At 70.2% G+C, this 43,031-nt stretch carries 41 protein-coding genes (1 of these 41 running past the window's edge); 17 read left to right on the top strand and 24 right to left on the bottom strand.

All coding sequences use genetic code 11. The features are described 5' to 3' along the window. Window positions 1–270: 270 nt before the first annotated feature. Both AB0J90_RS02530 and AB0J90_RS02525 read right to left on the bottom strand, forming a co-directional pair. Window positions 271–450, bottom strand: coding sequence for a hypothetical protein (locus AB0J90_RS02530; RefSeq protein ID WP_363591363.1), 180 nt, complete (start codon window positions 448–450; stop codon window positions 271–273). Continuing rightward, window positions 447–2,303 (bottom strand): amidase, encoded by a 1,857-nt coding sequence (locus AB0J90_RS02525; RefSeq protein WP_363591362.1) that lies wholly within the window; start codon window positions 2,301–2,303, stop codon window positions 447–449. Before AB0J90_RS02525 ends, AB0J90_RS02530 begins: the two co-directional genes overlap by 4 nt. Before the next feature lie 206 nt (window positions 2,304–2,509). On the opposite strand from AB0J90_RS02525, the gene AB0J90_RS02520 reads away from it, so the two are divergent. Continuing rightward, entirely contained in the window at window positions 2,510–3,025 is a 516-nt protein-coding gene (locus tag AB0J90_RS02520) for a GNAT family N-acetyltransferase (RefSeq protein ID WP_363591360.1), read from the top strand. A 23-nt stretch (window positions 3,026–3,048) separates the two neighbouring features. On the opposite strand, the gene AB0J90_RS02515 is transcribed toward AB0J90_RS02520, so the two are convergent. Both AB0J90_RS02515 and AB0J90_RS02510 read right to left on the bottom strand, forming a co-directional pair. After that, on the bottom strand, window positions 3,049–3,855 hold the full coding sequence (locus AB0J90_RS02515) for a phosphatase (RefSeq protein ID WP_363591358.1): 807 nt from the start codon (window positions 3,853–3,855) through the stop codon (window positions 3,049–3,051). Between the two features lie 105 nt (window positions 3,856–3,960). After that, window positions 3,961–4,443, bottom strand: coding sequence for an Rrf2 family transcriptional regulator (locus tag AB0J90_RS02510; protein WP_363591401.1), 483 nt, complete (start codon window positions 4,441–4,443; stop codon window positions 3,961–3,963). Window positions 4,444–4,510: 67 nt separating this feature from the next. Between AB0J90_RS02510 and AB0J90_RS02505 the strand changes: the two genes are divergently transcribed. From AB0J90_RS02505 to AB0J90_RS02495, 3 genes are all read left to right on the top strand, one after another. Next, the gene (locus AB0J90_RS02505) at window positions 4,511–5,302 is read left to right on the top strand and encodes an SDR family oxidoreductase (RefSeq protein WP_363591356.1); all 792 of its coding nucleotides are present in this window, start codon (window positions 4,511–4,513) and stop codon (window positions 5,300–5,302) included. A 111-nt stretch (window positions 5,303–5,413) separates the two neighbouring features. Continuing rightward, a complete protein-coding gene (gene pnuC, locus AB0J90_RS02500; RefSeq protein ID WP_363591354.1) occupies window positions 5,414–6,061 on the top strand; it encodes a nicotinamide riboside transporter PnuC in 648 nt (215 codons plus the stop codon). Beyond that, window positions 6,058–7,185: an AAA family ATPase gene (locus AB0J90_RS02495; RefSeq protein WP_363591352.1), complete on the top strand. Its 1,128-nt coding sequence runs from the start codon at window positions 6,058–6,060 to the stop codon at window positions 7,183–7,185. Before pnuC ends, AB0J90_RS02495 begins: the two co-directional genes overlap by 4 nt. Before the next feature lie 38 nt (window positions 7,186–7,223). Here the strand turns inward: AB0J90_RS02495 and AB0J90_RS02490 are convergent, their stop codons facing one another. The 5 genes from AB0J90_RS02490 to AB0J90_RS02470 all read right to left on the bottom strand — a co-directional run bounded on the left by AB0J90_RS02490 (window position 7,224) and on the right by AB0J90_RS02470 (window position 11,063). Then, window positions 7,224–7,940, bottom strand: a complete 717-nt coding sequence (locus tag AB0J90_RS02490; protein ID WP_363591350.1) for a M15 family metallopeptidase — start codon at window positions 7,938–7,940, stop codon at window positions 7,224–7,226. Between the two features lie 70 nt (window positions 7,941–8,010). Further along, on the bottom strand, window positions 8,011–8,436 hold the full coding sequence (locus AB0J90_RS02485) for a DUF1992 domain-containing protein (RefSeq protein WP_363591348.1): 426 nt from the start codon (window positions 8,434–8,436) through the stop codon (window positions 8,011–8,013). Between the two features lie 81 nt (window positions 8,437–8,517). Further along, a complete protein-coding gene (locus AB0J90_RS02480; RefSeq protein WP_363591346.1) occupies window positions 8,518–9,282 on the bottom strand; it encodes an ABC transporter permease in 765 nt (254 codons plus the stop codon). Between the two features lie 10 nt (window positions 9,283–9,292). Further along, complete coding sequence (locus AB0J90_RS02475) at window positions 9,293–10,108, bottom strand: ABC transporter permease (protein WP_363591344.1); 816 nt, start codon at window positions 10,106–10,108, stop codon at window positions 9,293–9,295. Window position 10,109: 1 nt separating this feature from the next. Further along, window positions 10,110–11,063 (bottom strand): ABC transporter ATP-binding protein, encoded by a 954-nt coding sequence (locus AB0J90_RS02470; RefSeq protein WP_363591342.1) that lies wholly within the window; start codon window positions 11,061–11,063, stop codon window positions 10,110–10,112. Between the two features lie 162 nt (window positions 11,064–11,225). On the opposite strand from AB0J90_RS02470, the gene AB0J90_RS02465 reads away from it, so the two are divergent. Beyond that, window positions 11,226–11,738 carry a DinB family protein gene (locus tag AB0J90_RS02465; RefSeq protein ID WP_363591340.1) on the top strand — a complete coding sequence of 171 codons (513 nt, stop codon included), beginning with the start codon at window positions 11,226–11,228 and terminating at the stop codon, window positions 11,736–11,738. Here the strand turns inward: AB0J90_RS02465 and AB0J90_RS02460 are convergent. After that, on the bottom strand, window positions 11,622–12,998 hold the full coding sequence (locus tag AB0J90_RS02460) for a DUF6596 domain-containing protein (protein ID WP_363591338.1): 1,377 nt from the start codon (window positions 12,996–12,998) through the stop codon (window positions 11,622–11,624). The two genes, AB0J90_RS02465 and AB0J90_RS02460, sit on opposite strands and share 117 nt — an antisense overlap. 104 nt (window positions 12,999–13,102) lie before the next feature. Then, on the bottom strand, window positions 13,103–13,957 hold the full coding sequence (locus AB0J90_RS02455; RefSeq protein ID WP_363591336.1) for a helix-turn-helix domain-containing protein: 855 nt from the start codon (window positions 13,955–13,957) through the stop codon (window positions 13,103–13,105). 144 nt (window positions 13,958–14,101) lie between these two features. On the opposite strand from AB0J90_RS02455, the gene AB0J90_RS02450 reads away from it, so the two are divergent. Both AB0J90_RS02450 and AB0J90_RS02445 read left to right on the top strand, forming a co-directional pair. Beyond that, entirely contained in the window at window positions 14,102–15,190 is a 1,089-nt protein-coding gene (locus AB0J90_RS02450) for an FAD-dependent oxidoreductase (RefSeq protein WP_363591334.1), read from the top strand. Window positions 15,191–15,217: 27 nt separating this feature from the next. After that, window positions 15,218–15,688 carry an SRPBCC family protein gene (locus AB0J90_RS02445; protein ID WP_363591332.1) on the top strand — a complete coding sequence of 157 codons (471 nt, stop codon included), beginning with the start codon at window positions 15,218–15,220 and terminating at the stop codon, window positions 15,686–15,688. 32 nt (window positions 15,689–15,720) lie between these two features. On the opposite strand, the gene AB0J90_RS02440 is transcribed toward AB0J90_RS02445, so the two are convergent. Then, on the bottom strand, window positions 15,721–16,878 hold the full coding sequence (locus tag AB0J90_RS02440) for an epoxide hydrolase family protein (protein WP_363591330.1): 1,158 nt from the start codon (window positions 16,876–16,878) through the stop codon (window positions 15,721–15,723). Between the two features lie 168 nt (window positions 16,879–17,046). Here AB0J90_RS02440 and AB0J90_RS02435 point away from each other — a divergent pair, with 168 nt between their 5' ends. After that, complete coding sequence (locus AB0J90_RS02435) at window positions 17,047–18,315, top strand: DUF6596 domain-containing protein (RefSeq protein WP_363591328.1); 1,269 nt, start codon at window positions 17,047–17,049, stop codon at window positions 18,313–18,315. Between the two features lie 16 nt (window positions 18,316–18,331). On the opposite strand, the gene AB0J90_RS02430 is transcribed toward AB0J90_RS02435, so the two are convergent. Continuing rightward, on the bottom strand, window positions 18,332–18,676 hold the full coding sequence (locus AB0J90_RS02430; protein WP_363591399.1) for a YciI family protein: 345 nt from the start codon (window positions 18,674–18,676) through the stop codon (window positions 18,332–18,334). Window positions 18,677–19,136: 460 nt separating this feature from the next. Between AB0J90_RS02430 and AB0J90_RS02425 the strand changes: the two genes are divergently transcribed. The 5 genes from AB0J90_RS02425 (at window position 19,137) to AB0J90_RS02405 (ending at window position 25,807) form a co-directional block, all read left to right on the top strand. After that, window positions 19,137–20,324: an acyl-CoA dehydrogenase family protein gene (locus AB0J90_RS02425; RefSeq protein WP_363591326.1), complete on the top strand. Its 1,188-nt coding sequence runs from the start codon at window positions 19,137–19,139 to the stop codon at window positions 20,322–20,324. 152 nt (window positions 20,325–20,476) lie between these two features. Next, a complete protein-coding gene (locus AB0J90_RS02420) occupies window positions 20,477–21,211 on the top strand; it encodes a DUF899 domain-containing protein (RefSeq protein ID WP_363591324.1) in 735 nt (244 codons plus the stop codon). Further along, window positions 21,208–22,122, top strand: coding sequence for a glycosyltransferase (locus tag AB0J90_RS02415; protein ID WP_363591322.1), 915 nt, complete (start codon window positions 21,208–21,210; stop codon window positions 22,120–22,122). Before AB0J90_RS02420 ends, AB0J90_RS02415 begins: the two co-directional genes overlap by 4 nt. Continuing rightward, window positions 22,119–24,026 carry an ABC transporter ATP-binding protein gene (locus AB0J90_RS02410; protein ID WP_363591320.1) on the top strand — a complete coding sequence of 636 codons (1,908 nt, stop codon included), beginning with the start codon at window positions 22,119–22,121 and terminating at the stop codon, window positions 24,024–24,026. The genes AB0J90_RS02415 and AB0J90_RS02410 overlap by 4 nt, the downstream gene beginning before the upstream one ends. After that, window positions 24,023–25,807: an ABC transporter ATP-binding protein gene (locus AB0J90_RS02405; protein WP_363591318.1), complete on the top strand. Its 1,785-nt coding sequence runs from the start codon at window positions 24,023–24,025 to the stop codon at window positions 25,805–25,807. Before AB0J90_RS02410 ends, AB0J90_RS02405 begins: the two co-directional genes overlap by 4 nt. A 55-nt stretch (window positions 25,808–25,862) precedes the next feature. On the opposite strand, the gene AB0J90_RS02400 is transcribed toward AB0J90_RS02405, so the two are convergent. The 4 genes from AB0J90_RS02400 to AB0J90_RS02385 form a co-directional block, all read right to left on the bottom strand. After that, complete coding sequence (locus AB0J90_RS02400; protein ID WP_363591316.1) at window positions 25,863–27,095, bottom strand: glycosyltransferase; 1,233 nt, start codon at window positions 27,093–27,095, stop codon at window positions 25,863–25,865. A 30-nt stretch (window positions 27,096–27,125) separates the two neighbouring features. Beyond that, the gene (locus tag AB0J90_RS02395; protein WP_363591314.1) at window positions 27,126–28,097 is read right to left on the bottom strand and encodes an NADP-dependent oxidoreductase; all 972 of its coding nucleotides are present in this window, start codon (window positions 28,095–28,097) and stop codon (window positions 27,126–27,128) included. 108 nt (window positions 28,098–28,205) lie between these two features. Beyond that, entirely contained in the window at window positions 28,206–29,807 is a 1,602-nt protein-coding gene (locus tag AB0J90_RS02390; protein WP_363591312.1) for a GMC family oxidoreductase N-terminal domain-containing protein, read from the bottom strand. Then, the gene (locus tag AB0J90_RS02385; RefSeq protein WP_363591310.1) at window positions 29,804–31,180 is read right to left on the bottom strand and encodes an aspartate aminotransferase family protein; all 1,377 of its coding nucleotides are present in this window, start codon (window positions 31,178–31,180) and stop codon (window positions 29,804–29,806) included. Before AB0J90_RS02385 ends, AB0J90_RS02390 begins: the two co-directional genes overlap by 4 nt. Before the next feature lie 249 nt (window positions 31,181–31,429). Between AB0J90_RS02385 and AB0J90_RS02380 the strand changes: the two genes are divergently transcribed. Beyond that, complete coding sequence (locus AB0J90_RS02380; protein ID WP_363591308.1) at window positions 31,430–32,911, top strand: FAD-dependent oxidoreductase; 1,482 nt, start codon at window positions 31,430–31,432, stop codon at window positions 32,909–32,911. A 9-nt stretch (window positions 32,912–32,920) separates the two neighbouring features. On the opposite strand, the gene AB0J90_RS02375 is transcribed toward AB0J90_RS02380, so the two are convergent. Both AB0J90_RS02375 and AB0J90_RS02370 read right to left on the bottom strand, forming a co-directional pair. Further along, window positions 32,921–33,430 (bottom strand): SRPBCC family protein, encoded by a 510-nt coding sequence (locus tag AB0J90_RS02375; protein WP_363591306.1) that lies wholly within the window; start codon window positions 33,428–33,430, stop codon window positions 32,921–32,923. 68 nt (window positions 33,431–33,498) lie between these two features. Then, on the bottom strand, window positions 33,499–34,374 hold the full coding sequence (locus AB0J90_RS02370; RefSeq protein ID WP_363591304.1) for a winged helix-turn-helix transcriptional regulator: 876 nt from the start codon (window positions 34,372–34,374) through the stop codon (window positions 33,499–33,501). A 52-nt stretch (window positions 34,375–34,426) separates the two neighbouring features. On the opposite strand from AB0J90_RS02370, the gene AB0J90_RS02365 reads away from it, so the two are divergent. Then, window positions 34,427–35,707, top strand: coding sequence for an MFS transporter (locus tag AB0J90_RS02365; protein ID WP_363591302.1), 1,281 nt, complete (start codon window positions 34,427–34,429; stop codon window positions 35,705–35,707). A gap of 128 nt (window positions 35,708–35,835) precedes the next feature. Then, window positions 35,836–36,363, top strand: a complete 528-nt coding sequence (locus AB0J90_RS02360; protein ID WP_363591300.1) for a GNAT family protein — start codon at window positions 35,836–35,838, stop codon at window positions 36,361–36,363. A 51-nt stretch (window positions 36,364–36,414) separates the two neighbouring features. Here AB0J90_RS02360 and AB0J90_RS02355 read toward each other — a convergent pair whose 3' ends face one another. The 5 genes from AB0J90_RS02355 to AB0J90_RS02335 are packed head-to-tail and all read right to left on the bottom strand — an operon-like array spanning window position 36,415 to window position 42,196. Then, window positions 36,415–37,257, bottom strand: coding sequence for a carbohydrate ABC transporter permease (locus tag AB0J90_RS02355; protein WP_363591298.1), 843 nt, complete (start codon window positions 37,255–37,257; stop codon window positions 36,415–36,417). After that, window positions 37,247–38,209 carry a sugar ABC transporter permease gene (locus tag AB0J90_RS02350; protein WP_363591296.1) on the bottom strand — a complete coding sequence of 321 codons (963 nt, stop codon included), beginning with the start codon at window positions 38,207–38,209 and terminating at the stop codon, window positions 37,247–37,249. The genes AB0J90_RS02355 and AB0J90_RS02350 overlap by 11 nt, the downstream gene beginning before the upstream one ends. Window positions 38,210–38,219: 10 nt before the next feature. Then, on the bottom strand, window positions 38,220–39,494 hold the full coding sequence (locus AB0J90_RS02345) for a sugar ABC transporter substrate-binding protein (RefSeq protein ID WP_363591294.1): 1,275 nt from the start codon (window positions 39,492–39,494) through the stop codon (window positions 38,220–38,222). A 12-nt stretch (window positions 39,495–39,506) separates the two neighbouring features. Next, a complete protein-coding gene (locus AB0J90_RS02340; RefSeq protein WP_363591397.1) occupies window positions 39,507–41,132 on the bottom strand; it encodes an FAD-dependent oxidoreductase in 1,626 nt (541 codons plus the stop codon). A gap of 20 nt (window positions 41,133–41,152) precedes the next feature. Continuing rightward, window positions 41,153–42,196 (bottom strand): LacI family DNA-binding transcriptional regulator, encoded by a 1,044-nt coding sequence (locus AB0J90_RS02335; protein WP_363591292.1) that lies wholly within the window; start codon window positions 42,194–42,196, stop codon window positions 41,153–41,155. Window positions 42,197–42,469: 273 nt separating this feature from the next. Here AB0J90_RS02335 and AB0J90_RS02330 point away from each other — a divergent pair, with 273 nt between their 5' ends. After that, window positions 42,470–43,031, top strand: partial view of a hypothetical protein gene (locus AB0J90_RS02330; RefSeq protein ID WP_363591290.1) — the 5' portion only. It continues 473 nt past the right edge of the window; only the first 562 of its 1,035 coding nucleotides appear in the window; it begins with the start codon at window positions 42,470–42,472; its stop codon lies beyond the right edge, outside the window.

Here is a 43,031-nt window from a genome sequence, read left to right as displayed (position 1 = left end):
AAAAGTTCGTTGTAGGTCGTTCGGTGTTGCTGTGACCTGATCGGTTGTTCGCTTAGGGCCGATCAGTGCAGCCACCATAACCTGTTTAGTCAGCGCGAAGCTAGCCGAAAGTACGATGTATATAAGTGATGAATCGGCGATAAATGGACCATTTGCCAATCATGACGACCGGAGGGGAGCCGTCGTGGCCGGTTGCGGTGCCATCGTGAGCGTGGTCGACGTGCGGGCGGCCCGGTCCACTGGGTTGGTGGACCGGGCCGCCCGCACGGATCAGTGGTGCGGCGACTCCTGGTGCAGGGTGTCGTCGTACGCGTAGTAGCTCGTGCCGAGCTTGGGCCCCCACTCCACGGTGAGTACGGGTGCCGGCTCGTCGTCCGGCTCGCGCAGTGGCAGACCGGCGTTGAGTAGCGGCTGCCACTCGACGGTCAGGAACGGGCCGGCGGCCGTCATGACCAGGCCTGCTCGGCCACCAGCGGATCGTTCGACAGTTCCGGCGGCACGACCTCTTCCGAGGGCGACAGCCCCCGGCTGCGCTGCGCCTCGAAGGTCGGATCCGGCGGCGCCGCTCGGTGGTACGAGGGGTATCGGTCCTGGTAGTCGATCGCGGCCTGGACCAGGGTCGGTTCGGAGAACCGTGGACCCCAGAAGGCGGCGTTGATCGGAAGTCCGTCGGTGCTGTCGTACCCGATCGGGAACGAGACCATCGGCCAGGTCAGCGCATTCGGGAGTTGGTAGAAGGTGCGGTAGTTCGACAACTGGGTCCCGCCGGAGCGTGGCCCGATCTTCGCTCCGATCGGCAGCACCAGCATGAAGTCGACCCCGGCATCGTCCAGCGCACGCTGGTAGTTGGCCTGAAGGACGCGGCGGCGGCGCTCGCCCTCGTCGCGTACGGATGCGGGGATCGCGCCGGCCGTGGCAGCCGCTGCGGCGAAGTCGCCGAACTGGCGCCGCAGCGCCTCCGCGTTCGCCGGATGCGAGTCGGCGAATGCCTGCACCGCCTGCCAGTAGCGGATCTCGTAGCGGTTCGGGCTGAGCACCGCGGTCGCCGGTGACACCGGGTTGCCCACCGGCACCGGCAACCGGTCCGACGTACGGAAATAGGGGTCGTTCTCCGGCACTGTGACGTCCAGGCCGGGGAACTCCTTGACCCGGGCCCCGAGCCTGACCAGGTCCTTCTTGAACCGCTCGAACGCCGTGCGGTAGTCGGCGTCGTAGGTTTCGGCCGGGGCGGTGCCGGTTCCACCGCGGGTCATCCAGTCGGTCTGCGGGATGCCGATGGTCACGCCGGCCAGCGGAGTCCTGCCCTTGCGCGCGGCGACCGGTAGCGCCGGAAACGGGTTCGGGGCGGACAGCGTGAGCGGGTCCGGTGCCGGGTCGGGGCCGAGGATCGCGGCCAGGACCAGGGAGGCGTCCCGGACGGAGCGGGCGATCGGTCCGAGCACGTCGTAGCCGGGGGACAGGGGCATCACCCCGGCGGTCGAGACGAGGCCGAGCGACGGTTTGATGGCGCTGGCGCCGTTCGCCGAGGCCGGCATCATGATCGAACCACCGGTTTCCTCGCCGATGGTTGCCGCCGCCAACCGGGCGGCGGTGGCGACGCCGGAGCCCTGGCTCGACCCGCCCGGGATGAAGCGCGGATTCCAGGCGTTGCCGGCGAAGGTGCCGGAGATCGAGCCCGAGAACGCCGAGGCGATCGTGTGGCCGATGATCACCGCGCCTTGCGCTCGCAACCTGGCCACGACCGTGGAGTCCCGGTACGCCACGTTGCCGTCGTACGCGTGCGTGCCGTTCTTGGCCTCCAGCCCGCGTACGCCGACCGAGTCCTTGATGCCGAACGGGATGCCGCACAGCGGCGGCGCCGAGTGCGAACCCTTGCGTAGCAACTTGTCCGCGGCGGCGGCCTGGGCGAGTGCGCCGACCCGGTCGATCCGTACGAACGCGTTGTAGCCGCCGTTGTCGCCGTAGACCTCGAACGGGCCGTTGAGCCGGTCGATGCGCTCCAGGTACGCCCTGGTCAGCTCGACCGAGGTGAGCCGGTTGGCGCGGAGCAGGACGATCAGTTCGGCGATCTCGTAGTCGACGATCCGGGCGCGGCGTGGGATGTCGCGTACCGACGGCAGCGAGTCGAGTAGTTCGTCGTGTTCGTTCCCGGTGGCTGCCGCGGGCTCCGCGACGGCGAGCGTGGTCACCGTCGCACCGGCCACCGCCGCGCCACTTCCGAGGAACATCCGGCGGCTGAACCCGGTTCGGTGCTCGTTGTTCGGTTCGGCGGCCTTTGTGGAGGCGTCCAACTTGTCGAGCATGTGCTGATGGGCTCCTGTCTTGTGCCAGGAATGGGCACCGCGCTGAGGTGCCCGCTGGGCGCCGGCTGGCGGCCCGCCAAGATCATCGCAACGCCGTGGCTGCCGCGAGTTTTCGATCTCTTTTCGGCTCCGTAAACCGAGCCGCGCCGAGCGGCCCCGTTTCCCCGTGTACGTGCGCCCGTCCGGCGGCGTGGAAGGCGACCGGGATGAGCACGGATCTGATCGATTACGGGTTGACGGACAGGGCGGACCGGCGGGTCACGCTGCGACCGGTCGACGACGAGAACTGGCGTGCCGTCGCCGACGTCGTGCCGCTCGACGAGCAGCGTGACTTCGTCGCGCCGTCGGCAGCCCGCTACCTGCTGCTCAGCATGCGCGAGGGGGTGTGGCGATCGCTCGCCGTCTACGCGGACGACGAGGTGGTCGGGCACGTGATGTGGGGGTACGACAGCGACGACCTGACCTACTGGGTCGGCGGCATGCTCGTCGACGCGGGGCAACAGGCCCGAGGGCTGGGACGAGCCAGTGTGCTGAGCCTGGTGCGTTGGCTGATGGAGCGGCCCGACTGTTCCGCCGTTCGGCTCTCCGTCGACGACTCGAACGTCACGGCCCGCCGGCTCTACGCGTCGGTCGGATTCGTCGAGCTGGAGCCGGACGGGGACGGGGATATCGTCGCCGAGATCACCCGGGACCGGGCCGGCCTCCCGAGTGATCCCGTCTAGCGACGGGCGAAACTCGACCGGGGTCAGCCGGCCAGCCCCGCGTGGTGCAGCAGGTACGCGGTCAGCGGCGCGTAGAGGCCGGGATCGAGGTTGTCGTCCAGCGGTACGCACACCCGTACCCGGCCTTCCGCCTCGCCGACGAACAGGGCCGGGTCGTTGCAGTCGGCGAAGCCGACCGTGGCTATCCCGGCCTGTGCGGCGGCACCCGCCCACCCGTGGTCGCCGATTACCAGCTCGGGCAGCGGCTCACCAGCGCTCTCCAGCGCGTTCAGGATGGCCACCATCGGCAGCGGGGAATGGGTGTGCTTCGGTCGACCGGAGGAGTCGGTGAGCACGGCGACGTCGTCGAGGAACCGGATCGACCGGTGCGGGCTGCGGTAGGACGGCTCGTCGGGATGCTGCCAGCCCGCAGCCGCCGAGAGCAGCGGACATCCCGCCGTACGCAGCGCCTGCGCCAGCGCGCGGTGGATGGACATCACCCCGTGTGGATGTCCGGTCGCGAGCAACACCCGTTGCTGCTGCCGGGCGGCGTCGCGTACGAGCGCCGCCATCGCCTCCAGGCGCTCGACCGTGCGCTCGGGGTCGATCGTGTCGTCGCCGCGTACGTGTCGGACGTCGGGGGAGACTCCGCAGCGGTCCACCATGAGCGCCAGTACCTCGGCCGGGGTCCAGGGGCCTGTCGGTCGGAGCCCGAACAGGTAGAGCGGCTGGCGTTTGCTCATCCGCCGGAAATGGTCCAGGTTGTTCTCGCGCGGGGTGGCGACCCGACCGGCGATCCGGCTTGTGACCAGGTAGTCGAGCAGAGCGTTCCGACTCGGTGTGTCGGTCATGGCGCCTCCCTCTGCATCCGTTGCCGCTGGGGATGGCCGGGTGCCGGCCGTGGCTGACTGAGTGCTGGCTGGGCCGTTGCCGCTTTCGCCGGGCCGGGTGGTGGGTCAGTCGTCGCCGCTCGGCGCCGCGAGCCAGCCGCGTATCCCGGCGAAGGTGTCCGGTCCGTAGTCGGCGGTGACGTCGCGGGCCAGGTCGGCGATTGTCACGGCGCGTAGGGCCGCCCGCCAGGCGCTGTCGGCCACGGTCATGGCCCGCGAGATCGCGCACGGCGTGGTGCAGGCCTCCGGTAGGGTCGCCAGTGGGCCTCGTTGCCGGATCTCGGTGCAGACAAAGGCTGGTCGGGCGCCGTCCACGGCCTCGACGACATCGAGCACGGTGATCAGTTCCGGTGCCCGGGTGAGCGCGTAGCCGCCGGAGTGTCCCTGCACGGATCGCACCAGTCCGGCCCGGGACAGACTCTGTAGCTGCTTGGCCAGGTAGCTGCCCGAGACGTCATGCAGCTCGGCCAGCCTGGCGGCGGGTACGGGCGACTCGGCGGCCGTCAGCACGACGCAGCAGTGCAGCGCCCACTCCACCCCGCCAGACATCTTCACCGGCTCATCCTACTCGACTTGACTCGGACAGGATCTGTCCGAGTAGTATCCCGGATATAAGATGTCCGAGTTGAAAGAGAGGTCGATCATGAAGATCGTGGTCATCGGCGGTACCGGGCTTATCGGTGCAAACCTCGTGAACAGGCTTCGGGCCGGCGGACACGACGTGGTTGCCGCGTCGCCCTCGTCGGGCGTCAACACCATCACCGGCGAGGGACTGGCCGACGCGGTGGCCGGCGCCGAAGCGGTCGTCGACGTCGCGAACTCGCCCTCCTTCGAGGATGCGGCGGTGCTGGAGTTCTTCACCACGTCGGGTCGCAACCTCCTCGCCGCGGAGGTGGACGCCGGGGTCGGTCACCACATCGCGCTGTCGGTCGTCGGTGCCGACCGCCTGGCCGACGCCGGCTACATGCGCGCGAAGATCGCCCAGGAGGACCTGATCAAGGAATCGGGACTGCCCTACACGATCCTCCGCGCGACGCAGTTCTTCGAGTTCGCCGGCGGCATCGCCCAGACGTCGACCGACGGGGACACGGTCCGGCTGCCACCCGCGCTCGTGCAGCCCGTCGCGTCCGACGACGTCGCCGCCACGCTCGCCGACATCGTGCCCGACCCGCCGCGCAACGGCACCATCGAGCTGGCCGGACCGGAGAAGATCGGCCTCGACGAGTTCGTGCGCCGGTTCCTGGCCGTGGACGGGGCACACCACGACGTACGAGAGGTGACCACCGACGTCCACGCGCGTTACTTCGGCTACGAGCTGGACGACTCGACGATCACGCCGGGCGACTCCCCGCGCATCGGCAAGGTCCGGTTCGCTGACTGGTTGGGGCAGCTCGCCAACCGGGGGTGACGGTCCGGCCCATCCCGTCGCGTGGCCAGCGTGGTACGGGGAGGGCTTGTCGCGGCACGGCGTACGGCTTCGGTTAGCGTAGGGCCACTGCCGAGCGGACGGACGAGGTCGATGCTGGACTGGCTCAACTCACCGGCGGTCACGGTGTTCGGGGCATCGACCTCGTGGGCGGAACTGCTCGGGTTCGCCACCGGGATGCTGTGCGTGCTGCTCGTCGTACGGCAGCACGTCGCGAACTGGCCGGTCGGCATCCTGAACGTACTGCTGTTGATGGTGGTCTTCTGGTCCGTCGGGCTCTACGCGGACGCCGGGTTGCAGATCGTCTACGTGGTGCTCGGCGGGTACGGCTGGTGGCAGTGGACCCGAGGCACCGGACGGGACGGCACCACCGGGGTACGGACCACCACCGGGGTGGAGTGGATCGGCCTCGCGATCGCGGGTGTGCTGCTCACCGGCCTGCTCTGGTTCTTCCTCGACCGTTTCACCGGTTCGACGGTGCCGCTGCCGGACGCGTTCACCACTGCACTGTCCCTGCTCGCCACGTACGGCCAGGCGCGCAAGCTGGTGGAGAGCTGGTGGTTGTGGGCGAGCGTCGACCTGGTCTACATCCCGCTGTACGGATACAAGGGTCTGTGGTTGACCGCGATCCTGTACGTCGCGTTCCTCGGGCTGTGCGGGCTCGGCTGGCGGGCGTGGTCGGCTGACCTGCGCGAACGGTCGGCCCGACCCGACCAGGTGGGCACGACGGTGACCGCTTGAGCGCGCCGTCGCAGCGGGCCGACGGTGTGCGCAGGTTCGGGCACGGTCTGGTGGTGGGCAAGTTCTACCCGCCGCACGCCGGCCACCACCACCTTATCGCCAGTGCGGCGGCGGCCTGTGAGCGGCTGACCGTGGTGGTGGCACCATCCAGTGTGGAATCGGTTCCGTTGGAGCTGCGGCTGACGTGGCTGCGCGAGGTGCACGCCATCACGCCGTGGGTACGGTTCGTCGGCGTCGTGGACGATCATCCGGTCGACTACGCCGACCCGCTGGCCTGGGACGCGCACTGCGCGGTCTTCCGGTCCGCGCTCGACGCCCCGGTCGACGCCGTGTTCAGTTCGGAGCCGTACGGGGACGAACTGGCCCGGCGGTTCTCCGCCACCCACGTCTGCGTGGACCAGGCCCGCAGCACGGTCGCGGTTTCCGGGACCGAGGTACGGGCGGACCCGGTGTCGCACTGGTGGCAACTGGCGCCGCCGGTGCGGGCCTGGTTCACCCGCAGGGTGGTGGTCGTCGGCGCGGAGTCGACGGGCACCACCACGCTGGCTCGCGCATTGGCGGAGGCGTTGCGCGGCGACGGCGGCGTGTGGGCGCGGACCCGCTGGGTGCCGGAGTTCGGCCGCGAGCTGACCGAGCGGAAGCTCACCGCGCTGCGGCGTACCGATCCGGGGGCCAGCGTGTTCGACGTGACCTGGTCACGGGAGGACTTCGTCGAGGTCGCCGAGACCCAGAACCGGGCCGAGGACGACGCGGCCCGTTCCGGTGGGCCGATCCTGGTGTGTGACACCGACGCCCGCGCCACCGCGGTCTGGGAGGAGCGCTACCTGGGCTCCCCGTCCCCGGCGACGCTCGCCGCCGCCCGGCGCCCCGATCTCTACCTGCTCACCGACCACGAGGGGGTGCCGTTCGAGGACGACGGCCTGCGTGACGGCGAGCACCTGCGTGCGTGGATGACCGGACGGTTCCGGCAGGTGCTGCACGACGGTGGGGTGCCCGTACGCGAACTGACCGGGCCGCCCGAGGTGCGTCTCGCCGCCGCCCGGGCAGCCTGCGCCGAACTGCTGGCGGCTGGCTGGGGACTGGCGGCTCCGCTGGCCGAATCGAATGCCGACCGCAGCCGCTGAGCGGCTGCCCGCCTTGCCCTGGAGGGTGAAGACCTGGCTCAGTCCCCGGTCTTGCTGAAGTGCTGGTAGTCCGGCGCGGACGACCATTCGCCGCCCCACTGCCAACCGGCCGAGGCGAACGCCTCCACCAGTGTTCCGTCGGGCACCGCCAGGCCGGGCCCGTCGACCGTCGTACGGTCGGCGTACGGCGCTCCGGCGGGCGGCAGCACCTTGCCGTCGACGAGGTACGGGTTCTCCACCGGGTTGACGTCGATCGCCTGCCCGTACGCGTGCGCGGACCACTTCGCGGGCCCGCCGGCCACCGCCTCCCGGCAGTTGAAGCCGGAGCTGTTGTCGTCGGCCATCGACCGGTCGTCGCTGCCGCCGTAGCCGCTCACCGGACTGAGTCGGCGGATCGGGAACCGTTCGCGGTACAGGGTGGCGAACACGCCGACGACCTCGTCCGCCACCGTACGGTGCACGACGATCGTGCCGAGGTGGGACTGGTCGTCGAAGCCCCAGTAGCTCAGCTTCAGCGCCCTGAGATCGGCCGGGCCGACCGGGCAACCGGCTCGCCAGCTCGCGCCGAGTTCGGCGGCGGTCACCGGGGTGATCTCGGAGCTGAAGGCGGGTGGTGCGAGGCTGCTCGCCGGTGCGGACGGTGACGTCGAGCCCGCGCCGGCACCTGAGTCGGGCCGGGGTGCCGACGCGCCGCAGCCGCCGACCGCGAGGGCCAGCAGCAGCATCGGGATCAGCCCGTGGGGACGGCGTCGCACCGCCGAAAGGGTACGCGGCCAACCGCGGGAGGGCCGGTCCGGAACAGGGGATTCGGCCGCTTCTGCGCCCTCAGCCGCCAACTGCACCATTTTTGCTGGTGGGGTCGCCGGGACGGGCCCGCTGCTCCCGCCAGATTTCGACCACCTCGTCGGGGTCGAACGTGTCGAGCAGCACGGGTGGCCCGTCGACCAGTCCCTGCCGGGCCCGCCGGATCCGCTCGTTGAGTTCCGCGACGCTCTCCCGGACCGCCTGCTCCGACGGCTTCCCGGTCAGCGTGCGTACCAGGTCTTCGGCTTCCTTGCGGATCCGCAGCGAGGTCGGCGCCAGCCCGGTCAGGTTCTCCCGCCGGATCCAGGCCTTGATCCACCAGTCCTCGTCGTAGGCGGTGCCGCGATCGGGGAGGGGTTTGCCGGCACCGGGGAGGTTGTCGAACTCGCCCCGTTCCTGCGCCTCGCGGATCTGGCGGTCGATCCGGGACTCGTACCAGCTGGACATCGGACTCACCTGCCTGCGTAGAACCGTCCCCGCCGAGTTTAGCCCGACCTTTTTCCTGGTCACGGCTACCAGACGGCGGCATCAGGTCAGCAGCATGCCGCTCAGTCGGCGGTTGGCCAGCCACACCCCGCCGACCCCCATCACCAGCAGGTACGCGGTCGCGCCGACCATGCCGAGCCCGAGCTGACCCGTGGTGAGTCCCCGCAGCAGCTCGATGCTCTGGTAGAGCGGCAGCGCCGCGACGACCGGCTGCACCCCGGTCGGGTAGACCGACAGCGGGTAGAACGTCGTCGCGAACAGGAACATCGGCAGCATGCACAGTTGCAGGTACTGGTGGTGGTGCGGGTCGCGGATGTACGTCGCGGCGGCGAGCCCGGCGGCCGAGAACGCGAAGGCGATCAGCACCGCCGCCGGTACGGCCAGCACCGCCCACCACGAGTGCACCATGCCGAGCGCGACGATGACGAGGAAGAAGCAGGTGGCCGAGAGCGTGCTGCGCAGCACCGAGGCGGCGATCTCGCCGACCGCGATGTCGGCGATCCGCATCGGGGTGGTCACGATCGCGTCGTAGAGCTTGTCGAAACGTACCCGCCACCACGCGTTGTTGGTGGTCTCGTTCACGGCACTGTTCATCGCCGAGGTGGCGAGCAGGGCCGGGGCGACGAAGGCCGCGTACCGGCTGGCCGCCCCGCCGGTCGCGCCGTCGTCGACGAGTTGGCCGATGCCGATGCCGACCGAGAGCAGGTAGAGGAACGGTTCGAAGATGCCGTTGACGACGAGGTTCCACGGCCGCCCGTGGCGCAGCACCCACAGGTGGCGCAGGACGATCAGGTGTGCGGACGACACGGTCGGCTCCCTAGGCGTGCAGGTGACGTCGGTAGTTGCGGCGGGCGACGAGGTAACCGACGCAGGTCAGGGCGGCCAGGTAGGCGATGTGCACCAGGCTGGTCGGCCAGGTGGCTGTACCGAGGCTCAACGTGCGGCAGAGGTCGACGCCGTGCCACAGCGGGGTGACGTAGACGACCGGTCGCAGCACCTCCGGTAGCTGCTCGACCGCGAAGAAGGTGCCGGAGAAGAGGTAGAGCGGCATGACGACCCACTTGAAGATGCTGCCGACCGGACCGACGTCGGTCAGCGTCACCGCCCAGGCGGCCGACGGGAGGGCGAACGCCATCCCGGTCAGCGTTGCCGCCGGCAGGGCCAGCGCGACCAGTGGCGACATCGCGGCCCCGAACGCGACCATCACCAGCAGGAACGCCGCGGCGCTCGTCAGCACCCGCAGGGTCATGAACAGCAGGTGGCCGTGGAGGATGTCCTCCGGCTCCAGCGGTGTTCCGGCCGCGACCGGGTAGGCGCCGCCCGGCCGGCGGCTCCAGGCGACCGGGAAGGCGGCCTCGATGATCCCGTTCTGCATCGACGCCGCGGCGAGCATGCCGGGCGCGAAGAAGGCGAGGTAACCGACGCCGCCGAGGACGGCCGTGTCGGGGCCGATCAACCGGCCCAGTCCCAGCCCCATCGCGACCAGGAACAGCAGTGGATTGGCGACGCTGATGACGATGGTGCCGCGCCAGGTCCGCCGGTAACGCAACGTCCAGTACCGGTAGGCGCGCAACGCCATGCCGGTGTTCGTGGTCGGGTCGCCGAGCGGCGGGGCGAGGGTTTCGGTGGCCATCTCAGTCCACCAGCGTCCGGCCGGTCAGGGCGAGGAAGACGTCCTCCAGGCTCGCCCGTCGCACCATGGCCGTGACCGGTCGCAAACCCAACCGGTGTACGGAGGCCAGCGCGGCATCGCCCTCGTCGGTGTACCAGAGCAGCCGGTCGGGCAGTGCCTCCAACCGGTCGCGGACGCCCTCGTCGCGCAGCTTCTCCAGCGCGGTGCCCTGCTCGCCGGTGCCGAACCGCAGTTCGAGGACCTCCCGGGTCGAGTGGGCGGCGATCAGCTCGGCGGGTGATCCCTCGGCCACGATCCGGCCCTTGTCCATCACCACGAGCCGGTCGCAGAGCTGCTCGGCTTCGTCCATGTAGTGGGTGGTGAGGATCAGGCTCACTCCCTGTTGTTTGAGCCGGAACAGGCGGTCCCAGAGGATGTGCCGGGCCTGCGGGTCCAGCCCGGTGGTGGGCTCGTCGAGCAGCAGGATCTCGGGTTCGTTGACGAGGGACCGGGCGATGGTGAGCCGTCGGCGCATGCCGCCGGAGAGCGCCTCCACCCGTTCCGCCCCGCGCTGGTCGAGTTGGGCGAACTCCAGCAGCCGCTCGGTGCGTTCGGCGATGACCTGTTTCGGCAGTCCGAAGTAGCGGCCGTAGATGAGCAGGTTCTCCCGTACGGTCAGCTCCCGGTCCAGGGCGTCGTCCTGGGGTACGACGCCCAGCCGGGCCCGGATCCGGCGCCCGTCCGTACGCGGGTCCATCCCGAGTACGCGCAACGTGCCGGCCGTCGGCGGGGAGACGCACGCGATCATCCGCATGGTGGACGACTTGCCGGCGCCGTTCGGACCGAGGAAGCCGAACGCCTGGCCCCGGTGCAGGGTGAAGTCGATGCCGTCCACCGCGGTGAAGCTCGCGGATCGACGGTCGCGGGGCGGGTAGCGCTTGACGAGGCCGGCAGCCTCCACGAGGACAGCAGTCACGCCGCCGAGCGTAGAAAATCTCACAACGGTACGCAAATAATTAGCAGAACCATGCAAAAAGTCGAGTGCTGTTCCTTGGTTGTTGTCGGGCGTAGGAGCGGTCACGCACCGCGCCGGAAACTCCCGCGCGGTACGCGTACGGCTCGGGTAGCGTGCCGGTCCATGTCCCCAGCCCGGATCCGTCCCCCGTTCGTGGCCGACGAGCGGACCCAGCTTGTCGGCTGGTACGACATGCAGCGCGCGATCATCCACTACAAGTGCGAGGGACTGTCCGAGGTGGACGCCCACCGGTCCGTCCTGCCGACCTCGCCCCTGATGACGGTGGCGGGTGTGGTCTCCCACCTGCGCTGGGTCGAGCAGACCTGGTTCGAGGTCCTCTTCCTGGGGCGGCCGGCCGAAGGCCCCCAGTTCCAGGAGGAACCCGAGGACGCCGACATGATGGTCGACGGCATCCCGCTGAGCCAGCTCCTGGCCGACTACGAGCGGCAGTGCGCCATCTCCAACGAGATCATCGCGGCCCACTCGCTGGACGAGGTGGGCCGCCACCCGGATTTCCGGTCAGCCGAGGCGTCCCTGCGGTGGATGGTGATCCACATGGTGGAGGAAACCGCTCGCCACGCGGGTCACCTCGACACCATCCGTGAGTTGCTCGACGGGGAGACGGGCTACTACTGAGCCCAGGCCGGGTCGACGTCGAGCTTCCGGTTCGCCGGCCGTCTCGGCGAGCCGGCCGGCGAGGAAGGCGCGCTCGGCGGAGTTGTCGACCAGCGCGATGGCGCGTTCGTACTCGGCGGCGGCCTCGGTGTTCCGGCCCAGCCGACGCAGCAGGTCGGCCCTGATCGCCGGCAGGTAGTGGTAGCGGGCCAGCGCCTCGCTGTCTTCGAGGGCTTCGACCTCGGCCAGCGCGACCGCCGGTCCACGGACCATCGCCACCGGCACGGCCCGGTTGAGCGCCACCACCGGCGACGGCCACACCCGCAGCAACTCGTCGTAGAGCACCAGGATCTGACCCCAGTCCGTGCTGTCGTACGTCGCCGCGGCGGCGTGCAGGGCGGCGATGGCTGCCTGCAGGACGAACCGGCCCGGGTTCCCGCCGTCGAGTGCTTCCAGCACCAGTTCGTGTGCTTCGGCGATACTCTGCCGGTCCCAGGCCGACCGGTCCTGTTCCTCCAGCAGCAGCAGGCGCCCGTCCGCCCCGGTACGGGTGGCCCGCCGGGCATGGTTGGCCAGCAGCAACGCGAGCAGCCCCTTGACCTCGCGCTCCTGCGGCATCAGGTCGCGTAGCAGCCGGGCCAGGTCGAGCGCGCGCTCGGCGATGTCGTCCCTGGTCAGCGTGGGCCCGCTCGGTGCCGTGTGGCCGGTGGTGAAGAGCAGGTGGATCGTGGTGAGGACGCCGTCCAGGCGCTGTGACAGCTCGTCCGGTGCGGGCATCCGGAAGGGGATCCGGGCCGTGGTGATCTTCTTCTTCGCCCGGGTGATCCGGGCTGCCATGGTCGTCTCGGAGACCAGGAAGGCTCGCGCGATGTCCGGGGTCACCACGCCGCAGACCAGCCGCAGGGTGAGCGCGACCTGGGCCTCGGTCGCCAGCGCGGGGTGACAGCAGAGGAAGAGCAGGCGCAGCGGGTCCTCGTGGGCCACCGGGTCGGCGAGTTCCGGCTCGGCCTCCACCGGCTCCACCAGCAGGTGCAACTTCGACCGGAGCGTGCTGGCCCGGCGCAGCGCGTCGAGCGCCTTGTGCTTTGCCGTGGTCGTCAGCCAGGCTCCCGGACTGTTCGGTACGCCCGTGCGTGTCCATGTGTCGAGCGCGGCGACGTACGCGTCCTGCACGCACTCCTCGGCCAGGTCGAGATCACGGGTGAGGCGAACCGTCGCGGCGAGCACGTTGGCCCAGTCGCGGCGGTGCGCTTCGTCGACCGCCCGTTGGACCGAGGTCACCGCGCGAGCACTGGACGCACCTCGGCGGTGCCGTCCATGGTCGGTGTTGCGTACTGCGGCATGGTTCGTCCTGTCCTACGGGGTTTACAGCATTCCGCTGCTGGTCAGCTGGCCACGGCGCGCAGCGTGCGTACGCCTGCGCGGTCGAGTCGGTCGAGTGCGGCGGTCGTCGCCGCGTCGGCGGGAAGGTACACGATCAGCCGCTGGTTGTCGTCCACGGGAAGTTCGAGCGTCTCGTAGGCCAGCCGCAGCTCACCGGCTTCGGGGTGGACCAGCCGCACGATCCCGCTGGACCTCGGTAGCCCGGGTACGGTGCCCGCGCGGCGGGTGAACGACTCGCCCGCGGTGATGGTCAACTCGTCCGCGAGTTCCGCCACGGCCTGGTCCAACCGGAACGGCCCCTGCTTGAGCGCGGCGACGTGTTCGTCGGCGACGTGGTCCCAGTCGGGGTACGCGGCGCGGGCCCGGTCGTCGGTGAAGACGAACCGGGCGAGGTTCGGTGGTGTTCCGTCCAGCAGGCCGATTGGTCCCGCCAACCGCCGATACCCGGCCGTGCAGGCGAGCACCTCGCTCACGTGGTTGAGCAGTACGGCGGGCGCGGGCTCGAGGTGGTCGATCAGGCCCTGCACGGTGGGCCGTACGGTGCGCACCGGCGCCGCGTCGCCCCGGCAGGTGAAACCGCCCTCGACCCCCTTGGCGAGGCGGTGCAGGTGGACTCGTTCCCGTCCGGTCAGCGCAAGCGCGTCGGCCAGGGCCGACAGCACCTGCGCGGAGGGCCGCCGGTCGTGCCCCTGCTCGAGCCGGGTCACGTACTCCACGCTGACGCCGGCCAGCACCGCGACCTCCGAGCGGCGGAGCCCCGGCGTACGGCGACGGCTTCCGGCGGGCAGTCCCACCTGGGCCGGCGTGACGGTCTCACGGCGGATACGCAGGAACATACCCAGCTCGTTGTCGCTCACCTTCCGAACCTAACAGCCGCCGGGCGTCGGACCGTATCCCTGCCGCTACCACCCTCGGCTCGGTCTGGCTGGTCGTCGCGGGCGTCGCCAGGGTGAGGGCGTGGCCTTCCCGGGCCACCTAGTGACTCGTCCCGGAGGTGTGCTGTGGTTCCAACAGTGGTCGTGGTGGGCGGCGGGTACGGCGGCATCACGGTGGCGAAGGCGCTGGACGACGTCGCCGACGTGGTCCTGGTCGAGCCCCGCGACACGTTCGTACACACCGTCGCCGCGTTGCGCGCGGCAGTGGACCCGGACTGGGCGGACCGGATCTTCCTCCCGTACGACCGGCTGCTGACCCGTGGACGGGTGCGCCACGATCGAGCGGTACGGGTGTCCGCGAACGCGGTCGAACTCGGCTCCGGAGAGGTGGTCGGGGCTGACTACGTCGTGCTCGCGACGGGGACGGCCTATCCGTACCCCGCCAAGATCGATGTCGAGGACAGTGCCGGGGCCAGGTCGAAGCTCGGGGCCACCCACCACGCGTTGGGCCAGGCCCGACGGGTGCTGCTGCTCGGCGCCGGACCGGTGGGACTGGAGTTCGCGGGCGAGATCAAATCGATGTGGCCGGAGAAGACCGTCACGGTCGTGGACCCCGGCACGGATCTCGTCTCCGGACGGTTCCCGGACGAGTTCCGGTCGATCCTGCGCACCCAGCTCGACCAACTCGGCGTCGAGGTCCTGCTCGGTACGTCGTTGCGCGAACTGCCCCGATCGGAGCCGGGTCGGGCGGCCACCGTCACCGTGACGACCGAATCCGGGGTGGAGATCACCGCGGACATCTGGTTCCCCTGCCACGGGGTGCGCGTCGACAGCGGCTACCTCGCCGACGAACTGCGCGTGGCCCAGCGGCCCGACAACCTGCTTGCCGTCACCTCGGAGTTGCGGCTGCACGGCCAGGACACCGTGTTCGCGGTCGGGGACATCACCGCGGTGCCCGAGCTGAAGATGGCCCGTGCCGCCCAGCGGCACGCCGAGGTGGTGGCCGCCAACATCCGTACCCTGATCGGAGGCGGCATCGACATGATCACCTACCGACCCGCGGCGGATGCCATCGTCCTCCCGCTCGGCCCCAAGGGCGGCGTCTCGTACGCACCCGAAGTCGGCGTTCTCGACGCCGGACCCACCTCGGACATCAAGGGCGACCTGTTCATCGACAACTACCTCGAACTTCTCGGCCTGGCCGCGACCCCGTGATCGAGCCGCCGACACTATGTTCGACCCATGCACTCGACGTACGTATCGCAGCATGTCAGGGCTCCGCGACCGGCCGTCTACCGGGCGTTGTTGGATGCGGACGCGATCGCGAGGTGGCGGGTTCCGGCCGGGATGAGCAGCCACGTGCACGAGTTCGAGGCCAGGGAGGGCGGCCGGTTTCGCGTCTCGCTCACCTACGACACGTCCGACGGCGTGGGCAAGTCGGCGGCGCACACCGACACGTACCACGGGCATTTCCTCCGGCTCGTGCCGGACGAGCAGGTGGTCGAGGTGTTCGAGTTCGAGACCGCCGACCCGGCGATGGGCGGCAGCATGACGATGACCACCACGCTGGTCGACGCCGACGGTGGCACCGAGGTGCGGATCACGCACGAGGGCATTCCGCAGGGCGTCTCGCCCGCCGACAACGAGACCGGTACGCGGATGGCCCTGGCGAACCTCGCCCGGCTCGTCGAGGCCGAAGAGCCGAACCCCTGAGGATCCCTGTCCTCGGGACCGTCGCCGAACGGCTACCGGGTCAGTGTCCTGCGGAACTTCCGCAGGTCGGCGACGAACAGTTCGGGCTGCTCCAGGGCGGCGAAGTGGCCGCCCCGGTCGTACTCGCTCCAGTGCACGATGTTCGGGAACGCCTGGTCGGCGAAGTGCCGTACGGGCTGGGCCAGGTCGCGCGGGAAGACCGCCACCCCGAGGCGTACCGGCAGTGGTGGTGGCGTCGGCGGTGGCGGCACGGCGGTCGGTAGCCGGTCGGCCATCTCGTAGTAGAACCCGGCGGAGGAGCCGGCGGTCGCCGTCAACCAGTAGATCATCACGTTGGTGAGCAGCCTGTCCCGGTCGACCGCGTCCTCGGGGGACTTGGCCGAGTCGGTCCACTCCCAGTACTTCTCGATGATCCAGGCGAGCTGCCCGACCGGTGAGTCGGTCAGGCCGTACGCCAGCGTCTGCGGCCGGGTGGCCTGGATCTGCATGTACCCGGAGAGGTCACCGAGGAAGACGGGGAGCAGGTCGAGCCGGGCGAGTTCCACCTCGGTCAGCCCCGCCAGCTCGGCCGGGTCCGCGGGCGGTGGCGTGATCAGGAAGTTCAGGTGCGTACCGAGGATGTGGTCGGGGTCCGACCCGGACAGGGCCAGCGTGATCCAGTTGCCGATGTCGCCGCCCTGCGGGATGTAGCGGTCGTAGCCGAGGCGGCGCATCAGCTCCGCCCACGCGGCGGCGATGCGGTCGATGCCCCAGCCGGGTCCGGCGGTCGGGCCGGAGAAACCGAAGCCCGGAATGGAGGGGATGACCACGTGGAAGGCTTCCGCCGGGTCGCCGCCGTGGGCCCGCGGGTCGGTCAGCGGGCCGACGACGTCGAGGAACTCCACCATGGATCCCGGCCACGCGTGGCTGATGATCAGCGGTACGGCGTCCGCCTCGGGCGAGCGGACGTGGACGAAGTGCACGTTGGTGCCGTCGATCTCGGTGACGAACTGCGGCAGCTCGTTCAGCCGCGCCTCGGCCGCCCGCCAGTCGTAGCTCGTCCGCCAGTACTCCGCCAGCTCCCTCAGGTAGTCCAGCGGCACCCCGCGCTCCCAGCTACCGGGCACCTGGTCCGGCCACCGGGTGGCCGCCAGCCGACGCCGCAGGTCGTCGAGGGCGTCCTGGGGAATCTCGATGCGGAACGGCTCCATCAGGCACTCCTCTGCTCCCAGGTACGCCGAAGAGTTCGCACGTCAGCGGCGCGAAACCACGCCTTTCGCACAGGCGCGTCTTGATCGCTCGTTCGCTTCACGGTAGCCAGCGCGTTTTGTGACCAGCACCTCCGAGGGTGCGCCGTGCCGGCGTTGCATGATGGGACGATGAAGACCGATGACGAGGTCGACGATCTGCTCCGTCGGCTGGCGCCGCAGGTTCTCGGCACGTTGGTCCGGCGTCACGGCGGCATCGACACGTGCGAGGACGCGGTCCAGGACGCGCTGCTCGCGGCGGCTCTTCAGTGGTCCGCGGACGGCGTGCCCGACAACCCCGCGGGCTGGTTGATCACGGTCGCCTCGCGTCGGCTCACCGACCAGTACCGCAGCGAGGTGGCCCGCCGTCGCCGTGAGGTGACGGACGCGGCATTGCAGCCGTCGGACCGGCAGTGGGTACCGGGACCGGACGCGGACCAACCGCCGAACTCCGACGACACTCTGATCCTGCTCTTCATGTGCTGCCACCCGTCGCTGTCACCCGCCTCCCAGGCCGCCCTGACGCTGCGCGCGGTCGGTGGCCTGTCCACCGAGCAGATCGCCCGCGCGTTCCTGACCGCCGAGCCCACCATGAAACAGCGCATCAGCCGGGCCAAACAGCGGATCAGGGCCAGCGGTGTCCCGTTCGAGCTGCCTCCCGAGCAGGAGCGGCCGGCCCGGCTGCGGGTTGTCCTGCACGTGCTTTACCTGATCTTCAACGAGGGGTACACCACCACCTCGGGCCCGCAGTTGCAGCGCGACGACCTGACCGGCGAGGCGATCCGGCTCACCCGCGAACTGCACCGGCTACAGCCGGACGACGGCGAGGTGGCCGGCCTGCTCGCGCTGATGCTGCTCACCGATGCCCGCCGCCCGGCGCGTACCCGGCCGGACGGCAGCCTGATCCCACTGGACGAACAGGACCGCAGCCGGTGGGACCAAGCGGCCGTACGGGAGGGAGTGGCGCTGGTGACCCGTACGCTGCCACGCGGGTCGGCCGGGCCGTTCCAGTTGCAGGCGGCGATCGCCGCCGTGCACGCCGAGGCGACGCGGGCGCAGGACACCGACTGGCCGCAGATCCTCGGCCTGTACGACCTGCTGCAACGGATGGCGCCCGGCCCGATGGTGGCACTCAACCGCGCGGTGGCGGTGGGGATGGTGCACGGGCCACGTGCGGCGCTCGGCCTGCTGCAGAGCCTGACCGCGGACGACCGGTTGGCCGGACACCATCGCCTGGAGGCGACCCGCGCGCACCTGCTGGAGATGGCGGGCGAGCAGGAGGCGGCGCGATCCGCCTATGCCCTGGCCGCCCGCCTCACGACAAACGTGCTGGAGCGGCGCTATCTGGAGGAACGCGCCACCAGGGTGGTCGTCGACACCGTCGGGGCGGCCGGCGGCTGAGCTGGTCGGCTCGCGGTCACTCCTCCGGCCAGAACGGCCGCAGCTCGATGGTGCCCTGCTTGGCTCCCGGGTGCTTCGACGCCACCTCGATCGCCTCCTTCAGGTCGGCGCACTCGATCACATCGAAGCCCGCCATCTGCTCCTTCGTCTCGGCGAACGGACCGTCGGAGATCAACAGGTCGCCGCCTCGCAATTGGATCGAGGTGGCATCACTGACCGGGCGCAGACGATCGCCCAGTACGCGTACACCACGGGCGTCCATTTCCCGGACCCAGGCGCCGACGGCCTCCATTTCGGCGGCGTCTTCCTCGGGGGTCAGCTCGATCGACTCGTCAACGCAGACCATCAGCAGGTACTTCAATGTCCGTCCCACCTCTTCGAGCACCGGTAACCGACAGGAATGTACCAGCCACCCACGCGGTCGGCGGGCGTCTGCGTCCGTAAGGGACTCACTGGGCGGACCGCGCAAGGTGGGACGAACACCCGGAGATCGCACGCTTGAAGGTGCCAGGTCACCGCTGGCATTGCAAGGCTCGGAGCAGGGAAAAACAGCCCGAGCAGGCCGCCTGAGCGACCAAGGAGCAGATTGCGTGGTCGGGTCGGGCGGTGGTGAGGTCGACACTCCATTGGCGGGATGATCCATTAGGTGGCGATCGACCCGGGACAGTGTCGTATCCCGAAAAATCGGCGGGTTGCCGGCCTCGCGGTCCCCCTCTCGGGCACCGATGCGTCCACAATCGTCAACTGGGCGCTCCGGCCGACCGGGACCCCGACAGAACGTACGTCGACCCGCGGCGTCGCCACGACCTTCGGAGGACACAATGACGCTGACCACCCAACCCCGATCCGACACGGACCTGCTGACCCGTGTCGCGGAGGCCGTACCCGTCCTCCGTACGCACGCACGTTGGACGGACGAGAACAGGCGCCTGCACGACGAGGTGCTGGAAGCGCTCGGCGCCGCCGGTGTCTACCGGATGCGGGTGCCGACCCGCTACGGCGGCTACGAGTCGAACGCGGCCACCATGTACCAGGTGGTCGCCCAGGTGGGACTCGGCGACGGATCCGCGTCCTGGAACAGCGCGGTCTGGTCGATGTGTGCCTGGCTGACCGGGCTGTTCCCGGACCAGGTGCAGGACGAGGTCTTCTCCACCCCGGACGCCCGGGTCTGCGGGGTGCTCAGCCCGACCGCGCTGGCGGTGCCGCGCGACGGCGGCTTCGTGGTCGACGGCCAGTGGCGCTTCATCAGCGGCGCTCGGCACAGCCAGTGGCAGCTCGTGATCGCCATGGCTCCCACCCCGGACGGGGCGGGCCAGTGGCCGGTGATGGCCGTCGTGCCGCTGTCGGACCTGGAGATCGTCGACGACTGGTTCACCGCGGGGCTGCGGGGGACCGGGAGCGTCACCACCGTCGCCCGGGACGTGTTCGTCCCCGCCGAGCGGGTCCTGCCCATGGCTTCGATCCTGCAGGGGCAGTACGCCTCGGCCGCCAACGCCGAGCTGCCGTTGTACCGGTCGCCGATGATCGCGACCGGGTGTGCCTCGTTCGCCGGCACCGCGGTCGGCCTCGCCCGTGCGGCCAGGGACAACTTCATGGAGCGGCTGCCCGGCAAGAAGATCACCTACACCGAGTACGCCAGCCAGCGGGAGGCACCGCTGACCCACTTCCAACTCGCCGAGGCGACGATGCTGATCGACGAGGCGGACTTCCACGCGACCCGGCTGGTGACCAGCCTCGACGCCAAGACGGTCAGCGCGCAGCCGTGGAGCCTGATCGAGCGAGCCAGCGCCCGCGCCGCGCTGGGCCGGGTGTTCAGCCTCGCCAAGCAGGCGGTCGACATCCTCAACACGGCCAGCGGCGGTTCGTCGGTTTACGCCGACGTGCCGATCCAACGCATCGAGCGGGACATCCAGACGCTCAACCTGCACGCGCTCATGCACCCGAACACCAACATGGAGGTGTACGGGCGGGTGTTGTGCGGGCTGGACCCCAACACGTCGTACATCTGATTTCGTCGGCCCGGGGCGCGACCGCGCGCGGCGCGCCCCGGGCCGCAGATCCACGGCAAAAAATTCAACCGCAGGCACGTCGCCAACCGGTCCTTCGCTCCGACCTATCTACGGAGCCTCCACCGGGAGGCACGTCGAGAAGGGGAACCGGTATGGGTGACATCCAAGTGGTATCGAGGGACGCCTGGTTGGCGGCCCGCAAACGGCTGCTCGCCAACGAGGAGCAGGCCGCGCGGGCGCTGGCCGAGGTCAGCGCGGAGCGGCAGGCGCTGCCGGTGGTCGAGGTCGACAAGGAGTACGTGTTCGAGGGGCCGGACGGCAAGGTGACCCTGCCGGCGCTCTTCGAGGGACGCGGCCAGTTGGTCGTGTACCACTTCATGTTCGACCCCGCCTGGGACGCCGGCTGCAAGTTCTGCTCGTACCTGGTGGACAGCATCGGCAACCTGACCCACCTGCACCGCAGGGACACCACGTTCGCGCTCGTCTCCCGTGCGCCGTACGCCAAGATCGAGCAGTTCAGGTCCCGGATGGGCTGGACGATGCCGTGGTACTCGTCGTTCGGCAGCGACTTCAACTACGACTTCCACGTCACCCAGGACGAGGACGTCGCCCCGGTCGAGTACAACTACCAGGACAAGGAGACCCTCGTCCGCAACGGCGAGGAGTGGGTGACCCAGGGTGAGCAGAGCGGCCTGAGTGTCTTCGTCCAGCAGAACGGCACGGTCTACCACACGTACTCCGGTTACAGCGACGGCCCGACCGTGCTGCACGGCACCGACACCCTGCTCGACTTCACCCCGCAGGGCAAGCCGCGGCTCGAGGAGATGAACGGGTGGCTGCGCCACCACGACAAGTACGCCCCCCACCTGATCGAGGAACAGCCGTGACCGATGCCCTGGAATGCAGCGTCATCGTCTCCACCTACAACCGGGAGGAGATGCTGCGCCACACCCTGGAGTCGCTCACCCGGCAGAACCTGCCGCTCGACCGGTTCGAGGTCCTGGTCATCGACGACGGGTCCAGTGACGGGACCAGGAGCCTGGTCGAGACCTTCTCCGACCGGCTCAACCTGCGCTACTTCTTCCAGCCCGACGAGGGCTGGCGGGTGGCGAAGGCGCGCAACGTCGGCATCCGCAACGCGCGCTCTGAGCGGTGCGTTTTCGTCGACGCCGGGGTGCTGCTGCACTCCGGCTGCGTGGCCGCGCACGTGGCGGCCCTGGACAGCGTCACCGGCCCGGTCGCGGTCACCGGTTACGTCTACTGCTTCGACGTGACCGACGAGGACGCCGAGCAGATGCGCAAGGACATCGACGTACGCGACCCGGACGCGACGATCGCCCGGTTCGCGGCGGAGCAGCGCTGGCTCGACCTGCGGGAGATCTTCTACGAGCAGCACACCGACGAGTTCAACGACCTGCCGGCGCCGTGGGTCATCTGGTGGACGTGCAACGTCTCCGCGCGTACGGCGGAACTGCGTGAGGTCGGCCTGTTCGACGAGGTGTTCCAGAGCTGGGGTGGCGAGGACATCGACCTCGCGTACCGCCTGCACCGGGCCGGTGCCCGGTTCGTCCTCGCCCGCGACGCCAGCGCCATCCACTACCCGCACCACAAGGACTTCGACAAGAACGAGGAGGCCGCGGCGGGCAACTACCAGTACATCGCCCGCAAGTACGGCACCCCGATCGCCGCGTTGATGCAGGGCAGCCCGGACATCCACCCATTCAACATCAACGACATCATCGTCGAACGCGGGCTGCCGAGCTGCGCGGACTACCTGGCGCAGGGCGTATCCAGGTGAGCGAAGCGCTGCCTCCGGAGACGTTGCGCGAGCTGGTCGCGGCCAGGATCGCCATCCTGCGGCTGTCCCGGCGGGCCGGTGCCGGGCTGGTCGGCGGCCTGGTGCTGGTCAACGTCGTGCTCGGCGCGCTGCCCGTCGCCTTCGTCATCGCGACGAGTGTCGTGCTCGGCCGGGTGCCGGCGGCCGTCGAGGGTGGGCTGTCCTCGTCGGCGTGGCGGTCGCTGGTCACGGTCTTCGTGCTCGGCGCCGCCGCGTTCGTCGGCCAGCAGATCCTCGCCCCGCTGGTGACCTCGCTGTCCGAGCTGGTCGCCCGCCGGATCGACGGGCAGATGTTCCGCGAGCTGATGTCGGCATCGCTGAGCAGCCCGGGGATCGCGCCGCTGGAGGACCAGCGGGTGCTGGGCGAGCTGCGGTTGGCCGCCACCGAGCTGCAGTTCGGGGTGCAGAGTCCGGGGCAGGCGTGCGCCGGCGCACTGGCACTGATCCCGAAGTATCTGCAACTCCTCGGCTACGCCGTGGTGATCGGGGTGGCCTTCTCCTGGCTCGCCGCCGCCGGGCTGACCGTCACCGTGCTGATGTTCCGCTACGGCCAACGCGGCGGCCTGCGCAGGTACGCGCGCAAGCGGATCACGCTCGACGCGTACGAGCGTGAGATCGAGTACCTGCGGCAGCTCGCCATCCAGCCGGCAGCCGGCAAGGAGATCCGCATCTTCGGCCTGGCCAACTGGCTGGGACAGCGGCTACGCCAGGTCACCATCGAGTTCCTGAAACCGATGTGGTCGGCACGCCGCCATGTCTACATGTGGCCGTTCGTCTGGTTCGCCACCTGGGGGCTGCTGGTCACCGTCGCCGTGTTCGCGGCGATCGGGTCCGCCTCGACGGAGACGTTCTCGCTGGTCACGTTCGCGCTGGTGGTGCAGTCGGCACTGGCGGCGTTGCGGTTGGGGGAGTACTACCCCGAGTCCGACCTGCAGACCACCATCGGCATGCTCGCCTACGACGCCGTGCAGCGCTTCGCCGGCAGCGTGCGCGGCTACCCCGCTGTCACACCCGGGCCGCAGGCCGGATCCGACGTCGGCCCGACCGGGCGTACGGTGCCGGAGCCACAGGGCACGATCCACTTCGACAACGTGACGTTCCGCTACCCCGGCCAGGACCGGCCGGTCTTCGAGGGGCTGGACTTGAGGATCCCGGTCGGGGCCTGCACCGCGATCGTCGGGCTCAACGGTGCCGGCAAGACCACGCTGGTCAAGTTGCTCGCCCGGCTGTACGAGCCGACGAGCGGCACCGTACGCGTTGACGGGGTGGACATCCGGTCGTACCCGATCGAGCAGTGGCGTACCCGGCTCGGCGTCATCTTCCAGCAGTTCGCCCGGTACGAGGCGAGCGCCGCCGACAACATCGCGTACGGCGCCGTCGGGCACCTCGACGACTCGCCCGGAATCCGGGCCGCCGCGGCCGACGTCGGCATCGTCGACGCCCTGGACCGGCTGCCCCGTGGACTGGACACCCCGCTGGCCCGCCACCTGTCCGGCGGGGCCGAACTCTCCGGCGGCCAGTGGCAGCGGGTCGCGCTGGCCCGCGCGCTGTTCGCGCTGCGGCACGGTGCGCGCGTACTGGTGCTCGACGAACCGACCGCGAGCCTCGACATCCGGGCCGAGGCGCACTTCTTCGACGAGTTCGCCCGGCTCACCGAGAGCGCGACCACGCTGCTGATCTCGCACCGGTTCTCCACCGTGCGCCACGCCGACCTGATCGTGGTGCTCGAACAGGGTCGAGTCCTGGAACAGGGCAGCCACGAGACGCTGCTGGCCGAGGACGGGCGCTACGCCGAACTGTTCCGACTGCAGGGCGACCGGTTCACCGACGCCCGCGCCGACAAGATCGAGGCGGTGGTGGAGTGAGAGACGTGCTCGCCGGGTCGTGGAACATGCTGACCACCGCCTGGCGGATGGACCGGCGCAAGACGATCATCTCGGTGCTGCTGATGGTCAGCGGTGCCGCGGCGGCACCGCTGCTCGCCGCGGCGCTCGGCCGGATGGCGGACGACATCTTCGCCGGTCGGGCCGCCGAGGCCGCGGTGGCCGGAAGCATCGTCGCGGTGCTCGCCATCATGAGCCTGACCTTCGCCCACTTCGCCCACATCGCCTACTTCGAGCTGTCCGAACTCGCCGAGCTCGACTTCGACGAGCAGCTCATCGCGGTTTCCAACGGCTCGCCCGGCATCGAACACCACGAGCGGCACGAACAGGCCGACGCGCTGACCGTACTGGCCCAGGAGAGCAGGCAGTACCAGGCCGGGCTGGAGGCACTGCTCAACAGCCTCGGCCTCGCGCTGGCGGTGGTGCTCACCGCGATCCTGCTCGCCACGGCGAACCCGTGGCTGCTCCTGCTGCCGCTCGCCGCCATACCACCGCTGGTCACGGGACGGATCGCCGAACGGATCCTGGACCGGACCAAGACGCGCACGGCCGAGCAGACCCGGGGCGCGCTGCACCTGTTCCAGCTCTCCACCTCCGCCCAGTTCGCCGGTGAGCTGCGGGTCTTCGGGCTGCGCGACGAGCTGCTGCGCCGCCACACCGAGCTGTGGCAGGGCGCCACCGACGGCCTGTGGCGCGGGCACGCGATGGCCACCTGGATCCGGGCGGCGGGTCAGGTCGTGTTCGCGCTGGCGTACGTCGGTGCGGTGCTGCTCGTCGTACGGGACACCATCGTCGGGCGGCGCGGGGTGGGCGACGTGGTGCTCGTACTGACCCTCGCGGTCCAGGTGAACCAGCAGGTGAGCGCGGCGGTGAGCCTGTTGCGCGACCTGCAGCGGATGTCCAGCGCGTACCGCCGGCTCGCCGGCCTGCGGGCCTCGGTCACCCCCGACGAGCCGCTGCCCGCGGACCAGGCTCCGCCCGCGCGACTGTCCACCGGGCTGACGTTGCAGGGGGTGAGCTTCGCCTACCCGGGGACGGACACCTACGCGCTGCGCGACGTCGACCTCACCCTGCCGGCCGGCGCCACGGTCGCCATCGTCGGCGAGAACGGGGCCGGGAAGACCAGCCTGGTCAAGCTGCTCTGCGGCTTCTACCAGCCGACGTCCGGCCAGGTCCTGCTGGACGGTACGGACCTGCGCCGGGTGCCGGTCGAGCAGTGGCGGGAGCGGATCGCCGCCGGTTTCCAGGACTTCGTCCGGTACGAGTTGACGGTGCAGCACGCGGTGGGCGTCGGCGACCTGCCCCGGGTGTCGTCGGAGGAGGCGGTACGCGACGCGCTGGACCGGGCGCACGCCACCGGCGTACTGGAGCAGCTCACCGACGGTGTGCGTACCCAACTCGGCAAGTCGTACGCCGACGGCGCGGAACTCTCCGGTGGGCAGTGGCAGAAGGTGGCGCTGGGCCGGGCACTCATGCGGCCGACCCCGCTGCTGCTCGTGCTCGACGAGCCGACCTCCGCACTCGACCCGGAGGCCGAGCACGCGCTGTTCGAGCGGTACGCCGAGCAGGCCCGGCTCGCCGCGGCGACGACGGGGACGATCACCCTCTTCGTCTCGCACCGGTTCTCCACCGTACGGATGGCCGACCTCATCGTGGTGGTCCGGGACGGTCGGGTGGTCGAGTCCGGTCCGCACGACGCGCTGATGGCCAACGGCGGGCTCTACGCCGAACTGTTCGGCATCCAGGCGGCCGCGTACCGGTGACGACGCGAACCCGTACCCGGTCGGAACCCCGGCTGGGTACGGGCCGCGCCCGGCCTCACCAGTCGCCGGCGTCGATCACGCGGCGGCCGATCCGGTGGGCCTCCGCGAGCAGGTCGGTGTTCCATTCGGTGCGCAGGCCGGACAGGCGTGAGGTGATCACGACGGTGTCCACCGACTGGTCCGGCAGCGGCGTCAGTAGCCCGACCGCGTGGTAGCCGGTGTGCCGCCCGTCGGCCAACGCCGCGTCGAGCAGTTCGCGGTCGAAGTCCAGCAGCACGGCCGGTGCGACCGTGGCGGGAACCGCTGCCCCGCAGCCGAACACCGCCACCCGCTCGCCGGGCTCGCTGTTCCGCAGGGCGTACGCGATCTCGCCGGAGACGTCCAGGCCGTGTGCCTTGCGGGTCCACTCCAGCAACTCGCCCTGACAGTCCGACCAGTCCAGTACGCGGAACTTGGCGACCAGCCGTACGCCGATCTCGATCTCCGGCTCGCGGTGTTTGTCGAGGAACCGTTCCATGTTGCGCAGGAACGACGCCTCCAGGATGTCCCAGTTGCGCTCGTGCGGCGTCTCGATCACCCAGGCGTCGCGGTCGAAGTGGAACGTCACACCGTTGCGGTGCAGCCGGTACGCGAGTTCGAGGTCCTCGGCGCCCCAACCGACGAACGTGTCGTCGAAGCCGTCGACCGCCCAGAAGTCGTCTGCCCTGATCGAGCAGTTGATGGTCCAGGTCAGGCTCCACGGCTGGGCCCTGCGGCCCAGGTCGAAGTCGCAGCGCAGCATCGAGTCGTGCCGCAGGTCCCGGAACGCCGGCAGGTCGCCGAGTTCCGCGACCGTCTGCTCCGGCGTCAGCCGGTCGAGCACCTCCCCGATGCCCTCCATCGGCTCGTCCGGGTTGTAGCCGTAGCAGTAGCCGATGGCCATCCGGTGCCGCTGCGGGAACTCGTGCAACCGCAGGTGGTGCTCCAGGAACCGGGGGCTGGCCAGTGCACCGGTGTCCAGGAACACCAGCACCGGCGCGGTCGCCAACCGGGCACCGGCGTTGCGGGCGGTGCCGGCGCGGAAGCCCAGGTCCTCCTGGTAGGAGTAGGCCAGCCGGAGCCGGTCACGGAACTGGTCGACCACCGCCCTGGTGTCGTCGGTGGAACCGTCGTCGGCGACGACAACCTCGAACTCGTCCGGTGGGAGGCTCTGCCGGGTGAGCTGGAGCAGCGTGTTGTGCAGCAGCTCGCGCCGGTTGTACGTCGGGATGACAACCGAAACCTTCGGGTCCCTTCCGTACGCTGTCATGGTCTTTCCTTCCGGCCGCGGATCGGGTTGTCAGAATCGCAGCAGCACCTTGCCGAGGTAAGCCCCTTCGAGCTGGGCCTGCACCGCGGGAATGAGCTGGTCGAGGCCGCCCTCGACGATCGTCTCGGCGAGGACCACGTCACCGTTCGCGACCAGCGCGGAGAACTCGCGATCGAACCGGGGGAACAGGTCCAGGTGGTCGTCGGTGGTGAAGCCCTGCAGGGTCAGCCGTTTCTCGATGGCGAGCTGCATGTTCCTGATGCCGTACGCCTGCCCGGTGTGCTGCTGCTCGGTCCCACCGCAGAGCACGATCCGCCCGTGTGGGTTCATCGCACCGATGGCCGCCTCCAACTGCCAGCTACCCACGGTGTCGTAGTAGACGTCGATGCCGCCGAGGTCGGGCCACCCGTCGTGGTAGTCGAAGGCCTCGTCGAAGCCGAGGGTCTTGGTGACGAACTCGACCTTCTCCGGGGATCCGACACTGCCGATGACCCGGCCGGCGCCCCAGACCCGGGCGAACTGGCCGGCCATGCTGCCGACCGCCCCGGCCGCGCTGGACACCAGCACGGTGTCGCCGGGCCGCAGCTCGATCTGGTGCAGCCCGACGTACGCCACCACGGCCGAGCTGAGGTGGTTCGACACCGACGGGTACAGGTCGCGGTCGAGCACCTGGAACTGCTCGGCGTCGGCGACCGCGTACTCCCGCCAGGCGAGGCGGTGCAGCACGAGGTCGCCGGGGCGCAGGCCGGGTGCGGCCGATTCGACCACCTCACCGATGGCGTGCCCCCACGGTGGTCCACCGAGGTCGAACTCGGGTTCCTCACCCTCGATCGATCGCATCCGCAGCAGCAGGCCGGGGTCGATGGCCATGAACAGGTTGCGGACCACGGCCTCACCGGGGCCGGGCGCCCGTACCGGCACCTCGACCATGGCCAGCTCGCCGGGGACCGGCAGGGTGCCCGGCGGGCGGGTGATCAGGTGGAGTTCTCGGCTGGTGGTCATGCGCGTGTCCTACCCCCGTCTGGAATGGCTGTCCGGTTTCCCCGGCCGCCGTCAACGATCCCGGCCGGCGTCAACGATCCCGGCCGGCGTCAACGGTCCCGGCCGGTGTCAACGATCCCGGCCGGCGGCGGCCGAGAGCGCCTGTGCCGGCGCCGGGGCGGTGATGCCCCGGATCAGGTCCGCCGCCCGTTCGGCGATCGCGATGACCGGTGCGTTCGTGTTGCCGCGTACCACCGTTGGCATCACCGACGCGTCCACCACCCGCAGCCCCTGCACCCCGCGTACGCGCAGGTCGGCGTCGACCACGGTGCCCATCGCGCAGGTGCCGGACGGGTGGAACAGCGTCTGGGTGTTGCGCCGGACGAACTCGCGTACGTCGTCGTCGGATTCCGACTCCGGTGCCCGTACGGGCTGCTCGGTGTAGAGGCCCAGCGCACCCTGACGGGCGATCTCCAACCCGGCCCGTACCCCCGCGACCATCACCGCGAGGTCGCTGTCTTCGCTGTAGTAGTCGTGCCGGATGCGGGGCTTCGCGGTCGGGGCCGGCGAGGCGAGGGTGACGCTCCCGCGACTGCGCGGGGTGAGCAGGCACGGCCCGAACGAGATCCCGTGCGCGGTCGGCGGTGCCATGCCGGCGTCCGTGATCATCAGCGGGCAGGCATGGAACTGCACGTCGGGCGCGGCCAGCGTGGCATCCGTACGGATGAAGCCGCCGGCCTCCGGCACGTTGGAGCTCAACGGCCCGGTGCGGTGCTCGTTGTACTCCCGCAGGTGTTCCGGCTCCCCGGCGGTCAGCAGGCTCACCGGCTGCGAGTGGGTGTAGACGAGGTTGACCTGCGGATGGTCCTGCAGGTTCCGGCCGACCTCCGGTTGGTCGAGCACCACCGGGATGCCGAGCGCGACGAGTTCGGCCGCGTCGCCGATCCCGGAGAGCATCAGCAGTTGCGGCGAGTTGTACCCGCCCGCGCAGAGGATCACCTCGCGTTCCGCGGCGACCTCCACGGACTCGTCCAGCAGCGTACCCACCACACCGGTGGCCCGGTCACCGGTGAAGGTGATCCGCTGCACCTGCACGTTGGTCAGCACCGTCAGGTTGGGCCGCGCCAGTACGGGACGCAGGTACGCGGCCGCGCTGCTGCACCGTTCGCCGTTGCGCTGGGTGAGCTGGTATCGGCCGAAACCGTCCTGGCTTTCCCCGTTGAAGTCGGAGTTGGCCGGGAACCCAGCCTCCCCGGCGGCCTCGACGAACGCGCTCGTGATCGGGTTGTTGGAGCGGCCGTCGGCAACCGCGAGCGGGCCACCGACCCCGTGGTACGCCGAGGCGCCTCGCTCGTTGTCCTCGGACCGCAGGAAGTACGGCAGCAGGTCCGCGAACGACCAGCCCGGCTGCTGCCAACCGTCGTAGTCCAGCGGGTTGCCCCGCATGTAGACCATCCCGTTCATCGCGCTGCTGCCGCCGAGCACCCGACCCCGGGGCAGGTACAGCCGGCGGCCGTGCAGGGCCGGTTCGTCGTGCGTGTCGTAGTCCCAGTCGAGGTGCGTACGCAGTAGCTGGCCACCGTAGAGCGGGATCCGGATGGTGTCGGCGGTGTCCATCGGGCCGGCCTCGACCAGGCAGACGCGTACCCGCGGGTTTTCGCTCAGCCGCGCGGCCAGCACACATCCGGCCGAGCCGCCGCCGACGATGACGTAGTCGCTGCGCTGCCTCATGCCGTGATCCGACCGTCGGGCAGCAGCCGGGAGATCACCTCGGTGAGGGCGGCACCGGCGCGGCGGAGCTGGTCGCGCTCGATCACCAGCGGTGGGGAGAGCACGATCGTCGGCCCGTACGCGCGGCAGATGACGCCGTGCTTGTGCTGCAACTCGGTGGTCACCGGGTCGCCCATCAGCGGCTCGCGGGTGGCGTGGTCGGTGACCAGTTCGATGCCGGCCGTCGCACCCACCACCCGTACGTCGCCGACCTGCGGCAGGCCGGTCAGGGGTGCGAGATCCTCGCGGAGCCAGTCCTCGATCACCCGGGCCCGCTCGACCAGGCCGTCCTTCTCGATCACGTCGAGGTTGGCCAGCGCGATGGCGCACGCGGTCGGGTGGGCCGAGTACGTGTGGCCGTGGCCGAACACGACGTCGTCACCGGCGACCGTACCGCCGACCTCCGCGCTCATCAGCACCGCGCCGAGCGGGGCGTAACCGCTGGTCAGGCCCTTGGCGGTGACGATGATGTCGGGCGCCATGCCACGGTCGGGCGAGTCGAACCACGATCCGGTCCGGCCGAACGCGGTCACCACCTCGTCGGCGATGAGCAGGATGCCGTACCGGCTGAGCAGTTCGCGTACCCGGGGCCAGTAGTCGGCCGGCGGCTCCAGGATGCCGCCGCCGCCGATCACCGGCTCGCCGATCATCGCCGCCACCCGGTCCGGGCCGATCTCCCGGATGGTGTCGTCGAGTTCGCGCAGCAGGAAGTCGGTGGGATCCTCGGTGGTGCCGTACATCTCGGCGGCGCGGTACAGGTACGGCGGCGAGACCTTGGCGACGTGCGGCAGGTTCGGTCCGACGCCCTCCTGCATGCCGGGGAAGCCGGTCAGCGTGCCGCTGCCGTAGGTGGCGCCGTGGTATCCCAGGTTGCGTGAGATGAACCAGGTCCGTTCCGGCTGGCCGCGATGGTGGTGGAACAGCCGGGACACCTTCATCGCGGTCTCGACGCCCTCGGAGCCGCCGGAGGTGAAGAAGACCCGTTCCATGTTGTCCGGAGCCAGTTCGATCAGCCGGGTCGCGAGCCGGACCGCCTTGTCGTTGGAGAAACCGAAGAAGCCCGAGAAGTACGCCAGCCGGCCGAGTTGCTCGGCGCCGGCCGTCACGAGTTCTTCCCGTCCGTGGCCGACCTGGCAGGCCCAGTTGCCGGAGCCGCAGATGTCCAGGTACTCCCGCCCGTGCACGTCCCAGACGCTGGAGCCGTCGCCCCGGACGATGACCAGCCGGTCGGGGTTGGCGCCGGACTGCTGCGGGTGCACGAGGTGGCGCCGGTCGAGATCCTCGAGTGCGTGGGCCGACGCCTGTTGCGCCGCGCTCAGTTCCGTTGTGGTCACGTCGAGCCCCATCCCCTTGTCGTCGGCTGTCGGGTGCCGCCGGGCCGTGTGTGACCACCGTAGGACTGGCCGTGAGGCTCGGGCGTCTTCTGCCGTGCGGTCCGAAATGCCCACCCCGCACCGTCGGAGATGCAGCGCCGTACGGCCGGTCGGGATGCTGGGGGAGATCGATTCGGCGTGCGTCGTCCACTGGTGTCGGACGGCCGGAGCGCGCGGACCAATGCCCGGACAAAGCCTGGAGGTAGCACCATGACCGAAGAACGACCGGCCGACGTGGTCGTCGTCGGCAACGGTGTTGTCGGCCTTTCCATCGCGTACGAACTGGCCCGCCGGGCCGGGCACCTGCGCATCGTGGTCTGCGGGCCGCGGCACCGCTCGGGCGCGGCGTCGGCGGCCGCCGGAGCCATGCTCAACACGTTCGGCGAGATCACCAAGTACACGCTGCTGTCGGCGGCGGGCGAGGCGAAGTTCCAACTCTGCCGCGACGCCCTGGACCGGTGGCCGGCCTGGATCGACGAGCTGAAGCTGGCCTCCGGCGACGTGGACATGGACCGCTCGCTCAGCCACGGCACCACGGTCGTCTACAACGCCGTCTCCGGCACCCTCGACGACCAGAACTTCGCCGCGCTCCAGGCGGCGCTGACCAAGTACGACGAGCCGTACGAGGAGATCGATCCGCGGGACGTGCCGTCGATGCGCCCGGTGCCACGGGCACGGCCGCTGCGGGCCCTACACATCCCCAGGGAGGGGGCGATCGACGCGCGCAGCGTGCTCTCCGCGCTGGAGTCGGCGACCGCGGCGCTCGGCGTACGCGCCGAGGACCGGGAGGTCACGAAGGTCCTGACCGAGGGTGGTCGGACCACCGGCGTACGGCTGGCCGACGGCGGAACCATCGCGGCCGGTACGGTCCTGGTGGCGGCCGGTTCGTTCAGCGGCAAGCTGCTCGACGTACTGCCGCTCGGTGCGGTTCCGCTGATGCTGGCCGGCAAGGGCATCGCGGCCCTGACCCGGCGTACCACCGACGGCGGCTTCACCGGCGTGGTCCGTACGCCGACCCGCTCCGGCGCCTGCGGCCTGCACGTGCTTCCGCTCGGCGACGGACTGGAGTACGTCGGCGCGACGAACGCCCTCTACGACGAGCCGCAGACCCAGGCCGACCTCGGCCAGAGCTCGTTCCTGCTGCAGTGCGTGTACGAGCAACTGGACCTGCGCATCTACAAGTCGGACATCGAGCGGTGGCTGGTCGGCAACCGACCCGCCACGGTCGACGGTTACCCGCTCATCGGCCGTACGTCGATCGAGGGGCTGCTGTTCGCGACCGGCACCTACCGCGACGGGTTCCACTGCTCACCGATGATCGCCCGGCTGGTCGCCGACGACCTGCTGGGGGAGGGGAGCCTCGCGGAGAGCCTGCCGCTGTTCAAGCCGGAGCGGGCGCCGATCCAGACGCTCTCGCCGGACGACGCGGCGGAGGAGTTCGCCTTGCAGGCGGTCTCGGGCGGTTTCGAGGACAACATGAGCCTGCCGCCCGGGTACGGCGACACGTCCATCCTCGACAACCACTACCGGCAGTTCGCCCGCCGGTACTACGAGCACCTCGACACCCCGGTCGGTCTCGGCATGGACGTACTGCTGACGGTCGTCTTCGACCCCGACCCGGCGCAGAACCGGATCACCCGTTACCTCAACGCGGCGCGGCGCTACCACGGGACGGCCGTGCCGGTCGGCTGACCCGCCGGCTCAGCTCCGGGCGGCGTGGGCGGTGAGTCCGTCGAAGTAGGGCTTCATCGCCGGGTAGTAGTCGTCGAAGACCGGGGTGGGCGATCCGTCGCGCGCGGCTGCGAGCATGTCCAGGTAGTACTCCCAGCCGGGGCCGACCTCGCCCACCCCTTCCACGCTCGTCAGGTGGTGTACGAGCTGGAGTTCGGTGCTGCCGTCGGCCTCGTCCAGCAGCAACTCCAGGCGCCACGAGCCGGCCTCGTCCACGGTCGACAGGGCCAGCCGGCGCGGCGGTTCGCACGCCTCGATCATCATCTCGGACCAGGGAGTGTCCTCCTCGTACGCCAGCTGCACCCGGATCGTGCGGCCCGGCGCCGGGTCGCCCTGCCACGGGCCGAACCACCCGGCCGTGCGCTCGGACTCGGTGAGACTGGCCCAGACGTCCTCGATCGGCGCGTGGAACGTCCGGCTGAGCACGAGATCGATGCCGGTGGCGGTGGGCGACAGGTGACCGTTGGGTGGGCGGGTCATGCCGGGGATTCCTCTCGTCGGTCCGCCGCGACGCGTGCGCGGCGGGTGCGGTGGACCCTCGTACCCTGTCACCGACCGCGGACGAGGGCGAGCATTTCGTCGACGGAGCCGGCCGGGTCGGTGATCGGGAACTGCGTCGCGCGGATGATCGAGTCGGGGTCGGCCAGCAGGGTGATGCGTTTGAAGCGGTCGACGCCGGCCGCCCGGAACGTCGGCAGCAGCAGCCCGGCCGCGAGCTTGCTGTCCTGGTCCGACAGGAGCGGGTACGGCAGCCGGGCATGCGCGACGAAGGCGGCCAACTCGTCCGGTCGCTGGGTGCTGATGCCCCGGACGGTGGCGCCGGCCGCCTCGAAGTCGCCGAAACGGGACGCGTAGGTGAGGGATTCCAGGGTGCAGCCGGCCGCACCGGGGATGTCGGCCCAACCGGGCGGGTAGCCCTGGGTGCCGGGAGCGAAGGCGCCGGGAAAGAAGTAGAGCACGCTCCAGTCGCCGCCCGGTTCCTGGAGGACGACCGGCTCCCCGTCGTGCCGCGCCAGCACGACGTCCGGCAGCTTCCGACCAACCAATTCGTGTACGCGGTGACTTTCGGCGGAACCGTCCGCGCTGGTCGCGGTCACCGTCCCGTCACCCATCACGTGTCTGGTGCCCCAGTCCTGCAAAGCGATCAGCGCCGGCAGCAGGCCCTCGCCCTTGGTGGTGAGCAGGTAGTCGTAGCGGGGCGGGTGGGCGGAGTAGGCCCGCTTCTCCAGCACCCCGTGCGCGACGAGGCTGGCCAGGCGCTCGGCCAGGGCGCGGCGGCTGACTCCCAACTCCCGCTGGAGGGCGTCGAAGCGGGTCGTGCCACCGGCGATGTCGCGTACGACGAGGAACGTCCACCAGTCGCCGATCACGCCGAGCGCCTGCGCGATGCCGCAGTCGGCGTCGGCCAGATCCGCGCGCTTCATGCCCTCGACTATAGTGCGTTTCATTCTGGAACTCACTCGGGGAGGGTGCGGGATGACGGTCGAGAGTGCCGGTGGCGGGGGTGTCTTCTGGCGGTGGTGGACGGCCGGGACCACCAGCGGGCTCGGTTCGGCGGTCGGCGCGGTGGCGTTGCCGCTGACGGCGTTGACGGTGCTCGACGCCTCCGCGTTCGAGATGGGTCTGATCGTCGCCGCGAGTTACGTCGCCTGGATCGTGATCGGGCTTCCCGCCGGGGTGATGGTGCAGCGACTGCCGATGCGCGGGACCCAGATCGCCGCCGACCTCGCCCGTGCGGTGGCGGTCGTCTCGATCCCGGTGGCCTGGTGGACGGACCGGCTGACGGTCACCCAACTGGTGGTGGTGGCCCTGGTGACCAGCTTCGCGAACGTCGTCTTCGACGTCGCCAACTCCACCTTCCTGCCGTCGATCGTGAGCCGGGAGCAGTTGCAGTCCCGCAACAGCCTGACCTCCGGCACCCACGCCAGCACGCAGCTCGGCGGACCGTCGGTCGGTGGTCTGATCGTCCAGGTGCTCGGCGCGGTGCCGACCCTCCTCGTCGATGCCGTGAGTTACCTGGTCTCGGCCCTGCTGCTGCGTACCCTGCCGGAACGACGGGTCGAGGCACCCGACCGTTGGCCGCCGGTGCGCGCGATGATCCGGGAGGGCTGGCGGTTCGTGGTGCACCACCCGGTGATGGGCCCGTGCATGTGGGTCGCCACCGCGGCGAACACCGTCTGCGGGGCGCAGCACGCGCTCTACGCGCTCTACCTCGTACGCGAGCTGCACGCCGAGCCCGGGCTGGTTGGCCTGCTGTTGGCGGCGGACGGCGTGGGCACGCTGATCGGCGCGGCTGCGACCAACCGGATAACGGCCCGGCTCGGGACCGCGCGTGCCCTGATCGTGGTCGGATTCGTCTCGGTCGCCGGAGCGGTCGTCGTCCCACTCGGCACCGGCTGGCTGGCCTTCGTGGCCTTCGCCGTCGGTAACGTGGTCTTCTCCGTCGGTGTGGTGGTGCTCAGCGTGGTGACCCGGACCTACCGACAGATCGCCAGCCCGCCGGAACTGCTGTCCCGGGTGATGGCCACGGTCCGTTTCGTCTCCTGGGGTGCGATCCCGATCGGTGGTCTGGTCGCCGGACTCGTCGCCGGGGTGGTCGGTGGGCGTACCACCCTGATGATCTTCGTGCTCGCGGCCGGGTGCATGCCACTGATCCTGCTGGCCTCACCAATCCGGCACCTGCGCGACCTCACCGATTTCGAGCCGGGCGACCTGCCCACGCGCCCGCTACCGGACGACGCCGTCGCGGCTCGTTGACACCGGCCCGGCCTCACGGTCGGGAGAAACCGGCCGCGACTCGGCACAGCCGTAAATCGCGTTGACGGCGAGTTGGAGCCGGTGCTACCACTGGCGGATCTGGGCGGTTGTGAGTATCGGGGGCGAGCGTGTTCGTACTGGGGGACCTGGTGAAGCTGCGGGCGATGGAGCCGTCGGACGGCGAGGCGCTGTGGCGGTGGAACCACGATCCGGAGGTCATGCGCTGGATGGACGACGGGTACGCCCAGACGCTGGCCCGGGTCACCACGTGGATGCAGGAACGCCCGCGCAACGAGTACGGCGACGTGCTGTTCGGGATCGAGGTCATCGCGGACGCCAAGCTCGTCGGCCTGGTCCGGCTGCACGGTGCCGAGCCGGAGACCGGCTGCGCGGACCTGGACATCTACCTCGGCGAGAAGGACTACTGGGGCAGGGGCTACGCCACCGACGCGATGCGTACGGTCTGTCGGTTCGGCTTCGACAATATGCGCCTGCACAAGATCACGTTGACCGTGGTGGCCGAGAACCACGCCGCCCACCACGTCTACCGCAAGGTGGGCTTCGTCGACGAGGGCAGGCTGCGCCAGACGTTCCGCCGGGACGGCACGTGGTACGACAAGTTCACCATGGGCCTGCTCGAAGGCGAGCTTCGCTGACGGTGCGTTGGCGCGACGGTAGAGACCGCCGCGCCAACGCACCGCCGGGTGTCAGCCCTTGAGCCCGGTGTGGGCCAACCCCTCGATGAACTGCCGCTGGGCGAGCACGAAGACCACCAGCACCGGTAGCGCGGTCATCGACGCCGCCGAGAGCTGTACGTCCCACATCGGGCCGCCGTACGCGTCGACGAACTGGGTCAGTGCCTGGGGCAGGGTGAACTTCTCCGGACTCGACAGGAAGACGATCGGCTCCAGGTAGAGGTTCCAGCTGTGCAGGAAGGTGAAGATCGCCACCGCGCCGAGCGCCGGCCGGGCCAGCGGCAGCGCGATCCGCCAGAAGGTGGCCAGCCGGCCGAGCCCGTCGACCCGGGCTGCCTCCTCCAACTCGGCCGGCAGGGTGATGAAGAACTGCCGCATGATGAAGGTCGCCAGCACGCTCGGCGCCCCGAGCATCGGCACCAGGATCAGCGGCCAGTGGGTGTCGACCAGGCCGACCGAGTTGAACAGCTGGAACAGCGGCACGATCGTCACCTCGCTGGGGATGAGCAGGCCGACCAGCACCACCAGGAACAGGAACTGCTGTCCACGGAAGCGGATCCGGGCGAACGCGTACCCGGCCAGGGCCGACACCGCGAGCGTGCCGACGGTGACCACCGCGGCGATGTACGCGCTGTTGAAGTACTGCCGGGCGAACGGCTGCAACTCGAACACCCGGCGGTACGCCGAGAAGCTCAGGTCGTCGGGGAACAGCGACGGCGGGAAGGCGAAGATGTCGGCGACCGGTTTGAACGACGAGGTGATCATCCACCAGGTCGGGAAGACGAACGGTACGGCCAGCAGGCAGATGACGCCGTAGAGCGCCACCCGGGCCCGCAGCGGCAGCCTACTGTTCATGGAAGACCCACCTTCTGCGCATCCGCCACTGCACGACGGTCAGCGTCAACACGATTGCGAACAGCAGCACGGACAGCGTGGAGCCGTACCCGAACTGGTGGAACTGGAACGCCTGCTGGTAGAGGTAGTAGACGAGCACCGTGGTCGAGGTGCCCGGCCCGCCCTGGGTCAGCACGGCGATCTGGGCGAAGACCTGCAACGCGCCGGCCACCGTGATGATCGAGGTCAGCAGGATGGTCGGGCTGATCAGCGGCACGGTGATCCGGCGGAACTGGGTCCACCGGCTCGCGCCCTCGACCCGGGCCGCCTCGTACAACTCGGCCGGGACGCCCTGCAACGCGGCCAGGAAGAGCACCATGTTCAGGCCGACGTTCTTGACCACCTGCACCACGATCACCGACAGCATGGCGGTCCACTCGCCGCGCAGCCAGTTGGGCCCGTCCGCGCCGACCATCCCGGCGACGCCGTTGACGCCGCCGTTGTCCTGCAACAGGAAACCCCACACGATGGTCCAGGCGACGAGCGAGACCACCACCGGGGAGAAGAACAGCGTACGGAAGACGACCGTGCCGCGCAGTTTCTGGTTGAGCAGGACGGCGAGCAGCAGGGCCAGGCCGAGGTTGAGCACGACCAGGCCGACGGAGAAGTACGCGGTGGAGCGCAACACCGAGGGCAGGTTCGGATCGTCGACGAGCTTGCGGTAGTTGTCCGTACCGACGAAGTCGAAGGTGTCGGCGAGCACGTTCCACTCGTGCAGGCTGTACCAGACCACCAGGCCCAGTGGCAGCAGCACGAACAGTGCCGTACCGACAAGTTGTGGGGTGACGAAGAGCAGGCCGGCGAGCTGGTCCCGCCGGCGCGACGTCCACCACGCGCGCCGCTGCGGCGGGTTCTCGCCCGGGGCGGGCCGGGTGTCGACCCGGCCCGCCGCGTCGTCCGTCAGGACCGGCATCGGTGATCCCCTACTTGCCCAGGAGCGGGTTGATCGCCGAGCAGACCCCGTCGAGTACGCCCTTGACGTCGGCGTCGGCCTTCCACAGCGGATCGAGCGCCGCCCGTACGGCCTGGCTCAGCTCGGCCTGCCCGCTGTGGCTCGGCTTGACCACCCCGTTGGCGATCCCGTCGATCACCACCTGCTGCAACTGCTCCGGCTTGAGCAGCGGGTTGGTCTTGGCCAGCGTCTCGGCGGTGAGCAGCGGCGTACGCGGCGGCGGGAAGAACTGCGCCAGCTTCGCCGAGTTCGTGGGGTTGGTCAGGTACGCCAGGAAGTCGGCCGCCGCGTCGGCGTGCTTGCCCTTCTTCAGCACCCCCATGCCGCCCTGCCCGATCACCGAGTAGTCGCCCTTCGGGCCGGCCGGCAGCGGCACCAGGTCCCAGCCGAACGTCTGCTTCTCCAGCAGCGACGCCCGGGAGATCTGGGTGATGGTCATGCCGGCCTCACCGGCGAAGAAGTCGGCGGCGGTGCCGGGGCCGGGCAGCGCCTTGGCGGTGAAGATGGCGTCGTGCAGGAACGTCATCGCCTCGACCATCTCGGGGGCGTCGAAACCGCAGGTCTTGCCGTCCGCGCTCCACGCCTGGGCACCCCAACCGGTCCACACCGTGGAGAGGTTGTCCCAGCCCTTGTAGTCGAAGTCGCGTACGACCAGACCGGCCTTGCCGGTCTTGGACGCCACGGTGGACGCGGTGGCGATGGCGTTGTCCCAGTTCCAGGTGCCGGCGGCGATCAGCTCGGCCGGGCTCTTCGCACCCGCGGCCTTGACCAGGTCGGTGTTGACGAAGATGCCGAACGGTGAGGTGGAGAACGGGTAGCCGTAGAGCTTGCCGTCGCGCTGCCAGAGCTTCGTCGCGGCCGGGGTCAGCTCGTCGAAGTTGTAGCCGTCGGTGCCCTTGAGGGTGCTGTCCAGCGGCACCAGCGCACCGGAGGAGACGAAGTCGGGAGCCGCGTTCTCCAGCACCCAGGCCAGGTCGGGCGGGTTACCGCCGGCGATCTGGGTGGTCAGGGTGGTGGTGTAGCTCTCGAACAGGATCGGGTCGAAGGTGATCGCGGTGACGTCCGGGTGGGTGGCGCGGTATTCGGCGGCGATCTCGTCGAACAGCTTCAGGTGGGCCTCGTTCGCCGACCAGGTGGTCATCCGCAGCGAGACCGGGCCGTCGGAGCCGCCGCTGTCGCCGCCTCCGCAGGCGCTCAGGCCGAGCAGCGCGGTGAGCGCGACGACGGCCGTCAACCGGGTTTTCATCAAGGTCCTCCCTCAGTAGCCGGCGACGTCGGGCCAGCGCAGCTCGACACCGTCCTCGGCGAGGCGGTTCTGGAAGTCGGCCAGCAGGCCGGGGGTGTAGCGCACCGCGCGGGGGGTGACCCGCCGGGCCAGGCAGAAGTCCGCGAGCAGGCCGGCGACCTCGCCGACGTTCCACTCCACGGGGTGCAGTCGGTACGAACCGTTGGTGATGTGGGTGGTGCCGATGTTCTTCCCGGCGGGCAGCAGGTTCTCCACCCGCCGGGGGATGAGGGCGCCGAGCGGGATCTCGAACGGGCACGAGGCCACGTCGACGTAGTTGTCCCCGCCGGTCGACGGGTGCAGGTCGATGCGGTACATGCCGACGCCGACCGAGTCCGCGTAACTGGCCGCGCCCTTGTCACCGCGTACGTCCAGGGAAAGGTCCTGTTCGACGACGGTGTACTCGGCCCGGATCCGCCGGGCCTCCCGGATGTACGGGGCCTGGGCGAGCCCGCCGTGCGACACGTCGCCGCCGTTGCTGATGCCGCCGTTGCCGGTGACGTCGCCGCGCAGCCGCAGCCCGGGGAAGCCGGTCCCGCCGTCCGCGCGGGGCGCCTCGGTCTGCAGCCAGTAGAGCACCGACAGGGAGAGTTCCCGAGCCGCCGCGATGTGCCGCTGCGGGTCCGGTACGTCGATCACCGGACTCTCGAAGTAGTCGATCATCGGCCAGTTGACCAGGCAGATGTCGCTGTCGTACGCGCCCGGCTGGAACGAGCGCCGGGCGGCGATCCGGCGGAACGTCCAGAGGTTGCCGTCACCGGCGTTGACCCGCTGGTCGGCCTGGACCAGCCACGGGTCGTCGTCCGGGTTGGGGGTGAAGCTCCGCTCGGAGATCTCCAGCGTGCGCGGGTTGGGGGAGCGGAACGACAGCATCCTGTCCCCCCAGAACGGCGGCTGGTACGCGCGCCAGAAGTCGTACCGGGCCGGCCGGTCGATGGTGTGGTCGCCGTCGACGTGGTCGATCGCGAAGCAGACCGAGACGGCCTGCATGTTGGTCGGCTGTGCCTCGTCCGGTGCGCTCGGCTCACCGGTCTCGGCCCGCGACTCGAAGCCGGTGACGTACTCGGTGCCGGTCAGTGGCAGCAACTCGCCGGTCTCGGTGGCGTCCAGCACGTACGGGGCGCTCACGTGCACCCGCTCGTCGCTGTCCCGGTGTGCCAGGGTCACCCCGGTCACCCGGTCGCCGTCGGTGTCGGCACCCACCGGCCGGTACGGCTGGAGCAGCCGCAACCGCCCCGCACCCAGGTACGGCGCGAGCATCGCCTCGATCACCGCGACCGCGACCCGGGGCTCGTGGCAGAGCCGGCTGACGTGCCCGGCGCCCGGGTTGAGCGCGACCGTACGCCGGGCCCGTTCGGTGAGCGGGTAGTAGCGGCGGTAGTAGTCCCGGATGCCGTCGCGCAGTGACCGGTAGCTCGCCGTCACGCCGAACTGCTCGACCCAGGAGTGCTCGTCCGGTGGCACGGCCTGGCTGGTGAGCTGGCCACCGAGCCAGTCGTACTCCTCGGTCAGCACCACGGATCGGCCGGCCCGCAGCGCGGCGAGTGCGGCGGCGACACCGCCGAGCCCACCGCCGACGATCAGTACCTCGGCCCGCATGTCTGACAAGATCTGTCCTTTCATCTCGGTGCCGCCGGGGACGCCAGGGTGGCGCCGTCGACCGGCTGGCAGGGCACCAGCAGTTGCGGCACGTCTTCCGGGCCGCCCTCGATCAGCCCGGTCAGCACCTCGACGGCCTGCCAGCCCATCTCGCGGCGGGGGATCCGGAAACCGGTGAAGTCGAGGTCGGTGGTGGCCGCCGGTCGGGTCGGGTCGCCGAGCGCCAGGATCGACAGGTCGCGCGGCACGTCCAGGCCGCGTTCGCGGGCCAGCTGGGCGATCGCCACGCCGTCGGCGTACTCCTCCACGACGGCGGCGGTGACGCCGGTGGCGAGCAGGGTGTCGAGCAGTTCGGCGGGGGAGCGGTCCGCGGTCGGCTCGTGTCGCGGGGGCAGGCCGGCGGCGTCGAGCGCGGCCCGGAAACCGGTCATCCGGTCCGCGTGCGATTCGGGGCCCGCGCCCTGCCCGAGGTAGGCCAGCGCGGTGTGGCCGGCGTCGAGGGCGCGACGTACGACCGCCGAGGTCGCCGCGGGATAGTCGGCACCGACGTACGGCACCGGACCTCCGGCGTCGTCGCGGCGGCCGACCGAGACGAAGGGTTGCCCCTCGGCGACCAGCCGGGCCAGTTCGTCCCGGTCGAGCGTGCGGCCGAGCAGGACGCAGCCGTCGGCGAGGCGCAGCCGGTTGTCGTCGTGGAAGATCCGCCGGTGGCCGTCGGCGACCGGGGCGCTGGTGAGCAGCAGCAGGTCGCAGCCGAGCCGCTCGGCGCACTCCTCGATGCCGACCAGGAACGGGTGGTAGAAGTCGCCGGTGCCGGCGGGGAAGACCGGTTCGTAGGTGAAGACGCCGAGGATGCGGTTGTGCCGGGCGGCGAGGCGCCGGGCGACCGGGTCGGCGACGTAACCGGTGGTGCGGATGGCGTGCAGCACCCGTTCGCGGGTTTCCGGCGCGATCCGTACGGTGCCGTCGTCGCGGCCGTTCAGCACCAGCGACACGGTGGCCTGGCTGACGCCGGTCATCCGGGCGATGTCCTGCTGGGTGACGCGCCTACGGGGTCCGGTCACTGTGCGTGTCCATTCGTTTCTGGGCTAATACGCATTAGCTACATCGAGGTGAAATCTTGCGGCCGACCAGCCGCTCACGTCAAGACCTCGCACAGGATTCGTTCGAGACAAAGTCGCGGTGATAATTCGTATTACCACCTTGACGGCCGCACCGGCCCGGCGCAGACTCATCGACCACACCCCACTGTCCTCGGCGGACGGCCTGCTCACCCAAGGTGACGTCAAACGGCCACCGCACGATCGACGAGCGTCCCCTCACGATCGGAGACACCCATGGTTCACCCGTACCCGAATCCGGCGCCGCAGCGGCCCGACGGCGGCCTCAGCCGGCGCGGACTGTTGCGCGGCGCGGCGCTGCTCGGCACCGCGACCGCGACCAGCGCCGGACTCGGCGGCCTGGTCGCGGCCGGTCCGGCGCTCGCCGGCCCGGCCGGCTTCCCGAGCTACCGGTACGTCCGCGACGCGTTCGACCGCCCGCTGGCCTACAACCCGACCGGAGAGACGATCTTCCCCTGCGTACGCGGGGTCTACGACAAGATCTCCGGCGCCCGCGGCCGTTACTACCTCTACTACGCCCCGCACGACGCGCCCGGCGGGATCTGCCTCGCCTACGCCGACCGGCTCGAAGGCCCCTACACCGAGCACCCCGGCAACCCGATCGTCGACCGGGTGCTGCCCACCACCACGGTCAGCCACGTCTCCTCACCACACGTCGTCTGGAACGCCTCCAGCAGGGAGTTCTTCCTCTACTTCCACGGCGAGAACACCACCACCCGGGTCGCCCGGTCCACCGACGGGATCACCTTCACCAACGAGACGCCGATCCTGAGCACCA

This window comes from Micromonospora sp. NPDC049523, from assembly GCF_040676775.1.
Taxonomy (GTDB): Bacteria; Actinomycetota; Actinomycetes; order Mycobacteriales; family Micromonosporaceae; genus Micromonospora_G.
This window is presented reverse-complemented; position numbering and strand designations above follow the sequence as displayed.

Bases quoted from the DNA above. Each gene is read 5' to 3' on its own strand.
- AB0J90_RS02530 (WP_363591363.1), bottom strand. From the start codon at position 450: ATGACGGCCGCCGGCCCGTTCCTGACCGTCGAGTGGCAGCCGCTACTC.
- AB0J90_RS02525 (WP_363591362.1), bottom strand. From the start codon at position 2,303: ATGCTCGACAAGTTGGACGCCTCCACAAAGGCCGCCGAACCGAACAAC.
- AB0J90_RS02520 (WP_363591360.1), top strand. From the start codon at position 2,510: ATGAGCACGGATCTGATCGATTACGGGTTGACGGACAGGGCGGACCGG.
- AB0J90_RS02515 (WP_363591358.1), bottom strand. From the start codon at position 3,855: ATGACCGACACACCGAGTCGGAACGCTCTGCTCGACTACCTGGTCACA.
- AB0J90_RS02510 (WP_363591401.1), bottom strand. From the start codon at position 4,443: ATGTCTGGCGGGGTGGAGTGGGCGCTGCACTGCTGCGTCGTGCTGACG.
- AB0J90_RS02505 (WP_363591356.1), top strand. From the start codon at position 4,511: ATGTCCGAGTTGAAAGAGAGGTCGATCATGAAGATCGTGGTCATCGGC.
- pnuC (WP_363591354.1), top strand. From the start codon at position 5,414: ATGCTGGACTGGCTCAACTCACCGGCGGTCACGGTGTTCGGGGCATCG.
- AB0J90_RS02485 (WP_363591348.1), bottom strand. From the start codon at position 8,436: ATGTCCAGCTGGTACGAGTCCCGGATCGACCGCCAGATCCGCGAGGCG.
- AB0J90_RS02475 (WP_363591344.1), bottom strand. From the start codon at position 10,108: ATGGCCACCGAAACCCTCGCCCCGCCGCTCGGCGACCCGACCACGAAC.
- AB0J90_RS02465 (WP_363591340.1), top strand. From the start codon at position 11,226: ATGTCCCCAGCCCGGATCCGTCCCCCGTTCGTGGCCGACGAGCGGACC.
- AB0J90_RS02445 (WP_363591332.1), top strand. From the start codon at position 15,218: ATGCACTCGACGTACGTATCGCAGCATGTCAGGGCTCCGCGACCGGCC.
- AB0J90_RS02440 (WP_363591330.1), bottom strand. From the start codon at position 16,878: ATGGAGCCGTTCCGCATCGAGATTCCCCAGGACGCCCTCGACGACCTG.
- AB0J90_RS02435 (WP_363591328.1), top strand. From the start codon at position 17,047: ATGAAGACCGATGACGAGGTCGACGATCTGCTCCGTCGGCTGGCGCCG.
- AB0J90_RS02425 (WP_363591326.1), top strand. From the start codon at position 19,137: ATGACGCTGACCACCCAACCCCGATCCGACACGGACCTGCTGACCCGT.
- AB0J90_RS02420 (WP_363591324.1), top strand. From the start codon at position 20,477: ATGGGTGACATCCAAGTGGTATCGAGGGACGCCTGGTTGGCGGCCCGC.
- AB0J90_RS02400 (WP_363591316.1), bottom strand. From the start codon at position 27,095: ATGACAGCGTACGGAAGGGACCCGAAGGTTTCGGTTGTCATCCCGACG.
- AB0J90_RS02395 (WP_363591314.1), bottom strand. From the start codon at position 28,097: ATGACCACCAGCCGAGAACTCCACCTGATCACCCGCCCGCCGGGCACC.
- AB0J90_RS02390 (WP_363591312.1), bottom strand. From the start codon at position 29,807: ATGAGGCAGCGCAGCGACTACGTCATCGTCGGCGGCGGCTCGGCCGGA.
- AB0J90_RS02380 (WP_363591308.1), top strand. From the start codon at position 31,430: ATGACCGAAGAACGACCGGCCGACGTGGTCGTCGTCGGCAACGGTGTT.
- AB0J90_RS02375 (WP_363591306.1), bottom strand. From the start codon at position 33,430: ATGACCCGCCCACCCAACGGTCACCTGTCGCCCACCGCCACCGGCATC.
- AB0J90_RS02370 (WP_363591304.1), bottom strand. From the start codon at position 34,374: ATGAAGCGCGCGGATCTGGCCGACGCCGACTGCGGCATCGCGCAGGCG.
- AB0J90_RS02365 (WP_363591302.1), top strand. From the start codon at position 34,427: ATGACGGTCGAGAGTGCCGGTGGCGGGGGTGTCTTCTGGCGGTGGTGG.
- AB0J90_RS02355 (WP_363591298.1), bottom strand. From the start codon at position 37,257: ATGAACAGTAGGCTGCCGCTGCGGGCCCGGGTGGCGCTCTACGGCGTC.
- AB0J90_RS02350 (WP_363591296.1), bottom strand. From the start codon at position 38,209: ATGCCGGTCCTGACGGACGACGCGGCGGGCCGGGTCGACACCCGGCCC.
- AB0J90_RS02345 (WP_363591294.1), bottom strand. From the start codon at position 39,494: ATGAAAACCCGGTTGACGGCCGTCGTCGCGCTCACCGCGCTGCTCGGC.
- AB0J90_RS02340 (WP_363591397.1), bottom strand. From the start codon at position 41,132: ATGCGGGCCGAGGTACTGATCGTCGGCGGTGGGCTCGGCGGTGTCGCC.